This is a genomic window from Bifidobacterium sp. LH_558 (genome assembly GCF_056356295.1).
In genome coordinates this window covers 1-57,671 of record NZ_JBKETZ010000007.1, presented here as the reverse complement: position 1 = coordinate 57,671, position 57,671 = coordinate 1, and the positions used below count along the sequence as shown (strand labels likewise).

Below are 57,671 nucleotides of genomic sequence, written 5' to 3'. Positions count from 1 at the left end.
GTGATCATCGTGTCGACCCTGCCGCTGCTGGTGCTGTACCCGTTCCTGCAGAAGTACTTCGACAAGGGCGTTATGATCGGCGCCGTCAAGGGCTGATCAACGCCTTGCAAGGAGGCCCGCGTGCGGAAGGTTTGCCGCATGCGGGCCTTCGTTTCCATCCGACCATCCATCACCCCAAGGAGAACGATGAGCGACGAACGCTACCCATTGCGCATGCATGACTTCAGCCTGCACGACCCATTCGTCCTGGCTGATCAGAGCACCGGTCTGTACTACCTGTACAACGCCAACTATTTTCAATACCCCCAAGCGGAACATGGCTTCGGCAAATCCGTGGTGATGTACGTCAGCCCCGATCTGGTGCATTTCAGCGAGCCGCGCAATGTGTTCGACCTGACCGGCCTGCCCGAAGGCGCATGGTATGACGACAGTGATTCGCCTTGGGCTCCGGAGGTGCATGAATGGCAGGGCCGGTACTGGATGCTGGTCACGGTGCATGCCCGACGCGGCGATCCGGCGCGTCCGAGCGAAGGTCCCGACTGGTATCGCTCCGAGGCGAGCCTGACGTCACGGCGCGCCGTGGTGGCCGCCGTGTCGGATCGCCCGGATGGTCCGTTCGTCGTGACCGACCCCACCCGGCCGATCACCCCGATCGACGACATGACTTTGGATGGCACGCTGGTGGTGGACCGGGACGGTGCCCCTTGGATGGTTTACGCCCACGAGTGGGTGCAGCTGTTCGATGGGACGATGGAGGCGATTCGTCTCGACCCGCAGGACCTGTCTCGCGCGGTGGGGGAGCCGACGCTGCTGTGGCGCGCCACCGAAGGCGTATGGCATGACGTTGATGGCGACGTGCTGCCGTGGAGCGAAGTCGAACGAGGTGCGAGCGGCTTCGTGACGGACGGACCGTATGTGGTGCGTACGCCGAATGGCTCGTTGGTGAGTCTGTGGACCTCGTACAGCCGCGGTGAATACGTGCTGGCGCAAGCCATTTCGCGCTCGGGCGAGGTGGCGGGACCATGGGAGCAGCTGCCGGTTCTCGACCATCGGGACGCCGGACACGCCATGTTGGTGCGCTCGTTCGAGGGGCCGCTGCTGTTGGTTATGCACACCAATATGACCCGCAAGGACGCCTCCGGCGCCGACCTGACGTCGCACGGCATCGTATATGAGGCGGAGGTCACCGATAACGGTATCGTCATGGGGCGGCATCGGGCCGATCTGGACGGCATCGTCGATCCCGACCACGACGTGTGAGAGGGTGCGGCCATCGCCGCTGAAGGTGCAATCCAGTTGAAGGTTGTACACTTACGACGCATGCAACGATGAACCTGACGGGAGGACCGGCTATGGCAGACGAAGACGACGAGCGCATCAAGGGCGGCATCGTGTTCACGCAGGAGCAGCAGGACGCCATAGCCGCCCTCGCCGCGGAGAACAAGTACACGAAGCAGTCGAAATGGAAGACGTTCCGGGAGCTGCCTCCCAAGGATCGCTGGCCGTTCTTCGTGCAGAACTTTCTGATCGAGACGGGGCTGGTGCTGCTGGCCGTGGTGTTCGTCGTGGCGATCGTCGTCACCATGGCGACGCGCGACCCCGCGGCGGAGCTCACCGTCGTGCGCCTCAATACCACGGATGAATACGCTCAGCCGATGGAGGAGCTGAAAACCGGCTTCGTCGAGCGGGAAGGCATCGAGGATGAGCGGCTCGCGCAATTCGACGTCTCCTACGTCATCGACGAGGACGGCGGCGCGTATACCGACGACACCACAAGGATGTTCACGCAGGTCAGCGCGGGCGACGTCAATGCGATCGTCACCACCAAAGAGACGCTGGCGCTGGTGGAGTCGCGCGGATATGCCTCATCTCTGGCGGAGAAGCTTGGGGATGCGCAGCTTGAGGCGGTGGCCGACGCCATGGTCGACGTCGACGGCGAGCCTGTGACGGACGTATCGCAGGCGTTCGCGCTCGACCTGAGCAAGTCCGCCGTCTGGACCTCGCTGGAAGGAGCGCCCGACGACGCCTATCTGGTCATCTCCAATGTGGAGGACGAGACGAATCAGACCCGCATGCGTGAGCTTATCGATTATCTGTTTGCGTGAGGTCGCACGGAGCGGCTGTGCGATGACGTTCATGCGACTTTTTCTCACATGAACCGCACAGGACGTGTGCGTTACGCAAGGGCCAAAAGGGCGGACTTCCTTGGAAGTCCGCCCTTTTGTGTGCGTTTGCGAGTTGGAAAAGGGTCGCAAGCGTGGAGGCGTGGGGCCCCTCCGTGCGCTGGGGCTACAGGGAGAACGCCGCTTCGACGGCCTCGTATTCGGCCGCGGTGATCGGCAGGATTGCCCCGTGCCGCTTCTTGAGCGCGCCGAAGTTGATATCGTCGGCCACGGCCCAATCCTGCGGGTCGTGCGACGACAAGTCGGCCGAGCGGAACGGCAGATACCCCTTGGCCTCGGCGAACTGGTCGCACATCAGTCCATAGGCCATCCTGCGTCCGTTGACCTCTCGCACATCGGTGTCATGGTAGCGGAAGAGCTCCGGACCCTCCAGATAATGCCACGAGTATCGTCCGTTGCCGAAGATGTCGGTGAGCGTGCCGACGAAGGACCACTCTTGCGGATTATCGGTCCGCTGCGCCTCGTAGGTGACGGCGTACGGGTTGCGTGAACGCTCGATGGTGATTTCGGAATCCTTGGACGCGCGGTACCACCAGCCGTCCTCGTCGCGCATCATCGTGGTGTCGATGATGACGTTCTTGCGGTCGATCCATTTGACCGGGTCGGAGAAGGTGTGGAAATCCTCGGTGGTCGCGTAGTACATGTTGGTGCGGTCGCCCAGCTCGTTGTTGAGCGGATTGCCCGGCTCATCCTCATTGGTTTTGGTGGCCCAGAACACGATCCACTGCTCGCGCTCGGGATCCCAGCAGGCCTCGGGCGCCCATGCCATGCCCGCGCCCGGAATCTTGGAGGCCACGTCGACCAGACGCGGTTCGCTCCAGTGGACCAGGTCGGGGGAGTCCCAGACCACTAGTCCGGTGGAGCCGTTGGTGGTGGCGCCGTCGTTCGGCCCCCAGCCGCCGCGGTAGTAGATGCTCAGATCGGTGGCGACGATATGGAATCCTCCGCGCGGGTCGCGCACGATATGCGGGTCGCGCGTGCCCTTCTCGCCGCCGAGCCAGGTCAGCGCCGGCTGGCCCTCGGGGCGCAGGTCCTTCCAGTGCGTGCCGTCATGGCTGAGCGCGAAATACAGCTGTTCGTCGGTGGGGGTGCGCTCGTCTCCGATGAAGTGCACGAACAGATATCCGGTGGTGGGCTCGCCCATTGGTTCCTCCTTTGGTGATGGTGTGGTGGTGTGATGGCGTATTGCGATGCCGGCGCTGTGCGTTCAGGACGCCGTGCGATCCTTCGGCGCGGTTGACTCGCGCTCGACGAGTTGGTATCCGATGGTGAGTTGCGCGGGCGGCTCATCCGTCTCGCCGTTGGCGCGGCGTTCGATGCGTCGGGTGAGTAGGTCGAGCGCGAAGCGGGAAAGCTGGTCGAGGTCGACCTGGATGGTGCTCAGACTGGGGGTGGCATATGCGCCGGCGCTCGCACCGTCGAATCCGATCACCTTCACGTCGCGCGGCACGTCGATGCCGAGATTGCGCAGGCCGCGGATCACCCCGAAGGCGGCGTAATCATTGGCGCAGAACACGCCGTCGAAAGGAATCGGAGCCGCGGTTTCCGCCGCCGTGCCGCGGGCCGCGAGGATATGCCGCGCGATGCGCTCGCCGGCGGCGATGCCGTCGTCGGGACCATAGGCATGGAAGGTCACGGTGTTGTCGTACGGCAGGCCGGCGTCGAGCAGCGTTCCGCTGGCGCCACGCAGACGTAGGATCCCCGATCCCTGCGCCTGTGCGAGTTCGCCACGTTCCATAAACGATTCGCCGACAAGCGCGATGCGGGTGCAGCCGCGGTCGATCAGATGCCGCACCGCGGCGCGCGCCCCCTCCTCATTGGGGAAGTTCACCTGGTCGGTGGTCGGTTGGTTTTCGCATGAGTCGATCAGCACGAAAGGTCGGCCGTGGGTCATGCTGTCGATCGGGGTGTCCGGGTTCAATCCGGAGGCGTGCAGAATCTCCCCGTCGAAGAGCTGGTCGGAGAAGGGGGATGATTGCAGCGCCTGCTTGGCCGCGTCCGGCGAGTAGCGCGTCTGTTCGAGGAATGGGGTGAGCCCGCGTGCCGTGGTGTGCGCGCTGAGCGACTGCACGAGTTTGGAATAGAACGGCGAATCGTATTCGTTCACGACGATGTGGATGATGTTGCTGCGCCCGGATTTGAGCATGCTCGCGGTGAGATTGATGCGGTAGTCCAGCTGTTTGGCCGCCGCGATCACTTTGAGCCGCGTGGACTCCTTGACGCCGGGTTTGTCGTGCAGCGCGTTCGAGGCGGTCATCGGCGATACTCCGGCCGCGCGCGCCACGTCGCGCAGCGTCGGGGTGGTGTTTGTGCCCATGGCGTCTCCTTGAGGGTTCGCGGAACGGGATGCTGCGGCCGGCTGATGCCGGTCCGTTGCCCTCCGCTGATGCGTGCCGCCTGCTGCGGTCGTTATATATAACGATATTGTTTTTGTACACAGAATGCAAATCAGTGTTGCAAACGTTGGAATAATGCCGAAAAAACACCAACTCTCCGAAGGTTGCATGCCGCTTGCGGAGTGCTGATAATGATTTAAGATATGTACCGGTACATATTTATGTATGCTTCGCAAAAGGAAAGGGAAGCCATGAGCGAGATCACCAAAGCGCACCGCCCGCCGATGGGCTGGAACAGCTGGGATTCATACGGCACCACGCTCAATGAGGAGGAACTGCTCGCGAACGCGCGTTTCATGGCCGAGCATCTGCTCGCCGCCGGTTGGGACACGCTGGTCGTGGACATCGACTGGTATGATCCGACCGCCCGCGCGCACGGCTACAACGAGAACGCGCCGCTGGTGCTCGACGAATACGGCCGCCAGCTGCCTGATCCGGAGCGCTTCCCCAGCGCGGCGAACGGCGCGGGCTTCAAGCCAATCGCCGACGCCGTGCATGCGCTGGGGCTGAAGTTCGGCGTGCATATGATGCGCGGCATCCCGCGTCTCGCCGTCGAGCGCGACCTGCCCGTCAAAGACACCGACTACACCGCACGCGACGTGGCCGACTTCGACCACGTGTGCAAGTGGAACCCCGACAACTACGGCCTCAACCAATCCCACCCCGGCGCGCAGGCTTGGTATGACGCGCAAATCGACCAATTCGCCGAATGGGGGCTCGACTTCCTCAAAGTCGACGACATGCAGACCCCGTTCCATTCCGAGGAGATCGCCGCCTACCATCGCGCCATCGCCAAAGCCGAAGCCGCGCACGGCCGTGCCATCAGCCTTTCGCTTTCGCCCGGCGGCTGGGTGAGCACCGGCTACGTCGACTTCCTGCGCGAGAACGCCCAGATGTGGCGCATCTCCGACGACCTGTGGGACCGTTGGGAAGACATTCTCCAGCAGTTCGCGCGCCTCGCCCGTTGGGCCCCGTTCCAGACCACCGGCCACTGGGCCGATGCCGACATGCTGCCGCTGGGCCATATCGGACTGCGCGCCGAACGCGGCGACGACCGCGACTGCCGACTGACCCCGGACGAGCGCCGCACCCTGCTCGCCCTGTGGTGCATGGGACGCTCGCCGCTGATGGTGGGCGGCGACCTGCCCACCAGCACGCCCGAAACCATCGCCCTGCTCGCCAACCCCGCCCTGCGCGAGGTGACCGCCGGCTCGACCAACAACCACGAGACCGTGCGCGAACGCATCTTCGCCCGTTGGGATGACGAGAACAGCTACCGCGGCGAACTCATCGTCTGGGCCGCCGACGCCGCCGATTGGGCCGACGGCACGGCATCCGCCCATCCGAACGGCCATTACGCGGCCCTGTTCTGGACCGGCGACGATGACTACGAACTCGGCGGCAACATCGAACTGCAATCCATCGTCGGCATCGACGGGCGCAACGATCCGTGGACCCTCACCGACCTGTTCGCAGACGTGGCCGACGGCGCGGCCCCGGCCGACGTGCGCATCGAAGGCGAAGGGGCGGACCGCGTGATCCGCGGCACCATCCCCTCCCACGGCGCGCTATGGATCGCGCTCGACCGCCGCTAAGCCATCCATCGGAATCAGGACGTGACTACGCCAGTGCTCGGCACAGCATAAGCGGGTGCCGTATCGCCCGGCATGACGACTGCCTTGCTTTCGTCATTCTGAGCGAAGCGCAGCGGAGTCGAAGAATCCCACAACCCAAAGAAGGAACATCATGACCAACGAACAACTCACAGCCACCCTTGACAAGGCCGGCGTGCGTAAGATCAGCACCGACCTGTGGGGCATCTTCTACGAGGACATCAGCTATTCCGCCGACGGCGGTCTGGCCAGCGAGCTCGTGCAGAACGGCGCCTTCGAATACAACCGCGCCGACAGCCGCGACTGGAGCAACTACACCGCATGGCGCAAAATCGTGCCGGAAAACTCCTTCGCCGCGTTCGGCGTGAGCACCGACGATCCGGTGGCGAGCGAGAACCCGCACTACGCCGTGGTCGAAGTGCGTAACGCCCCGGCCTCGCTGGAGAACGTCGGCTTCGACGGCATGGTCTTCCGCGCTGGCGAAACCTACCGCTGCTCCCTGTGGACGCGCGTCAGCGGCGAAACCGGCGCGATGCCCATCGAAATCGCCCTGATCGGCGACCGTGGCGAAACGCTGGCCCGCGCGCAGGTCACGGCCGAGACGCCGCAGTGGAATCAGCTCGCCGCCGACCTCATCATCGCCGAACCGGCCGAGTCAGCCGACCAGACCGATTCGTCGATCGTCGCGCGTCAGGGCACGCTGCGCCTCACCTTCACCCAGCCCGGCGCGGTCGACCTCGACTTCGTCTCGCTGGAACCCGCCTCCACCACCCAAGGTCTGACCGCCCACATGCGTCCCGACCTGGTGCAGGCGCTCGCCGAACTCAAGCCGCGGTTCCTGCGCTTCCCCGGCGGCTGCATCACCCACGGCCTGGGCATGGAGAACATGTACCACTGGGACCGCACCATCGGCGCGGTGGAACATCGCCCGCACAACTTCAACACGTGGGGTTATCACCAGTCCTTCCGCATCGGCTACTACGAATACCTGTGCCTGTGCGAGGCGATCGGCGCGAAGCCCCTGCCGGTGCTGCCCGCGGGCGTGGGCTGCCAGAACACCAGCCAGGGCCCCGTGCCCATCGCCGAACGCGACATGCCCGCCTACATCGACGAAGTGCTCGCGCTGATCGAATTCTGCAACGGCGACACCACCACCCCGTGGGGCGCACGCCGCGCCGAACTCGGCCATCCGGAACCCTTCGGGCTGGAATATCTGGGCATCGGCAACGAGGATCTCATCGACCCCGTGTTCAAAGACCGCTTCCAGCGCATCTTCGACGCGGTGAAGGCCGCGCACCCCGAAATCGTGGTGGTCGGCACCGTCGGACCTTCCCCTTCCGGACAGGACTACGAACTCGGTTGGGCCTACGCTCGCGAAGCCGGCCTCCCGGTCGTCGACGAACACTCCTACCAGTCGCCGAGCTGGTGGTTCCACAACCTGCACCACTACGACGACGCCGACCGTAACGGCCCCAAGGTGTACCTGGGCGAATACGGCTCCTGGGGCACGCAGCTCATCAACGGCCTGTCGGAAGCCGCGTTCATGAGCCATATGGAACTCAACGGCGACGTGGTGTCGATGGCATCCTACGCGCCGCTGTTCGCAAAAAACGGCCACGAAAGCTGGAACCCCGACCTCATCTACTTCGACAACGAGCGCGTCTACCACACCATCAGCTACTGGGTGCAGCAGATGTTCGCCACCACCACCTGCGACACCGCCTATCCGGTGGCGCTCGACGGACCCACCACACTGACCCGCGAACTGCCGGAGAACATCGGCCTGCGCATCCTCGGCGGCGCGCACGTCGACATCAGCGGCCTCAGCGTCGAAACCGAAAACGGCGAAACCATCGCCCTGCCCGACATCCACTACCAGGGCAACGGCCCCGTCGACACCGCGCTTGCGGCGAGCGGCGAACGGTACACGCTGCGCGCGCAGGTCACCTACTGGGAGGGCATGTGGGGCGTGCAGTTCGCGTTGGGCGACGTGAACGGCCCCAACCACAACATCGTCTCGCTCGGCCGCGGACACAACGTGCAGGTGGTGCGCGACGGCAGCGGCTATGCGCTCGCCGGCACGGAGGTGTCGATGGACGCCGTGCGCCCCGGCACCACTTGGGATGTGCGCGTCGAAGTCTCCGACCGCGGCTCGAGCATGCGTCTGTTCATCGACGGCGAGCTGATCGCGGACGGGCGCGAGGAGCCGGCGGAGCCGCGCCGCACCGTCACCGTCGCGCAAGACACGGCCGCAGGCGTGACGTATGTGCGCGTGGTCAACGCGATGCCCGAGGCGGCTCAGGTGGATCTGGCGCAGGTGTGCGACGAGCTGGGGCTTGCGCCCGAGCAGCGTGCGCAGGCGAAGGCCGTCGTGCTCGCCGGCGATGACGAATACGCCGGCCGCGTGGGGCAGGAGTCGCCGTACGCGCCGCAGACCGCGCAGGTCGACCTGACGGCAGGCACGTACGAGGCGCCCGCATGGTCGTTCACGGTCCTCGCGCTGTGAACGCGGACTTTACGCAGGTGAGCGCCGCGCCAGGCAAGCGGCGCATCACCTTGCGCAACGCCATCGGATTCGGCATCGGCGACTGCTTCGGCGGTGGCCAGCTCACGTTGATCACCACGTATCTGGCGCTGTTCTGGAACCGGTTCGGCGGCATGTCGATCACCACGGCCCAGGGCATCATCGGAATGAGCGCCATCATCAGCGCGTTCGCGGCACTGGTATTCGGCGTGCTCGCCGACAACCTCTACCGCTTCCCGGTCGGACTGCGTTTCGGACGCCGCCGTTTTCTGCTCGCCCTGCTTTCGCCGCTGGTGCTGATCGGCGTGCTTCTGTGGATTCCAGGGCTGCCGGTCGGCGTGTATGCGGTGGTGTATGTGCTGTGGGTGATGCTGCCGCAGGTGTTCCAGGCCAGCTACAATCCACTGCCCGGCGAGATGGCGCAGGATTTCGACGAGCGCACGAAACTCTCGACCGCGCGCCTGTTCATCGCCACCGGCACCGGCACGCTGATCCCGCTGGTCGGCAGCGCGACATTGTCGATATTCGGCGAATGGACGCCGGTCGGCTATATGGTGTTCGCCATCGGATTCACCGTCTGGTTCTCGATTGCCTTGTTCCTCTGCTGGCGCGTCACTTGGGAGATGACGCCGGAGGAGGCTGGTTTCGGCGCCTGGGCGCGGGGCGAGATCGAACAGCGGCGCGTGGGACTGCTCGGTTGGTTGCGGCGCCTAGGCAAGATGATGGGGGAGTACGCCTCGACGCTGCGCATCGCCGAATTCCGCAGGCATCTGTCCATTTATCTGCTGGTGCAGTTGGCGATGGATGTGTTCGGTCAGACCTTCGTGTTCTTCGTGATCTACGATTGGAACCGCACCGCCGCCTTCGCCTCGCTGCTGTTGGGCTGCGGCGTGATTTCGCTGCCGTTGATGCCGCTGTTCGGATGGCTGCTCTCCGCCATCGGCCCCCGCCGCCTATACACGGTGAACTTCATCGGCTGCCTTGCGGGGGTGGGCTGGCTGTTCGCGTCCTGGCAGCTGGTGGATACGTTGCCTTCCGCGGTATGGATGGTGTTCACCGTTGCCGGTGTGGTGGTGTTCTTCGCGTTCAAATCGCTGTGCGGATACCTGCCGTGGTCGGTGTTCCCGTTCGTCGCGGATATCGACCAACTGGTTACCGGGCGTTACCGTTCCGCCACTTTCTCCGGCATCCAGTCCTGCCTGCGCCAGCTGGGTTCCGGCGTGGTGGTGATCGCCGTGGGCGCGATTCTCGGCTGGGTGGGATTCGACTCCACGCTGGATACGCAGTCCGAGTTGGCTCGCAACGGCTTGGGCGCGGTGCTGCTCGGCTGGTTCGCCATCGCCATGGTGATCGCCTGGGTGATTTCGTCCCGGCTGGTGATCGACCGCGATACGAATCTGCTGGTATTGCGCGAGATCGACCGCCTGCGTGCAGGCGGCAGCAAGGCCCAAGTCGACGATGTGACCCGCAAGACGGTCGAACGGCTGACCGGCATTCCATACGAGGAGTGCTGGCGCGGCTGATATTACGCGAGATGCCGGGGACTTCCGGAATAAGCCTCGCTGAGTTTTCGTCAGTGACGCAAATTCCGGAAGTCCCCGGCATCTCATGTAAAAACGTTCACTGATGATTCATCAGTGAACGTTTCTACGGAAGTGGGGAATCGGCCGTGTCGTGTTAGCGGTGGCCGGTGCCGTGTGTGCGATTTGTTTCACGGATAAGCCCACTGGGCTTATCCGTCCACTGGGCTTATCGTCCGGTGATTTCGGAGCCCAACACCTTTTCGCTCAAGGCGCGCGGGCCGCGCGTGACGGCCACGGAGCCGGAACGTACCAGCTCGATCACGCCGTAATGCTCCAACAGCCCCAGCAGCGCGTCAATTTTGCCCTCCGCGCCGGTCGCCTCGATGGTGAGCGACTCGGGATGCACATCGACCACGTTCACGCGGAACAGGCGCACGATCTCCAGCACGTCCGAACGGTTCGACTCGTCGGCCGCGACCTTGATCAGCACGAGCTCGCGATCCACGGTGGTGGAGGCGTCCAGCTCGACGATCTTCAGCACATGCAGCAGCTTGTTGAGCTGCTTGATGATCTGCTCCAGCGGCACGGTGTCCACATCGGCGGTCACCGTGATGCGGGAGATGTCCGGACGCTCGGTGGGGGAGACGGACAGCGAGTTGATGTTGAACGCACGGCGCGCGAACAGGCCCGCCACACGGGCGAGCACGCCGGGGCGGTTCTCCACCAGCACCGACAGGGTGTGGCGCTGGGAACCTGGCTGGGATGCGGGATAGTTAGCCATATCGTTTCTCCTTACACGCTGGGGTTCACACCGAGGCGGCGCCGGACACATGGGCCGCGTCATCCGCGCCCTGGGCGGCGGCACGACGCAGCGGCTTGGTTCCGGGACGGTAGGTGACTTCGTCGTTGGGCGCGCCGGCGGCGACCATCGGCCATACCATCGCGTCCTTCCACACGCGGAAGTCGATCAGCACCGGGCGGTCGTTGATCTCGTTGGCGCGCTTGATCGCGTCGATCGCCTGCTCTTCGGTGAAGGCGCGGAAGCCCACGCAACCGTATGCCTCGGCGAGCTTGACGAAATCGGGCACGTCGACGAAATCCTCAGGAGCGGTGTCTTGCGTGGCCTCGCCGTCGCGCAGCATCGTGGCCGAATAGTGCTTGTTGTAGAACAGGGTCTGCCACTGGCGCACCATGCCGTACACGGAATTGTTGAGGATCGCGATCTTCACGGGCGCGCCGTCGAGGAACGCGGTCGCCAGCTCTTCGGAGCTCATCTGGAACGAGCCGTCGCCGTCGATCAGCCACACGGGCTTGCGGCCCTCGAAATCGCGCTGCGAACCGAGCGAGGCGCCGATGGCGGCGGGCAGGCCGTAGCCCATCGTGCCCAGACCACCGGAGGAGATCCACGAACGCGGCTGTTCGAAGTCCACCAGCTGCGAGGCCCACATCTGATGCTGGCCCACGCCGGCCACCCAAATCGTCTCGGGATCGGCCATGCTGGAGAGCTGCTTGACCACCCACTGCGGCGAAAGCGAGCCGTCGGTCGGCTGGTCTTCGGGCTGGTCGTAGTCGATGGGGTAGTCCTCGCGCAGCTTGTTCAGGGCGGCCCACCAGTGGGTCAGATCCGGCTTGCCGTGGATCGCCTGCGCGCGCGTAATCTCGGGGATGAGATCGTCGAGCACGGTGGCCACGTCGCCCACGATCGGCACGTCGGCCACGCGGTTCTTGCCGATTTCGGCCGGGTCGATATCGATGTGGATGACGCGGGCCGTGGGCGCGAACGATGCCAGATCGCCGGTGACGCGGTCGTCGAAGCGCGCGCCGATCGCCACCAGCAGGTCGGAACGCTGGGCCGCGCCGGTCGCCGCCACCGCGCCGTGCATGCCCAGCATGCCCAGGTTGGCGGAGTCGGAATCCGGCAGGATGCCGCGCGCCTGCAGTGTGGTGACCACGGGCGCGCCGGTGACGCGGGCGAGTTCCGCGATCTGCTTCTGGGCACCGGAGCGCACCGCGCCGCCGCCCACATACAGCACCGGGCGGTACGACTGCGAGAACATCTTCGCCGCGTCGGAGAGCACACGGCCGTGCGCCTTTGTCGTGGGATTGTAGCCGGGCAGGATCATGCGCTGCGGCCACGAGAAGTACATGTCGCCGGTCTGCGCTGTTTTGGTCAGATCGACCACCACGGGGCCGGGACGGCCGGTGGCGGCGATATGGAAGGCCTCGGTGAGCACGCGGGGGATGTCCTGCGCGCGCGTGACGAGGTACGAATGCTTGACCACCGGGTAGGTGATGCCGACGATATCGGCTTCCTGGAAGGCGTCGGTGCCGATCGCGCCCACACCCACCTGACCGGTGATGACGACCATCGGCACGGAATCCATATTCGCGTCGGCAATGGCGGTGACCACATTCGTGGCACCCGGTCCGGAGGTGACGAGGCACACGCCCACACGTCCGGTGGAGATCGCGTAGCCTTCGGCCGCGTGACCGGCCGCCTGCTCGTGACGCACCAGCACGAAACGGAACTTCGTGCTGTCCTTGATCTCGTCATACACAGGCAGGATGGCGCCGCCGGGCAGGCCGAACACATCCTTGACGCCCAGCTCCTCCAGGGACCGTACCAGCGCCTGCGCGCCGGTCATCTTCTCACCGTTGACGATGGTCTGCTTATCGTTGCCCGCGGGTGTTTTGGGCACGCTGCTGAATGCCTGAAGCGGCGTAGGTAATGCCATGGTTCCTCTCACACTTCGATGAACTTCTCGCCTTGGGTTGGGCTTTTCGGTGCAAAGCCCTCCGGCGGCGTCGGCGGTTCGGCGCGGCGCTTGTGGCGCGTGACGCGAATCCAATACGGTTGTCTCTCCAGTCTATGGTACCGGCGGATATCGCGCGGCGCGGCGTTCCGCCCGAATGGTGAAGTCCGGCAGGGGCGCGGCTCCCTAGCCCAGCGCCTTCCATCCGGCTTCGGCGGCGGCCAGCTGCGCCTTGCGTTTGCTGGAGCCGCGGCCCTCGCCGATGATGGTCTCGTCCTCGCCCAGACTCACGCGGGCGGTGAACACCAGCGCGTATTCGGGGCCTGCGACCTCCATATGGTAGACCGGCTCGCCCTTGCCGAGCTGATGCGCCTTGACGGTCAGCGAGGTCTTCCAGTCCAGGGCCGGGCCCTGGCTGGCCACCTCGTCCAGCGTCTCGTCGATCAGACGATGCACCACGGCGCGCGCCTCGTCGATGCCGTGCTCCAGGAAAGTCGCGCCGATCAGCGATTCGACAATGTCGCACAGAATCGAATTCTTCTCGGCGCCGCCCTGGTCGGATTCGCCGTGGCCCAGCAGAATATACGGCCCCACATGCAGTTTCTTCTTGGCGATGGCGCTGAGCGAATCCTCGGAGACTGCCCTCGCGCGCATCTTCGCCAGCTCGCCCTCGGATTTGTCGGGGTGGCGGGCGAACAGCGTTTCGGTGGCGACAAGCTCGAGCACCGCGTCGCCGAGGAATTCCAGACGCTCGTAGTGGGACACGCCGGGATGCTCGTGTGCGAAGGAGCGGTGGGTGAGCGCCTGCACCAGCAGATCGGGGCTGATGGTGGTGCCCAGCGCCTCCAGCAGTTCCGCGCCGGCCGGCCGGTCCGACTGCGAGACGCGCGAAACGCGGGTGTGTGGCGCGTCGGATGCGGTCGCGTCGGTGGCGGCTGCGTCGTGTGCGGATGCGTGCGTATTCCGGTTCTTCATGTGCTTCTCATCTCTTCGCCGGGAATGTGGATGTCGTGGATTTCGCACTTCAACGGATGGTGTGCGAAATCCACGACGTTGCGTGGCCGGTAAACGTCGCGAATTTCGCACAAGGGTCGTCGAAGTGCGAAATCCACGATGCCGCCGGTGGGAGGGATTTATGCAGAAGGCCCCGCCACCCGTCGATGGCAGGGCCTTCTATGCCGTTATGCAGCCGAAATCACTTGGTGTGGGCCGGCTGGATGGCTTCGCGATAGACGCGGCCGCGGAAGGAGCCGCAGCTCGGGCAGGCCATGTGCGGCAGAGCCGGAGCGCCGCAGTTCGGGCAGCTCACGGTAGCGGTTGCGGTGGCCTTCCAGTTCGCGCGACGCGAGTGCGTATTGGCGCGCGAGGTCTTGTACTTAGGCAGTGCCATTTCAGTATCCTCTGTTTCGTTCGAACGATTGAGCTTAAGCGTTCAGTATGTTAGCGCAATGCTCGTACAATGTCCATTTCGACATGCGCGGAGCTTGTCTGGACGTGCGCATGCCGCCCCGCTGAGCTCGGTCCATTCGACATGCGCGGAGGGTCGTCACTCTCCGGCTTCGGCCTCCAGCTGGGCTTTGAGCGCGGCCAGTCCGGCGAGGCGGATGTCGGTCACGTCGTGGCCGTGGTCGGGATGCTCGTTGAGATTCTCACCGCACTGCGAGCACAGTCCCCGGCAGTTCTCGCGGCACAGGGGCTGCAGCGGCAGCGCCTCGACCAGACAGTCGCGCAGCATCGCCTCGATGTCGGCGAACGCGCCGTTCATCAGCAGCGGATAGGTGTCCTCCGACTCATCCTCGCCCGCGATGATATCCACTTCCACCTCGCGCTTGGATTTCTTGCCCGACCTCGCGTCGCGCTTGGATTCCGCCTGCGCATAGGGGAAGAAGGCGGTCACGTTCACCGGCCAGTCGTGTTCGATGGGGGTGAGGCAGCGCGTGCACTCCGTGCTGACGGGCGCGCTGATCCGCCCGGAGAAAATCAGGCCGTCCACAATAGAATCGAACGATCCGCTCACATGGATCGGCGCGCCGGACGTGACCCCGACGATATTGTCCCCGATGCCCTCGGGCGCGGGGAAGTCCTCATCCACCGGCTTCGACTGGCCGGCGCGCGTGGCGACCTGCGCCACGGAAATCGCCCACGGGGAATCCTCAACTCGTGCCATACTGCTGCTTTCCTTTGGTGATGATGTCGTGCGTTGTGCGAGTCTACGCCTGCGGATAGTCGTCCTCGTCCAGCGAAGGCAGACGGCCCTCGGCGGCGCGCTGGCGTTCGTTCAGCACGTTGATGCCGGCCTGCACGTCCTGGCTGAGCTTGTTCAGCTGCTGCTGCAATCCCTCCATCATCGTGGAGCAGTACTGGTCCGCCCCATGGGTCAGATGGTCGGATTTGGCCTGCGCCTGATCGAGCATCGCGCGTGCCTTCTGCCGTGCGATTTCGGTGATATTCTCCTGCCCGGCGAGGAACTGCGCCTGCTCGTTGGCCTCCTTGACCATGTCGGAGGCGCGGCTTTGCGCCGAGGCGATGATGGCGTTGGCCTGGGTCTGCGCCGATTCAAGACGGCGCTCCGCCTCGCGCATCAGCGCGGAGGCGCGCTCGAGCTGCACGGGCAGCATCTTTTTGAGCTCGGTCAGCCGCTCGGTGAACATATCGCGGTCCACCTTCACCTGTCCCGGCGTGAACAGGCCGCCCTTGGCCTCGTCCAAAGCCTTGTCCAAATCGTCGATGATGTCGTAGACGGTGGTGAATTCGGCGTGGCTTTGGTCCTCGACCTCGTCGGCGGAGAGATCCTCACGCATATCCGGCATCGCGCCCACGGAGAACAAGGCGTGGGGCGTCGGCGCATCGGCACCCGCGTCATCCTGCGCCAGCGGCGGGAACAGGTCGGTGTCGTTCGCTTTCGTCAGATCCACATATCCGGTCGGACGGTCGCCTGCGGGATTGGCCGCATCGTTGGTCATGGTCACTCCTTTGTCTGACGTTCCTGGGCGAGGGCTTGGGCGAGCATGGGGATCACGCAATCCGGCACCATGCCGGTCACGTCGCCGCCGTGGCGGGCCACATCCTTGACGACGGAGCTGGAGATATGCTCGAGCACCGGATCTGCCGGAAGGAACAGGGTCTCCACATTGGCGAGCTTGCGGTTCACCAGCGCCATGCCCAATTCGGCTTCGTAGTCGCCGTTCTGGCGCAGTCCCTTGACGATAACCGTGGCGCCGACCTTACTGCAGTAGTCGATGATCAGTCCGTCGGTGGAGGAGACGGTGACGTTCGTGCAGCCGGCGTCCGCCAGCGCGCGGCGAATCACATCGACGCGGGTCTCCGCCGGGAAGATCGGGGTTTTGGCGGCGTTCACCGCCACCACCACGTGCACTTCGTCGAAGAAGCGCGCACTGCGTTCAATCACATCCAAATGGCCGGACGTCAGGGGATCGTACGAGCCGGGGCACACTGCGATAGTCATGAGTTCAAGAGTACCGCGTCGTGTCTATGATGGTGGACGACAGGCCGCAGCGGTCGGCGGAATCGCCGATGCCGTGCGGTCGCCCAAGTTGATGTGGAGGAATGCCATGACGAGCATGTTCGATCTTGAAGACCCGGTGTCGCCGCTGTCCAATCCGGATCAGGGCACGGGCACGGCGGTGCTGGAGCGCCCCGAAACGCAGGAGGAGACGAAGCGCGACGATGGCGGCGAGGCCGATCGCTTCGCGCATTACGTGTCCAAGGAGCGCATCAACGAATCGCGTCTGACCGGCCGCCCCGTGGTCGCCCTGTGCGGCAAGGTGTGGGTGCCCAAGCGCGACCCCTCCCAGTACCCGGTGTGCCCCGACTGCAAGCGCATCTACGACGAAATGATGCGCTAAGCCTATAGAACCGTGGTTTCTGTCGGAATCACAGGTTCGCCGCGCATCAGCGACTGGGCGGTGATCGGCAGTTCGGCCAACGCCTTCGCGTGATAGTCGTGCGCGTTCATGATCGCGTCGTGTCCGCGCCACTGCGGGTCGATTTCGCCGTGGTCCACGAAGTCGACGAGCAGGTTCTTCCACTCGGGGTCGGGCGTATACGCGGCGAGCTTCTCCTCGCTTCCGGAGACGACGTGCTCACAATCGGCCAGATTGTACTCATACGAGCGGTAGGCGAGCTTGCGTCCCGGCACGGTGGCCTTGTCTTTGGACTTCTTCATCACCGGCTGCATCACGCCGTCCGCGCCTTCGCGCTCGGTGAGCTTGTACACCATGGCGCAGGTCGGCGCGCCCGATCCGGTCACCAGCATCGTGCCCACGCCGTAGGAGTCGACCGGCGCGGTCTGCAACGCGGCCAGTGCGTATTCGTCCAGATCGTTGGTGACGGTGATCTTCGTATTCGTCGCGCCCAAGGCGTCGAGCTGGTTGCGCACGCGCTGCGCCAGCGCCGCCAGATCGCCCGAGTCGATGCGCACGCCGCCGAGTTCGGGGCCCGCCACCTCAACCGCGGTTTTCACGGCCTCCTCGATGTTGTAGGTGTCGACCAGCAGCGTGGTGTTCTTGCCCAGCGCCGCGATCTGCGATTCGAACGCGGCCCGTTCACTGTCGTGCACCAGCGTGAAGCAGTGCGCGGCCGTGCCGATGGCCTTCAATCCGTACATTTTGGCGGCGAGCAGATTCGCGGTGCCTTGGAATCCCCCCACCACGGCGGCTCGCGAGGCGGCCACGGCCGACCATTCGTTGGTGCGGCGGCCGCCCATATCCATGCAAGGGCGGTTCTTCGCCGCGCTGGTCATACGCGAGGCGGCGGAGGCCACGGCGGAATCATAGTTCAATACCGACAGCACCAGCGTCTCCAGCAGCGTGCACTCGCCGAAGGTGCCCTCGAACTGCAGGATCGGCGAGTTCGGGAAGAACATCTCGCCTTCGCGGTAGCCCTTGATCGAGCCGGTGAACCGGAAATTCTCCAGCCAGGCGATGGTCTCCTTGCTGACGATGCCGCGGTCGGAGAGGAATCTCAGATCCTCGTCGTCGAGATGGAAGTTCTCCAACGCGTCGAGGATACGGCCTGTGCCGGCGACCACGCCGTAGCGGCGGCCCTCGGGCAGGCGGCGGGTGAACACCTCGAACACGCATTTGCGGTTCGCCGTGCCGTCCTTCAGGGTCGCGTCCAGCATCGTGTACTCGTACATATCGGTCATCAGCGCCGCAGAATAATCCATCATGGCCTGTTCTTTCCGTAGATTCCATACTTCGGTTCGCCTCTTCAGTCTAGTCGCGTCCCGTCGCGCCGGCGCGATTTGCCCGCGTTTGAATCGTCTGCCGCGCCAGTCGCGAGTCGGGAGGCCGGATGAAATCACCAACCCGGGTGCTACTCTCGGCTGGAGGAAAGGTTGAATCATGGTTGAAATCAAAGACATGTTGGGCAAGCAGCAGATCATCCGTTCGGACGGACGCCAGGTCGACGAGCTGCGCGAGGTGCGCATCACCCGCCACTTCACCGACGCTCCGGAGGGGTCGGTGCTGATCGAATGCGGCAGCACGCGCGTGATGTGCACGGCCACGTTCACCACCGGCGTGCCGCGTTGGCGTAAGGATTCCGGGCAGGGCTGGGTCACCGCCGAATACGCGATGCTGCCGCGCGCCACCGCCGAGCGCACCGACCGCGAGTCCATCCGCGGCAAGGTCGGCGGTCGCACGCATGAGATCAGCCGTCTGATCGGACGCTGCCTGCGCGGCGTGGTCGATATGAAGGCGCTGGGCGAGAACCAGGTGCAGCTCGACTGCGATGTGCTGCAGGCCGACGGCGGCACGCGCACGGCCTCCGTGACCGGCGCGTACGTGGCGATGGTGGACGCGCTGCGTTGGGCTGAGAAGCATCATTACATCCGGTCCGCCGACCGTGTGGTGCGCGACTGCATCTCCGCCGTGTCCGTGGGCGTGATCAACGGCACACCGATGCTGGATCTGCCGTATCTCGAAGACAGCCAGGCCATGACCGATATGAACGTGGCCATGACCGGTTCGGGCGAATTCATCGAACTGCAGGGCACCGCCGAACACCGTCCGTTCACGCGCAAGGAGCTGGACGCACTGCTCGACCTGGCCGCCAAAGGCAACAAGGAACTGCAAGCCGCCCAGCGCGCCGCCCTGTCGCTGGACTGAGTCTGGACGGGTTGAGCCGAGTCAATTCCACTTATGAATCAAGGAGCATCACGTATGAAACTGGTCGTCGCCACGCATAACGAAGGCAAACTGGTGGAGATCCGCCGCATTCTCGAGGAGCGGTTGGGGGCGGACGCGGACCGGGTGGAGCTGGTCTCCGCCGGCAGCCTGGGCCTGCCCGACCCGGTGGAGGACGGCGTGACCTTCCAGGAGAACGCGCTGCTCAAGGCCCGTGACGTGGCCCGCCGCACCGGACTGCCCGCCATCGCCGACGATTCCGGTCTGATCGTGGATGTGATGGGCAATGCGCCCGGCATCCTCTCCGCTCGTTGGGCCGGCGCGCACGGCGACGATGCGGCGAACAACGCGCTGCTGCTCGCGCAGATCGAGGATATTCCGGATGCCAAGCGCACCGCGCGCTTCCGTTGCGCCGCCGCCTTGGTGGTGCCGCAGGTTGCGGACGCATCCGGAGAAACCGCGTTCGCCGACGTGGCCGACCCCGCAGGTGCGCCGTATCCGGTCGCCGAGGAGATCGTGGAAACCGGCGAGATGCCGGGCGTGATCATCCGCGCACCCCGCGGCGAGCATGGCTTCGGCTACGATCCGCTGTTCGTGCCGGACGACCAATCGCAGCACGACGGCGAGGAGACGCTAACCTCCGCCGAGATGTCTCCGGCCGAGAAAAACGCCATCTCCCACCGAGGCAAGGCCCTGCGCGCCCTTGCCCCCGCCGTCGAACGCCTGCTGCACTAGTCGGGGCGTGCGGGCGCGGCTCCGTGCGAATTCTGTGTCGTCGGAGTCGCGCCGCGATGCCATGTTCAGTGTTTGCAATAGCGTCTTCAGTGTCTGGGGAAAACCGAAGCGACGGCTGAGGTGATAACACGGTGCAAAGGAGCCGATTGGCCCTCCCGATGCCACGAGCGCGTGCTACTATCGCCACGGAACGTGCTGTTTTTTCAAAGGAATTATGTCTCACATGCGCTCTTTTACGCTGGTTACGCTTGCGCCGGAACAGTTCGACGAGTTTTCTGCGAAGCACCCGCAGGGCAATTTTCAGCAGACCTCAGCCATGGGCGGAATGCGCGAGCGGCAGGGGAAGACGGTCGAATATCTTGGGGTGATGGAAGACGGCACGTTGAAAGCCGCCGCTCTGATGCAGATCGTCCGTGCCGGAGGGTCGGCGTTTGCGTTGATTCACGACGGTCCGCTTTGCGATTTCGACGATAGGGAGTTGCTGGGTTTTTTCGTTGAAGGCCTGAAGTCGCACGCCAAAGAAGGCGGGGCGTCGCAGCTGGACATCACCCCCGAGGCGGTGTACTGCCTGCGCACTCAGGAAGGAGAGCCCCAAGGTGCTCCCGACGACCTCATGGTGGAGAACCTGAAAGCGCTGGGATTCGAGCATGTCGGCGGTTTCTCCACCGGATACACTGCGGTTCCGCGTTGGCGTTGGGTGAAAGACCTGAGCGATGTGCACGATGAGAGCGAACTGCTGGGCACATATGCGAAATACCGTCGTCGCAATGTGCGTATCGCGCGCGAGTCCGGCGTGCGCACCCGTCGGCTGAACCGTGACGAACTGGGGCTTTTCCACCAACTGTGCGAATTGAGCTGCGAGAAGCAGGGATTCCAGAATCGTCCATTGAGTTTTTTCCAGGAGATGTACGACGCCTACGGGGATGACATCGAATACCGCGTGGCGGAAATACATTTCGATGAATACCTCAAAACCTGGCAGGACAAATACGACAAGTTGACCGCCGACCAGAAACGCGTGGAATCGGAGTTGGCCCGTTCCAAGACGGAGAAGCGCACCCAACAGCTGACCGTCCAACTCGGCAAAATCGAAAAAGACATGGAGCCGGCCATCAAGAGGATCGCCGAGGCGAAGGGCCTGCTGGACCAGTACGGCGCGGTTGTGCCGCTTGACGGTTCGATGTTCCTCTACCACCCCCGCGAGGTGGTCTGCACCACCAGCGGCGCGGACGAGCGATTCGACAAGTTCTATGCCCCTGCGCTGGTGCACCACGAGATGATGCTGCAATGCGTGGCGCGCGGCATTCCGCGATACAACCTGTACGGCATCAACGGACTGTTCACCCCCGAGGATAATCCGGGATTCGGCGTGCTCGAGTTCAAACAACGGTTCAACGGCTTCGTGGAGGAGATGCCGGGCGAATTCGTGTTGCCGGTGAAGCCGTTGACGTACGCGCTGAAGAAAATCGCGCACAAGCTGCTGGGCCGCTGAAAGGGACGGATCATACACATGCTGACGGTTACGCAGATCACCCCCGAAGAACTGGACGAGTTGTCCGCGCGGCATGGCCAGGGAAGTTTCCAGCAGACCTCCGCGATGATGGCGTTGTCCAAACGTCTGGCGCAATCCTATGATGTGCTGGGCCTGCGCGACGGCGACGGACGCGTGGTCGGCGGCTGTTTCGTCATCTATACCAAAGGGCGTCTCGGCTTGGAAGGATCCGTGTGGCTGGGACCGATGTGCGATGTGGACGATTCCGAGGCGTTGCGCGTGATGACGGACGGCATCGCGCGATCCGCCCGCCGGCATGGAGCCATCTCGGTGACCTGCTGGCCTAATCTGGTCTACCAGATGCGCGATTCCAGCGGCATGGCGAACGCCCCCGCGGCGGACGACGTTCTTGAACGATACCGGTCGTTGGGATGGCGTCATGCCGGATTCACCCTCGGATACGGTTCGGTGGTGAACCGTTGGGTGTATGTCAAGGATCTGACCGGCATCGCCGATGAAAAGGCGCTGCTGAATTCCTACGATAAACGCACGCAGTGGAGCATCAAGCGCGCGCAATCCATGGGCGTGCACGTGCGCGAATTCGCGGATGATGAGCTGGGCGTATTCGCACAGATTGAACGGCAGACCGCCGAACGACGCAACTTCGCCTATCGCGGGGACGCGTACTTCCATGAATTCAAGCGGGCGTTCGGGAGCCGTGCGCGGTTTATGGTCGCTGAGATCCATGTCTCCGAATATGCCGCCGACATGACGGCCAAACGTGACGCGCTCGCCGCACAGGTCGAGGTTCTGAAAGCGAAATACGAGGAACGTCCGACCACGAAGCTCGAACGTCAGTTGGGCGAGCTGACCCGCAATCTGGCCGCGGCTCAGAAGCGTCTGGACGAAGCTTCGAGCCTTGCTCAGCACGGCGAGGTGATTCCGGCGGCAGTGTCGCTGTTCGTGGAGCATCCGCAGGAGATGGTGTACCTCTTCTCCGGAAGCGTCGCTGAATACAAGCCGTTCTACGCGTCGGCCCTGATTCAGCATTGGGCCTTGAGCCGTTGCCTGGAACTGGGTATCGCACGCTATAACTTCTATGGCATTTCGGGTGTTTTCGACGACCCCGACGATGAGGGACGCGGTGTTTTGGAGTTCAAGCAGGGCTTCAACGGCAAAGTGGAGGAGCTGATCGGCGAATTCACGCTGCCGGTGGACAAGTTGCGGTTCGGCGTCAAGGAATTCGCGTCCAAGCTGCTGCGCCGCTAGTCGTGAATCCGTGGTCTAGACGGGCAGGAACAGGCGCACGACGGTCATCATCACCAGCGAGATGATCGCCGTGATCGCCAGTGAGAATCCCGCGAGACGCGCGTTGCCGAGCACCTTGTCGGTGAAGAGCGTGGAGAAGATCGCGATCGGCGCCAGGCAGCAGATGACCGCGACGGCGCGCGTAACCGCGTCGAACGGCAGGATGAACCACGCGGCCACGGCGAACAGCGCTCCGAACGGCAGTCGCCAAGCGATCACCTCCAGCAGTTCGCGCACGTCATGCCGCGAATTGGGCAGGTCCATAAGCATGCCGACCATGAACATCGCCACGAAGGCGTTCGCGTTGGACAGCGGCTGGCAGACGGTTGCGATCCATTCGGGAATCTGCACATTGGCGATCATCAGCGCGATCATCAGCAGATAGGTGTCGAACGGCACCGAACCGAAGAAGCTGTGCGCGATGTTGCGCATCATCGCATGCCGGGCCAGCCGCCGCGCGTCGCGGTCCTTCGGCTTCTCATACGGCAGGGTGGGCGCATCGCCGGCGTGCTGTTCGGCGAGCGTTTTGCCGGGCCGGATATGCAGCAGCTGTTGGGTCATCACATTCGTGCCGGCGGCCACCATCACGCAGTTGCCGATGTCGAACATGGCGGCGGGCACCACCGCGCCCGCGCCCCAGAACGCCTGCACCACGGGGAAGCAGAAGCAGCCGAGGTTGAATCCCGCGCCGTTGAGCATAAGGAACGCGCGGTCGGAGACATTGCGCTTGGGGGTGGCCACGAAGATGAGCAGCAGCGGGATCAGCGCGCAGAAGAACGAGAACACGGCGATCCACAGCAGACTGATGTCGTGCGGATTGGTGGCGAAGGAGTAGATGATGGCGCCGGGCAACACGATGTTGAACTCCGCGGTCTGAAGCACGCGGTAGTCGCGTTGACCGAACAGACCGAAGCGTTTGAACAGGTATCCCGCGAGGATGATCAGCAGCAGGCTGGCTGGCTGGATGATGGCGGACATGGGTTCCTCCACTCTTCGTTCGCTTGTCTCGTATCGGGAACGCTTGCGTCGCGCGTGGTCTTTCCCGTGGGGCTGCGCGCGGTGGTCCGGCCGATTCGGGCTGCTGCGCGATGGCCGACATGACAGAAAGTATAGTGTTCGTCGAACAACGCGTTCGGGATATGCCTAAGTTTGCATTGCGATGGGCGATGGTTTCGCCGAAGTGCGCGAGATGGGACTCGAACCCACACGTCAAAGACACAGGAACCTAAATCCTGCGCGGCTACCAATTACGCCACTCGCGCGAACGCCACAACTGTAGCAAGCCGTCTGCCCAGCGCGAATTCGTGGTGATTCGTGGGAGAGACGCGAGGCGGGCGGCATACGAAAAACCCCGGCCGGGGCCGGGGTGGTGGAGCCACTTGACAGAATCGAACTGTCGACCTGCTCATTACGAGTGAGCCGCTCTACCGACTGAGCTAAAGTGGCGTGCGGCCCGAGAAGCATTCGCTACTCGCGCACAAATAGAAAAGTATAGGGGAAGCCGTCGAAAAAGCAAGGTGGGTTTTCCTGTTGCGCGTGTTGCGGAAGCGGGGTGCGGTTTGTGTTGTTCTGTCCTCTTTTGTGAGTATCTTGTGAGATGAAGCGAAGTGTTGTGGCGCACGTGTTTCGACGCGCAACCGCACCGCTTTCAGCAATGATGAAAGGAATGGAATTCATGGCCATCAATCCTCCCGTTGACGCCACCAAGACCCCCGAATGGGCTGCCCTGCAGAAGCACTATGACGAGCTGCAGAACGAGGGCGTCAGCCTCAAGCAGTGGTTCGCCGATGATGAGAACCGCGTCGACGCGCTGTCCTTCGACGCCGGCGACCTGCATTTCGACCTGTCCAAGAACCTGATCAAGCCCGAGACGCTCAAGCTGTTCGCCGACCTCGCCAAGGCCGTCAAGCTCGACGAGCGCACCCAGCAGATGTACACCGGCGTGCACATCAACAACACCGAGGACCGCGCCGTGCTGCACACCGCGCTGCGCCGCCCCGCCACCGACGCCGGCAAGTTCATCGTCGACGGCCAGGACACCGTCGCCGACGTGCGTGAGGTGCTCGACCGCATCTACGCCTTCGCCGAGCAGGTCCGCTCCGGCGAATGGGTCGGCGTGACCGGCAAGAAGATCGAGACCGTGGTCAACATCGGCATCGGCGGCTCCGACCTGGGCCCCGTCATGGTGTACGAGGCGCTCAAGCCCTACGCGGACGCCGGCATCTCCGCCCGCTACATCTCCAACATCGACCCCAACGATCTGGCCGAAAAGACCAAGGGTCTCGACCCGGAGACCACCCTGTTCATCATCGTCTCCAAGACCTTCACCACCCTGGAGACCCTGACCAACGGCCGCGAGGCCCGCACCTGGCTGCTTGAGGAGCTCAAGGCCGCCGGCGCCATCGACGGCTCCGACGAGCAGAACGCCGACGCCGTCAAGAAGCACTTCGTCGCCGTCTCCACCAACCTGGAGAAGGTCGCCGAGTTCGGCATCGACCCGAACAACGCCTTCGGCTTCTGGAACTGGGTCGGCGGCCGCTACTCCGTCGACTCCGCCGTGGGCACCTCTCTCGCCGTGGTGTTCGGCCCGGCTCGTTTCGAGGAGTTCCTGCACGGCTTCCACGAGATCGACGAGTACTTCGAGAAGACCCCGTTCGAGAAGAACGTGGTCGTGCTGCTCGGCATGCTCAACGTGTGGTACCGCAACTTCTTCAAGGTCGCCTCGCACGCCGTGCTGCCCTACGACCAGTATCTGCACCGCTTCCCGGCCTACCTGCAGCAGCTGACCATGGAGTCCAACGGCAAGTCCGTGCGCTGGGACGGCACCCCCGTCACCTGCGAGACCGGCGAGATCTTCTGGGGCGAGCCCGGCACCAACGGCCAGCACGCCTTCTACCAGCTGATCCACCAGGGCACCCAGCTCATCCCGGCCGACTTCATCGCGTTCGTGAACACCCCGAACCCGGTCAAGGACGGCGACCAGGACGTGCACGAGCTGTTCCTCGGCAACTACTTCGCGCAGACCAAGGCTCTTGCGTTCGGCAAGACCGCCGAAGAGGTGCGCGCCGAAGGCACCGCCGAAGAAATCGTGCCGGCCCGCGTGTTCACCGGCAACCGCCCGACCACCTCGATTTTCGGCGTGGCGCTGACCCCGTTCGCCGTCGGCGAGCTGATCGCGCTCTACGAGCACATCACCTTCGTCGAGGGCACCGTGTGGGGCCTGGACTCCTACGACCAGTGGGGCGTTGAGCTGGGCAAGCAGCTCGCCAAGGAAATCACCCCGGCCATCAGCCAGGATGACGAGGCGCTCGCCGAGCAGGACGCCTCCACCCAGTCCCTGATCAAGTTCTACCGCGCGAACAGGGAGTTCTGACTAGAGTCAGAACGCTGTGTTTAGCGACGTGCATGACGCTATCGCTATGCACTGCTACGAACAGTTCACTGGACTGTTCGTAGGGAGTTCTGATTCAGACTGTCTGACTGACTGGCTGAACCGACCTCAATATTGACAAGGCGGCGGCTTCCCTCGGGAGTCGCCGCCTTTGTCATATCGCTGGCGGTATTCTGGGGAGGGAATCAAACGTGAAGGTTTGCGAGGAGGCATAATGACTGGCACGTATCAAGCCCATACCACCGACTATCCGATGGCGCCGGCGGTCTATATGACCCGCGATATCAGCCCCGCCGGGCTGATGAAGGCCTACGAGGCGCTGGGCGCGCGGCCCCAAGGCAAGGTGGCGGTCAAACTCAGCACCGGCGAGGGCGGCAACACCCACTATCTCGACCCCAATCTCATCAAGGATCTGGTGCAGCGGCTCGACGGCACCATCGTCGAGTGCAACACCGCCTATGCGGGCACGCGCGACACCTTCGACGCCCATTGGCGCACCATCAAGGAGCATGGCTTCATGGAGATCGCGCCCGTCGACATCCAAGACGAGGAAGGCGAGATCACCCTGCCGGTCGAAGGCGGCCGCCGTATCACCGGCGACATCGTCGGCTCGCATTTCACGAACTACGACTACTACGCCGTGCTCTCGCATTTCAAAGGCCATATGATGGGCGGATTCGGCGGAGCGCTCAAAAACATCTCCATCGGCATCGCCTCGGCGAACGGCAAGAAACGCATCCACTCCGGCCAGGACGAGATCCTGCCCAACCATTTCGGCGGCGAGCAGGACGCCTTCCTCGAGGCGATGGCCGAGGCCTCGTCCGCCGTGTTCAACGCGCTCAAGGGCAATATGCTGTTCATCAACGTGATGAACCACCTGTCCGTGGACTGCGACTGCGACGGCAATCCGCACGCGCCGCAGATGGGGGATATCGGCATCCTCGCCTCGCTCGATCCGGTCGCCGTCGACCAGGCCTGCGTCGACCAGATCTATCTGTCCGACGACAACACCGGGCCCCTGATCGAACGCATGGAAAGCCGCCACGGCATCCACATCATCGAACACGCGGTCGAACTCGGCTTCGGCAGCCGCGACTACCGCCTCATCGACCTCGACTAACAGGAGAAGAAGATATGACATCCACAACGCTCACCCGCTCCACCGCCCGCGCTCTGCCGTCCGTCACCACGCAGGTGTGGGCCACTCTGCTCGCCGTCGTCGGCGCGGTCGCCCTGCCCCAGATCTTCCATGTGGCGGGCGCCTCGCTCGGACTCGGCACCGCCTTGGGAGAAACCCTGCTGCCCATGCACCTGCCGGTGCTGCTGGTCGGGCTGCTCGCCGGCCCCTACGCGGGCGTCGCCGCGGGCGCGCTCGGCCCGCTGGTCAGCTTCGCGCTCTCCGGCATGCCCGGGCCGGCCATGGTGCCGTTCATGATCCTCGAACTGGCGGCCTACGGTCTGTTCGCCGGATTCCTGCGCGGTGTGAATCTGCCGACCGTCGCCAAAGTGCTGATCGCGCAGGTCGCCGGCCGTGCGGTGCGCGCCGTGGCGATTCTCGTCGCCGTGTTCGCGCTGGGCAACACCACCGTGGCCGTCGCCTCCATCTGGACGAGCGTCGTCGCCGGCCTGCCGGGCCTCATCCTGCAGTGGGCGCTGCTGCCGCTGATCGTATGGCTGGTGGACCGCCGCACGGCCGCGGAACGGTAAGCGGCGCGATGTTCGCCGATATCGAACGCGCGAAGGCCGCGCTCGCCAGCGACCCCACGCTGGGATGCGCGGCCTGCCTCGGCGGGGAGATCGTCACCGGCATGGGCCGGGGAGTCAAGCCGCTGTTGCAATGGCTGGCCAACGGGCAGAACGTGCACGGATACTCCGCCGCGGACCGTGTGGTCGGCAAGGCGGCCGCCCTGCTGTACGTCAAACTCGGAGTCGTCGCCGTACATGCCGAAACGATGAGCGAAGGCGGCTTGGCTGCGTTGCAGGCCAACCATATCGAAGCGAGCTACGACGCGCTGGTGCCGATGATTCTCAACCGCACGCACACCGGCATGTGCCCGATCGAGGCGTCCGTGCAGTCCGTCCGCACGGCCGACGAGGCTGAACCCGCCATCCGCGCCGCCGTCGCCAAGCTGATGTCCGGCGGAAACTGATTGACGTGTGGCTCGTCGTCGGTCCGACAGCTGTTGCCGTGTATCCAGTCGAGGAGGGCGCGTACACTGGTTCGCTGATTGTGCTGTGAGACGGGTTGCCGCATAAACCCGCCCCACACGAGGTCCAGCCGGGCGGCCTGCGAAGGCCCGACTCCCGGCGGATCGGCACCTCCCCTCGGGCAGACCCGCGGGGAAGATGCAGGCGTATCGCACGGCCCCGCGCCGGGCGACGCCCCGACCTATCGCCGATATGCGGCGGCGAACGAGGAACAACAATGGTTAACGCTATTGAGGCATTTGACGCCAAGCACGTCAAGCCGGCCGAAGAGATCCCGGCCTTCCGTCCCGGCGACACCGTCGACGTGAACGTGAAGATCCAGGAAGGCAACAACTCCCGTATCCAGACCTTCACCGGCGTGGTGATCGCCCGTCAGGGCGCTGGCGTGCGCGAGACCTTCGTGGTGCGCAAGATCAGCTTCGGCACCGGTGTGGAGCGCCGCTTCCCGCTGCACTCCCCGGCGATCGACTCCATCAAGCTCGTGCGTATGGGCCGTGTGCGCCGCGCCAAGCTCTACTACCTGCGCGCCCTGCGTGGCAAGGCCGCTCGTATCGTCGAGCGTCGCGACAACTCCGCCAAGTGAGTTTGTGAAATTCAGCCCGGAGGCTTCGGCTTCCGGGCTGTTTCCATTTTCGGCGGGTATGATGACCCACGGAAAACCAAAGCGAGCCCAATGAGGAGGGACATGCAGCCGGAGAATCCCACAGGCGACGACGCGCGCGACGCGCGCACATTCCAAGTCGCCGACCACGGCGTGGACCCGACGCCGGTTCCCCCGCCGGCGGTGAGGGGCCGTCACGCGGCGGCGCGCGGCGACAGCTTCACCTTCCGCGACATGCTGGTCTGGTGCGGCGTGCCCATCATCATCGTGCTGCTGCTGCGCATCTTCCTCGTCGGACTCTATACGATTCCCAGCCGCTCCATGATGGACACCATCGAACCCGGCGACCGCGTGCTCACCAGCAAACTCAGCCCCGGCGTCTTCGGCCTCGAACGCGGCGATGTGATCGTGTTCCACGATCCGGCCAACTGGCTCAGCGACGAGCAGAACAGCGACATCGTCGGCGACTATCTCATCAAACGTCTGATCGGCCTGCCCGGCGACGTGGTCGCCTGCGAAGGGCCCGGCGAGCCCGTCACCATTAACGGCGTGGCCATAAACGAGACCAGCTACATCCGTCCCGGCGTGGACCCCTCCAGCTTCGCGTTCAGCGTCACCGTCACCGAAGGTCATGTGTTCGTTATGGGCGACAACCGCTCCAACTCCGCCGACTCCCGCTTCCACCAGGACGACGGCTCGAACGGGCTGGTGCCCATCAGCGATGTGGTTGGCGTGGGGCTGGTCCGCTACTGGCCGCTGAACCGCATCGGCCTGCTCGACGCGCATCACGAGGTGTTCGCCGACGTGCCCGACGGCGATGCCGCGTCAGCCGGAGCGTCGCAATGAGCGTCTCCGTGTCGCCCACACTCGATCTGGAACGCGAACTCGCGTCCCGTGGTTTCGACCTGATCGCTGGATTCGACGAGGTCGGTCGCGGCGCGCTCGCCGGGCCGGTGATGGTCGGCTGCGCCGCTATCTGGGCGCGGGACCTGCCCACGCTGGAGATTCCCGACGGCGTGGCCGATTCCAAAATGCTGACCGAGCATCGGCGCGAAGCCATGTTCGACGAACTGTGCACGTGGCCGGCCGCCTACGCGGTCGGACAGGCCAGCAATACCGAGATTGACGAGTGGGGCATCACCTACGCGCTGGGCGTGGCCGCCCTGCGTGCCCTCAATCAGGTCGAGCGCGATTTGGGACTCGACGGCGGCGCTGTGGACCTGTTCGACATGTCCGCCGCGCGCGTGGGTGCGATTCTCGACGGTCCCAGCGACTACATCACCAAGGCGCTCAACACCTTCGACGCGCCGGCGGTGCCGATTCCCGCGCAGGTAACCACCAAAGTCAAGGGCGACCAGCATTGTGCCACGGTCGCCGCCGCGGCCGTGATCGCCAAGGTGACGCGTGACCGCCTGATGACTTCGATCGCGCAGGGCAATCCGCGGTACATGCCTTACGAATGGGCCCATAACAAAGGCTACGGTTCCGCCGCCCACCGCGCCGCCATCGCCGAGCACGGCGTCACGCCCCTGCACCGCGTCAGCTGGAAACTGAAGTAGCGTTCAAGGGTGAAAACGAGTTTGGTGTGTCGGTTTCGCCAGACATGGCCGATTTCGCACACCAAACTTCAAAATCAATCGTTTTACCTGAGCGAGGCTCGGCGACCCGACACACCAAACTCGAAAGCGGGTGGGTGATGGACGTTCGGCCGCGGCCTTGTAACGCGGCATGTGGGGTTATATGGTTGAAGATGTACAATTGTGAACGCTCACGTTTCGAGGCGGGAACTTCATTGCGAATCCCTGCCACCTGTGGGCAACGGTTATCAGCGTTGTGGGCAAGTGCGCTTCGTGCGGCACCGCTCGCAAACGTGTTCGCGCAATGTCGCCCAGCGGGGAGGTTCGGAATATGGCAGCCAGCCGCACAACAGGCAAACGCCCTTCGATGTTCGAGGTGGCCAAACTCGCCGGTGTGAGCCATCAGACCGTCTCCCGCGTGATCAACGATTCGCCCGACGTCTCCGACGCGACGCGCGCCCGCGTCCAGGAGGCCATCAAACAACTCGGTTACCGCCCCTCGAATTCGGCCCGCGCGTTGGCGTCGCGCCGTTCGCGAACCATTGGTCTGATCGCGGGCGGCCTCAAATTCTTCGGTCCGATCTCCGCCATCACCTCCATCGAGTCGATGGCCCGCGACCATGGCCTGTTCATGTCGGTGATGATGGTGCATGAGGCGCTGTGCACGCAGGCCGACTTCAACAACCTCACCGACACGTTCAACGAGCAGAACGTGGACGCGTTCATCTTTCTGACCCCCACCGACGTGATGTTCGCCGCCGCCTGCCGGGTCAAGGTGAGCCAGCCGCGCGTGATCGTCACCTCCACGCATGGGCAGATGACCGTGCGCGAGGGCCTGGGTCTGATTGCCGCGCCGGACCGCCGCCGCACCGCCTTGGTCGGCATCGACCAGTGGGGTGCGATGGCCGACGTGGTGCGCCTGTTGGTCGAGTACGGGCATAAAAGCGCCGTGTATTTCGCCGGCCCTAACGAATGGCGCGACGCCCACACCCGTTTGGACGCGTGGCGCAAGCTCACCGCGGCCAACTCCATTGACATGCGCGTGGTGCGGTGCCATACGTGGGATTCCTCCGAGGCGTACGCGCAGATGAACCATATGATCGACGAGTATGGACGCGACGGCGTCGCCCTGCCCACGGTGGTGGTGACCGCGAACGACAGCCAGGCCGTCGGCGTCGCACGCGCCCTGCACGAGCATGGATTGCGTATTCCGCAGGATGTGAGTCTGGTGGGATTCGACGACATGGCCGCCATGGACAACATGTATCCGCCGCTGACCACTGTGCGTTCCGACTTCGAGGGATTGGGCGTGGCCGCCATGCGCGAGGTATTGCGACTGCTGGGGGAGGGCGCTGATTCGACGTTCCTGACCAGCCAGCACGGCGTGGGGCTGATCCCCGCCGAGGTGGTCAACCGCCGCTCGCTGGGCCCCGCCCCGCGTAGGTGATGTAAGGACACGACGAGGTTGTGAACGCTCACAAGAACCGGTACAATATGTATCGGCAAGATTGTGAGCGCTAACAGCACTTCCGATGACGGGAATCTGAGGGCGCTCGAAAGAACCAGCGATCACCGCGGATGGCCGCGCGATCAACCAAAAGGAGTCCACACATGGCAGCAACGGAAAACGCCGCTGAGCGGGTCGCCACCATCGCCGAGAAGATCCGCGCCGGCAAAACCTCGCTCGGCATCGAATTCGGATCCACCCGCATCAAGGCGGTGCTCATCGACGACACCTACGCCACCATCGCCTCCGGCGATTTCGGCTGGGCCAGCCATCTGGAAGACGGCCTGTGGAGCTACTCCGTCGAAGAGATCTGGAACGGCCTGCAGACCGCCTACGCCGCCATGGCCAGCGACGTCGAGAAGGCCTACGGCGAAAAGCTCACCCATGTGGGCCACATCGGCTTCTCCGCCATGATGCACGGCTACCTCGCCTTCGACGAAGCCGGCGAACTGCTCGTGCCCTTCCGCACCTGGCAGAACACCAACACCCACGAAGCCCACGAGAAGCTCTCCGAACTGTTCCAGTACAACATCCCCGAACGTTGGAGCATCGCGCACCTCTATCAGGCCGTGCTCAACAACGAGGAGCACATCGGTAAGGTCGCCTTCTTCACCACGCTCGCCGGTTACGTGCACTGGAAGCTCACCGGCAAGAAGGTGCTCGGCGTGGGCGACGCCTCCGGCATGTTCCCCATCGACCCCACCACCCACACGTGGGAGAGCGAATTCGTCAAGCAGTTCAACGCGCTGCCCGAAGTCGCGGCCCAGCCGTGGACGCTTGAGAACCTGCTGCCCGAACCGCTCGTGGCAGGCACCCCCGCCGGCGAGCTGACCGCCGAAGGCGCGGCCCTGCTCGACCCGACCGGCACCTTGCAGCCGGGCGTCGTGTTCGCCCCGCCGGAGGGCGACGCCGGCACCGGCATGGTCGCCACCAACTCCGTGCGCGTGCGCACCGGCAACGTCTCCGCCGGCACCTCGATCTTCGCGATGGTCGTGCTCGAGCGCAAGCTGGAACGCCTGCACCCCGAAGTCGACCTCGTCACCACCCCGGCCGGCGACCTCGCGGGCATGAGCCACGCCAACAACTTCACCTCCGACCTCAACGCCTGGGTCGGACTCTTCGGCCAGTTCGCTGAAACGCTCGGCTCCCCGGTCGACGCCGGAACCCTGTACGGCACCCTGTTCCGCGCGGCCATCGCCGACGACGTGGACCGCAACGCCGGCGGCCTCATCAACTACCCGTTCCGCGCCGGTGAGTTCCTCGCCGGACTCTCCGAAGGCCGACTCGTCTTCGCCCGCGGTCCGGAAGCCAAGATGAACCTCGGCAACTTCATGCGCGCCCAGCTGTTCTCCGCGTTCTCCCCGGTCAAGATCGGCATGGACGTGATGACCAAGGACGAGCACGTGCAGGTCGACTCCCTCGTGGGCCACGGCGGCATCTTCACCACCCCCAAGGTCGCGCAGAAGATCCTCGCCGCCGCGTTCAACACCCCCATCAAGGTGATGGCCACCGCCGCCGAAGGTGGCGCTTGGGGCATGGCCGTGCTCGCCGATTACCTGTGGCACGCCGACACCGCCCTCGACGCCTACCTCGATGAGCGCGTCTTCGCCGATGCCGTCTCCACCACCGAAGCGCCCGACGCGCAGGACGTGGCCGGCTTCGAAGACTTCTTCGAACGCTTCACCAAGGGACTGCCGATCGAGCACGCCGCCATCGCCGCCATCCCGCTGGAAGAGCGCTGAACATAACTGAACAATCCAAGACATCCACAAAAGGAAGGAACAACAATGGCTACTTTGGCTGATTACGGTCCCGAAGTGCGTGCCGAGGTCAAGCAGGTGCGTGAGATCGTCGCCACCCTGCACGACCAGCTGATCAAGTGGAACCTCGTCGTGTGGACCGCGGGCAATGTGTCCCAGCGTTTGAAGACCGCCGACCTGTTCGTGATCAAGCCCTCCGGTCTGCGCTACGAGTACCTGACCCCGAGCTCCATGGTCGTGTGCGACCTCGACGGCAACGTGGTCGACGGCTCCGAGGCTCCGTCCTCCGACACCGCTTCCCACGCGTACATCTACCGCCACATGCCCGACGTGTATGGCGTGGTGCACACCCACTCCACCTACGCCACCGCCTGGGCGGCCACCGGCCAGAACGTGCCCTGCGGCCTGACCATGATGGGCGACGAGTTCGGCGGCGAGGTGCCCGTCGGCCCGTTCCGTCTCATCGGTTCCGAGGCGATCGGCGAAGGTGTCGTCGAGACGCTCAAGAAGTACCCGAAGTCCCCGGCCGTCCTCATGCAGAACCATGGTCCGTTCACCATCGGTAAGGACGCGGAGGGTGCCGTCAAGGCCGCCGCCATGACCGAGGAAGTCGCGCACACCATGTGGGCCGCCAAGCAGCTCGGCGAGATCATCCCGATCGCGCAGGAAGACATTGACAAGCTCAACGACCGCTACCAAAACGTCTACGGCCAGCACTGACGCAATGGAGTGTCATCCGCGTTGCTCCTCGGTCGACGTACTTTTGTACGCCTTCCCTCGGTGCGCCTTGATGACACACGCATTGCGTCAGTGCTTACAGCACTAACGCAGCAACATAACAACCACAACGAAGTAAGGAACAACCCATGGCAATGGAAAATCCCTTTGAGGGCAAGGAAATCTGGTTCGGCGTCGGCTCGCAGGACCTCTACGGCGAGGAAGCGCTGCGCCAGGTGGCCGAGCAGTCCACCGAAATCGTCGACGCGCTCAACGCCACCGGCAAGATCCCGGTCAAGCTGGTGCTGAAGCCCACCCTCAAGTCCTCCGACGGCGTCAAGCAGTTCATGGTCGAGGCCTCCGCCAACCCGAACGTCATCGGCGTCATCACCTGGTGCCACACCTTCTCCCCGGCCAAGATGTGGATCCGCGGCCTCGAAGTGCTCACCAAGCCGATGCTGCAGCTCAACACCCAGCACCACATGGAGATCCCGTGGGAAACCATCGATATGGACTTCATGAACCTCAACCAGGCCGCCCACGGCGACCGTGAGTTCGGCTACATCGTCTCCCGTCTCGGCATCAACCGCAAGATCGTCGTCGGCCACTACACCGACCCCGAGGTCGCCGAGAAGATCGCCACCTGGGCCCGCGCCTGCGCCGGCTGGGATGCCTCCCAGAACATGAAGGTCATGCGCTGGGGCGACAACATGCGCAACGTGGCCGTCACCGAAGGCGACAAGACCGAAGCCGAGCGCGTGTTCGGCGCGTCCATCAACACCTGGGCCGTCAACGAGCTCGTCGCCGCCTACGAGGCCGTCAAGGACGACCAGGTCAAGGCCATCATCGAAGACTACAAGGCCAAGTACGACGTGGCTCCCGAGCTGCTCGACGCCAAGTACGACTCCCTGTTCATCGCCGCCAAGGAAGAGGCCGCGATGGTCAACATGATGCAGGCCAACGGCTGCACCGCCGGCGTTGACAACTTCGAAGACCTCGGTGCCCTGCCGCAGCTGCCCGGCGTCGGCCCGCAGCGCTTCCCCTCCGAGTACGGCTTCGGCTTCTCCGCCGAAGGCGACTGGAAGACCGCCGTCCTCGTGCGCATCGGCGCCGTCATGGGCTACGGCCTCGACGGTGGCGCCTCCCTCATGGAGGACTACACCTACAACTTCGTGCCCGGCCATGAGCTCAACATGGGCGCCCACATGCTCGAAGTCTCCCCGTCCATCGGCACCATCGCCAAGCCCAAGCTGGAGATCCACCCGCTCGGCATCGGCGGCAAGGCCGACCCCGTGCGCCTCGTCTTCACCGGCGCGCCCAAGAAGGACGCGGTCGTCGTCTCCATGTCCGACGTGCGCGAGCGCTTCCGCCTGCTCATGAACGTCGTCGACATCGTCGAACCCGAAGGCTCCCTCAAGGCCCTGCCCTGCGCCCGCGCCCTCTGGAAGCCGCAGCCCAGCCTCAACGTCTCCGCCGAATGCTGGCTGCGCGCCGGCGGCTCCCACCACACCTGCATGACCACCTCCATCGGTCGTGAGGCTTGGGAGGACTTCGCCCGCATCGCCGGCGTCGAACTCGCCACCATCGACGCGGACACCACCCCGGCCGCGTTCGAACGCGAGCTGCAGGTTAGCGAAATCTACCACCGTCTCAACAACCAGCACTAAATAGCGGTGTGGTTCACAGCGGGTGTTTGCGATGTTTGTCGCGAACACCCGCTGTATGTTTTCAAAGACGTTTAGGAATCGGTATGAAGAATATGAGAAGCCTTGTCGCGCTGGCGTTCGGCGCGTTCGTGTGCGGCGCGGCCGAATTCGTGATGATGGGCATTCTGCCCCAAACGGCCGCCGACATGGGTGTGAGCATCCCCACCGCAGGCAACTACATCACCGCCTACGCGATCGGCGTATGCGTCGGCACGCTGATGCTGGTTTTCGGCCGCACGACCCCGCCGAAAAAGCTCATCCTCATCTTCATGGTGATCGTATTCGTAGGCAATGCGCTCTCCGCCGTCGCCCTCAACAGCACGATGCTGATCGTCGCGCGATTCATCGCCGGACTGCCGCACGGCGCGTTCTTCGGCGCGTCCGCGGTGATCGGCAAAAACCTCGCCGAAAAAGGCAAAGCGACCCAAGCCGTGGCCGTCATCACCACCGGGCAGACCGTCTCCAACATGCTTGGCGTGCCCGCCGGCACCCTGCTCGCCGAATACGTCTCCTGGCGAGTCTCCTTCGCCATCCTCGCCGCGTGGGCGGTACTCACCATCGTGCTCGTGGCCGCATGGGTGCCGTTCGTCGCCCCAATCAAAGACGCGGGTCTCGCTGGGCAGTTCAAATTCCTCAAAGCGCCCGGGCCGTGGCTTATCCTAGGCGCGGTGTTGCTTGGCAACGGCGGCGTGTTCTGCTGGTGGAGCTACGTTTCGCCGTGGCTGACCGGCGTGGGCGGATGGTCGAGCGCCGCCGTTCCGTTCCTGATGGCTTTGGCTGGATTCGGCATGGTGATGGGCGGTATGGCCGGCGGCAAAGTCGCCGACCGTTGGCGTCACGCGGGTGCCGCAGGTGTCGGCCAGGCCATCGGCATAATCGGACTACTCGGCGTGTTCCTCTTCGAAGGCGTGCAGGGGAGCGGCGAAGGCGTGTTCGTCGCGCAGGCGGGCACTGCATTGTTGACGCTGTGGATCGCGTTCGGCTTGTTCTTCATCAATCCACCGCAGCAGCTGCTGATGGCCGAAGCCGGCCAGGGCGGCGGCGAACTTATCGGAGGCGCCACCGTGCAGGTTGCCTTCAATCTCGGCAACGCGATCGGATCGGCCGTCGGCGGTGCGGCCCTCAACGCCACCGCCATGGACTACCATTATCCGGCGCTGTCCGGCGTGCTCTTCACCGCCCTGGCCGCCATTCTCCTTGCCGCCTTCTCCCTACGCTACGAAGGCAAGCGTCAGTGGCCGTAGATTTGGGTGGCGATGGTTTCGGCGGCACATCCGTTAACGTGGACGGATTGGCAGTTACCAACGGTCCATCCACGCCAAGCGCGCTCACCGTGGACGAATTGACAGTTACTGACCATTCGCCCACGGTGGCGCATCCGTCAGCGTGGACGATTTGACAGTTGCTGACCATTCATCCACGGTGACACATCTGTCAACGTGGATGGATCGTCAGTTACCAACTGCCCATCCACGCTTAGCGCGCTCATCGTGGACGGATTGACAGTTACTGACCATTCATCCACGGTGACGCATCCGTCAGCGTGGACGAATTGACAGTAACTAACGTTTTATCCACGCCTGACACACTCAGTGTGGATGAAACGGCAGTAGGTAACCATCCGTCCACGCTCACATGACCCTCAACGTGGATGAACTGACAGATAGTGACCGTTCATCCACGGTGTCATGATGGTGCATGATCCTCAGTGTGGAGGAATCGTCAGCATATGCCGATTCCTCCACGCCGGCACCCCTCCGGCATCGCAATGATTACCAGAGCTCAAGCGCTTCGAGACCTCGAACACATCACATATCAGCCGGCCATGGAGAGTTTGGTGTGTCGGCTTGTCGCGCCAGCTCCGAGTAAAACGATTGATTTGAGAGTTCGGTGTGCGAAAACGGCCATATCTGGCAAACCTGACACACCAAACTCGCCGCCACCCCGCAATCCGCCAAACAGCAGGAAACCGCAGACATACAATTTGGCCTACAACCCGTCTTGTATGGGGCGCGCTACGAAAAAGCCGGGGGAATACCCCGGCTCTTGGAAGTTCCACATCGCTGCGGACCTGTGTGGAACACAGCGTCAGCGCTTATCGCCGTAGATTTGGGTGGCGATCGTCTCGGCGAAGACGCGGTTCACGGCGGGGCGCACCACCTTCAGCGAGGGGGTCAGGCACTTGTTGGCGTTGGTGAACTGCGTGTCCAGCACCACGAACTTGCGCACGGATTCGGCGCGCGAAACGGTCGCGTTGGCGCGGTCCACATAGGTTTGGATCTCCTCGTGCACCGCGGCGTTCGTCGCCAGACGGTCCACCGGCGTATCCACGGACAGACCATGCGCGGCCAGCCACATCGGCAGGCTTTCCGGATCGAGCGTGACCAGCGCGCCGATGAACGGACGCGCGTCGCCCACCACCACGCAATGTTCCACGATCGGGCATTTGACGATTTCCTCCTCCAGCGGGATGGGGGAGACGTTCTTGCCGCCGGCCGTGATGATGATGTCCTTCTTACGGCCCGTGATGGCGAGGCGGCCATCGTCGTCCAGCGATCCCAGATCGCCGGTTTTCAGCCAGCCGTCCTCGGTGAAGGTTTCGGCCGTCTTCTCGGGCAGATTGTGGTATCCGACGAACACGTTTTCGCCCTTGACCTGCACTTCGCCGTCCTCGCTGATGCGCACCGACGAGCCGGGGGCGGGCTGGCCCACGGTGCCGATTTTGTTGTCGGACACGCGGGTCACGGTGAACGGGGCGGCGGTTTCGGTCATGCCGTAACCCTGGATCATCGGCAGGCCGATGCCGGCGTAGAAATGCGCCAGATCGGGGTCGAGCGGCGCACCGCCGCACGCCACGAATTTGATGTTCGGGCCCAACGCGCCGCGCACCGTGCGGTAGACCAGCGTCTCGTAGGTCGCGCGCTCGGCGATTTCGCGAGGCGTATGCGCCTCGCCATTCTGCTCCTTGCGGCTCCACACACGGGCTGCGTCCACGGCCTTGGCGAACAGACGGCCCTTCAAGCCCAGACCGGCCTTATGCGTGGCGGCGTTGTACACCTTCTCGAACACGCGCGGCACGCCGAGCAGATAGGTCGGGCGGAACGAACGCAGATCGGGCAGCAGCGAACGAGTGTCGGGCAGGTAGCCCACCACGCCCGTATCGGAACCGATCGAACAATACTGGATATAACGCGCGAAGCAGTGGGCGAGCGGCAGGAACAGCAGCAGACGCGGCATGCCCTCGCAGATCATCTCAGGCAGGCATTCGTAGCCGGCGCGCACGATGGACAGGAAGTTGCGGTGGGTGAGCTCCGCGCCCTTCGGCGTGCCCGTGGAACCAGAGGTGTAGACGATGGTGGCGAGGTCGTCGGCATGCACCGAGGCGATGCGCTCCTCGAGCTCCTCGTCGGAGACGACCACGCCCATGCCTTCCAGCGCGCCGAGCGCGTTGCCGTCCATCATGAGGATCTGGCGCAATGCGGGGCAATGGTCGCGCACGGAGTCGAGGCGGTCGAAACGTTCGCGGTCGTCGGCGATCGCGAGCTTGACCGTGGAATCGTTGAGGATGCGCTCGGCTTGCGCGGCGGAATCGGTGTCGTAGATCGGCACGTTCACCGCTCCCACGGCGGCCAGCGCGAAGTCGAGCACGCCCCACTCGAAGCGGGTGGACGAGAACAGGGTCACCGCGTCGCCTTTTTCGATGCCGAAGGCGATGAAACCCTTCGCCGCGGCGCGTACCAGGCGGGAGAATTCGCCGGTGGTGACGTCCTGCCAGCGGCCCGGCCCCAGCTTCTTCGAGGCGATTACCGTGTCTTCGCCGGTGCGGGCGATGCGGTCGGTGAGCAAAGAGTACAGCGTTTCGCCGTCACGCACCTCGATGGCGCCGGGGGTGGTGTATTCGGTCAGCATTCGTGCACATATCCGTTCTGCGAAGTGGCCCTGAGGGGGTTTGCGGCCACACTATCGCTCAGGTTACGCGGCCGTAGGTGCCCGCGGCTTTGTGGGCTCCATCAAAAAGGTCCCGCTCCTTTTGTCCGCCGATACAAACATGAGGATGGAACGCTTGCCTTTGATAATCCGCTATAGGTTTTGCTTATCGCCAGAATGCGTGCGCGCCGCGTGTCACGATGCGGGCGCGCTTTAGCATGTGGGAGGACCGCCGCCGCGTGGATGTCACGACGCCGGCGTGATGCGGTGCCAAGGCGCGGCACTATGCGCCCACGGCACTTACGGCACGTCATGGAAGGGAAGAACATGGCCGAGAACCGCAACGAACTCAACAAGAACCTGGCCCAGATGCTCAAGGGCGGCGTGATCATGGACGTGACCACGCCCGAACAGGCGCGTATCGCCGAGGACGCCGGCGCATGCGCTGTCATGGCTTTGGAACGCATTCCGGCCGACATCCGCGCCGCGGGCGGCGTGAGTCGTATGAGCGACCCCGCCATGATCAAAGGCATTCAGGAGGCGGTGTCCATTCCGGTGATGGCGAAGGTGCGCATCGGTCATGTCGCCGAAGCTCGCATCCTGCAGGCCATCGAAATCGACTACATCGACGAATCCGAAGTGCTCTCCCCGGCCGACGACGTCTACCACATCGACAAAACCCAGTTCAACGTGCCGTTCGTGTGCGGCGCGAAGAACCTCGGCGAGGCGCTGCGCCGTGTGGCCGAAGGCGCGTCTATGATCCGCACCAAGGGCGAGCCCGGCACCGGTGACGTGATTCAGGCCGTGCGTCACATGCGTACGATGAACAAGCAGATCCGCGAGCTCGTGGGACTTCGCGACGACGAACTGTTCGAGGCTGCCAAGCAGCTGGCCGTGCCAGTGGAACTCGCCCGTTACGTGCATGACAACGGCCGTCTGCCGGTCGTCAACTTCGCCGCGGGCGGCGTCGCCACTCCGGCGGACGCGGCTCTGATGATGGAGCTCGGTGCCGAAGGCGTGTTCGTCGGATCCGGCATCTTCAAGTCGGGCGACCCGGCCAAGCGTGCGGCCGCCATCGTGCAGGCCACCGCCAATTGGCAAGACGCGGACCTGCTCGCGCGTCTGAGTGAAAACCTCGGCGAAGCGATGGTCGGCATCAACGAAGACGAAATCGAAACCATTATGGCGGCACGAGGCGAATGAGCCGCTCGGCAGCTCATTCGCCGCGAGGCGGAATAGGAGAAAGCCCAGTGGGCTTTCTCCCCGCCGGAGCCATCCTTATAACAAAACGCAACCCATCGATGAGTCATCAGCAGAGAGTCATTTTCCATGGTCGTAGCAGTCGAATACATCAGTAAAGAGGCCTCCGACGACGCCGAATCCGCCACCCATGGCGTGACCGGCATCCTCGCCGTGCAGGGCGCGTTCGCCGAACATGCCGCCATGCTCGACCGTCTCGGCGCGCCATGGAAGCTGTTGCGCGCCGCCGAAGACTTCGATGCGTCCATCGACCGGGTGATCCTGCCTGGCGGCGAAAGCACCACGCAGGGCAAGTTGCTGCGCTCGACCGGCCTGTTCGAGAAGGTCGCCGCGCATATCGCCGCCGGCAAGCCCGTGTTCGGCACCTGCGCCGGCATGATTCTGCTCGCCGACCGCCTCGAAAACGACGACAACGTGTATTTCGCCGCGCTCGACGCCACCGTGCGCCGCAACGCCTACGGCCGCCAGCTCGGCTCCTTCGCCGCCACCGCCGACTTCGGCGAGGTGCGGGACTTTCCGCTTGTGTTCATACGCGGCCCCTACGTCGTCTCCGTCGGCCCGCGCGCCCAGGTCATGACCGAGGTGAACGGCAATGTGGTGGGCCTCAAACAAGGAAACACCCTCGCCACCGCCTTCCATCCCGAACTCACCAGCGACGCCCGCATCCACGAACTCTTCCTCAGCCTGTAGGAAAGTGCGAGCACAAAGGCGACGACGCCACGTGTGAAAAGTCGGGCGAATCTCTTGCGGCGGGTGGGCGAAGGCCGCTAAGGTGACAGGTGGCTAGGCGCGAACGATCGTGCCGACGGTTCGCTGAGAGGTTCGCATGTTCGACAAACGACTGTTTCAAGTGGCGCCTGGCATCGGGCGGCTGATCGCCGGCAAAGTGCTGTGCATGTGGATCGGCCTGCTGGCCAATATCGTGTTCGTGGGCACGCTGGTCATGATGCTGTCCGCCATGATCCTCGCCGCCGATCCGCATTCCTTCGCCTGTGATGCCGCCGCAGGCGCCGACTGCCCGACCAATCTCTTCGGCATCGCGGCCGTGGGTGTGCTGCCCGGCGACATGATGCTGTACGCGGGCGTTCTCATCGCCTGCGCGCTGGTGCGTTACATCACCACCCGTCTCGCCGCCCGTTGCGGCACCGAAGCCGCCGAGCGCGTCAAACTCGGCCTGCGCGAGCGGCTCTACCGCAAAATGCTCGCCCTTGGCCCCTCCTACTCCTCGCGCGTGAAAACCGCCGACGTGGTGCAGTCCGCCGGCGAAGGCGTCGAGCAGGTCCAGTCCTTCTTCGAACTGTTCCTGCCGCAGTTGTTCTATGCGGTCCTCGCGCCGATCACCTTGTTCGCCGTGATCGCGCCGATCAATATGCCCACCTCCTTGACTCTGCTGGTCTGCGCGCCCCTGATCGTGATCGTCGTCGGCCTGGTCGCGATGAGCGCCGCGCGCGCGTTCAAAAAGTATTGGGGCCGCTACACCGATATGGGCGCCGCCTTCCTCGACAACCTGCAAGGCTTGGAAACCCTCAAAACCTTCGATGCCGACGAACAGGCCGCCGAGCGCATGGACGAGAAGGCTGAATCCTTCCGTGTGATGACCATGCGCGTGCTGCAGATCCAGCTGCGCTCGCTGGCAGCCATGGACGCGGTTGCCTATGGCGGCACCGCGGCCGGCATAGGCGTGGCCCTCTGGCAGTACGTCGGTTCGGGCGGGTCAGCCGTGACCGGGCACACGCAGGGCGCGCTCTCTCTCGCAAGCGTGCTGCTCATCGTGCTGCTGTCCGCCGATTTCTTCATCCCCCTGCGACAGCTCGGTTCCTACTTCCATGTGGCGATGAACGGCATGACCTCCACCAAGCGCATCTTCGCGTTGCTGGACGCGCCCGAACCCCAGCACGGCGACGGCGATCTGCCTGCGGATACGAGCGTGGGCGTTGAGTTCTCCGCGACTTCGTTCGCCTACATGTCGGATGAGGGGCAATCCGTCAAAGCGCTCGCCGATGTCTCCTTTGCCGCACTCCCCGGCCAGCTCACCGCCATCGTCGGCGTCTCCGGCTCCGGCAAATCGACCGCGGCGGCCCTGCTCGCCGGCCAGATCACCGGATACAGCGGTTCGGTCCGCATCGCCGGCACGGAACTCGCTAGCCTGAATGCGGCCTCGCTCACCCGTGCGGTCACGTTGGTCGGCGCGCGCAGCCACCTCTTCGCCGGAACCCTGCGTGAGAACCTGCTGATGGCCGACCCAGCCGCCACCGACGACCAGCTGTGGGCGGCTTTGGAGAGCGCTCGTGTGGCCGACTTCGTGCGTGCGCAATCCGCCGGACTGGATATGCCCATCGCCGCCGACGCCGCGAACCTCTCCGGCGGCCAACGCCAGCGCATCGCCATCGCCCGCGCCCTGCTGCACAACAGCGCCATCATGATCTTCGACGAGGCGACCAGCAGTGTGGATGTGGAAAGCGAAGCGCTGATTCTCGCCTCGATCCGCGAACTCGCCGACCGTGGCGCGACGGTCATCATGATCACGCACCGCATGGCTAACGCCGTCAACGCCGACCGGATCGTCGTGTTCTCGCACGGCGAGGCCGTCGAATCCGGCACGCACACCGAACTCATCGCCGACGACGGCACCTACGCCACGCTGTACCACACGCAACAGGCCATCGAATCCGTCGTCCATCCCACGCATCACACCGAACCAGCCATCGTGGATCGCCGGCGTGAGTCCGCCTCCTCGGCTGACGCCCCCGTCTCCCTCGGTGGACAACAATCCAGTGAGCCGAACGTGCCGACGGAAAGCACGCTCCATCTCGTTTCGCGCCTGCTCAAGGAAGCCACGCCGCTTGCGCATCTTATGACGGCCGCGGTCGTTTCCGGCACCGTCGGTCATCTCGCGGCCACCTTCCTGCCGGTGTTCGGCATCGTCGCCGCGTTCGCGCTCGCCGGCAATCCCGTCTGGGGGATGGGCGTCGCGCCCGCCGTCATTGCCATGGCGGTGTGCGCGCTGCTGCGTGGTCTGATGCGCTACGTCGAGCAGTATCTCAACCACAACGTGGCTTTCCGCCTGCTCGCCCTGTTCCGCTCCAAAGCGTTCGCCGCGCTGCGTCGCCTCGCCCCCGCGAAGCTCGCCGGCAAAGGCAAGGGCGACTTGATCGCGTTGGTCACCACCGACGTGGAACTGCTGGAGATATTCTTCGCGCACACGATCTCCCCGGTCGCGATCGCCGTGGCGACCAGTGCGGTGTACGCGCTCGTTTTGCTCACGCTCAGTCCGTGGCTCGCGCTGCTGCTGGTCCTCTCGCATCTGATTATCGGCGTGATCGTGCCGCGTTTCTTCGCCACCGGCGTGCAGAACCTCGGCCCCACCATCCGCCGCCAATCCTCCTCGCTGGATGACGCGGTGCTTGACGACATGCGCGGCCTCGACGAAATCATCCGTTTCGGCCGTGGCGAGGATCGGGTCGCCGGCATCGTGGAGCGCACCAAGACGCTGTGGGCCGAACATGCGCATCTGAGCCGCGTCAACGCCGGATTCGCCGGCATCGGCGGCGTGTTGGTGTTGGTGCTGACCGCGGCCGCCGCGGCTGTGGCGATCGCCGTGGCCGTAGCTGAACCGACGTGCATTCCCGCGCTGGTTGCGGCGGTCGTGCTCGTTTCCAGCTCCTTCGGACCGACTTTGGCGTTGAGCGCGCTGCCCGCGAACCTCACGCAGACCTTCGCCTCCGCACGCCGATTGTTCGCGCTGATGGACGAAGCGCCGGCCGTGACGGAAACCGGCCTCGAATCGCCCGCCTATACGGGAATGACGATGGAGCATGTCGATTTCGCCTACGATTCCAAGCCGGGGGAGAAGGTGCTCGACGACTTCGGCACGGATGTGCCGCGCCACGGCGTGCTGGGCGTGCAAGGTCCATCCGGCCGGGGCAAGTCCACTACATTGAAGCTGCTGATGCGCTATTGGGATCCGCAAGGCGGTCGGGTGACGCTGTCAGGCACGGCGCTGCCGCAGGTCGACGCGCATCACCGCCGCCGGGTGCAAACCATGATGAGTCAGGAAACCCACCTCTTCGACGGTACTATTCGCGAAAACCTGATTATCGCCTTGCCTGGCGGGGCCGATGGGATTGACAGGACTGATGGAGCTGCCGGGGCTAGCGGGACCGGTGCGGCTAGCAGGACCGATGGCGTTGATGGCATGCTGCGTGAGGCACTGCGCAAAGCCTCGGTGTTGGATTTGATCGAATCCTTGCCCGACGGCCTAGACACGCAGGTGGGGGAGTTGGGCGACCGCCTGTCCGAAGGCGAACGTCAGCGCATCGGCTTGGCGCGCATATTCCTGCGCGACGCCGATCTGGTGTTGTTCGACGAACCGACCAGCCGTCTGGACGCGTTGAACGAAGCCGTGATCCTCCAGTCGATCAACGACTTGGCGCATCCCGACGATGAGGACGGCAAGGCCGTCGTGCTGGTCTCGCACCGAGAATCCGCCATGCGCATCGCCGACACCGTACTTTCGATGTAGCCCCGCGCTCCGTAACACCGTTCTGTCGAATCCCGCGCTCCGTCAACACCGTGTTGACGAAGTAATCCGTTACCCGTCATCTCGGACAGAGCGTTTCCTCCCCTCGTCATGCTGAGCGGAGCGTAGCGGAGTCGAAGCATCTCTTGCGAATGGCGGTGGAGGTCCTTCGACTCCGGGCTGCGCCCTCCGCTCAGGATGACGGTAAAAATGGTTATTCGTCATGCTGAGCGGAGCGCAGCGGAGTCGAAGGATCTCCACAGGACGACGGCGAAGAGTGCCTCCGCTTAAGGTAATGCGAAGAGGGCGCTACTTTTTGTTGATGATGAGCTTGTCGAGGAAGTCGAGCACGGTGTCGATGGCCTGGTCTTCGCGGGCACGTTCCTCGGCGCTCTGCTCCGGCTCGTCGGCCTCCTGCGCGGCGGACGACTCCTTGGCCTTGCGCAGAATCTCCAAAGCGGCCTCGGCTTCGGCCAAACGTTCCACGTCGATCGAAATCGTGGCGGCGTCCACCATGCTCTCGTCCACTTCCGTAGTGGAGGAATCACCTTCGGAATGACTGGTCGTGTGATGCAGCTTCGGTTCGACGATCGCAGCGTTCACCGTATGCGCCCTGAGTTCGGCATGCCAGCGCTCCTCCGCGGCCAAACGCGCCGTCTCCCGGGCATTGGCCAACTCCGCCGCCTGATTCTCCAATTCGAACAGCTGCTTATGCGCGCGAACCCGCTCGCGTTCCGCCTGTTCGATAACACCCATCGCCTGCATGCGCTCGTTCTCCACGCGCGCCAGCGTGATCTCCGCCCAACGAATCTGCGCGCCGGCGGAAGCCAGCGCCACACGGGCCGAAGCCATAGGCGTGCGCGGCTGCCAATCGTATTCGATATCCTCCAGCATGCGGTCCATCGTCTCCGGAACCAACGTGACCACACCAATCAGACACACCAGATTGCATACGGCGAATAGGAAGAACGTGCCGCGGCCGCCCCAACTTACGAACATGAGCGGAGTGAACTGGCCGATCGCCCAGTTCGAAGCCAACAGAAACGCCGTGCAGATGCCGGTGGCGCGGCCGCGCAGGAACGTGGGGAACAATTCGGGAATCATGATCCACGGAATCGGACCCATCGAGAACGCGAACGACGCGGTGAACAGCATAACGGCCACCAGCGTGAGCGTCGGATCGTCGATCCGATACGCATGGCTGATCAGCATCGCGAACACGGCCATCAGGGCCGAACCGATCGCCATCAGACGTTTGCGCCCCACCGCGTCGATCAGATACATGCCGATCACGGTGAACACCAGCTCCACGCCGCCCACGCAGGACGCCGCCAAAAACTCGGTGTTGTCGCCGAAGCCCAAATGCTTGAACATCGTCGGGCCATAGTAGGAGATGGCGTTCATGCCGACGATCTGATTGCCGACCGCCAGAAACACGCCGATCGCCAACGCCTTGCGCAGGCCGGGGCGGAACAGATCGAGGAACGAGGCGTTGAGCTCGCGCTCGCGCACCACCGACTCGTGGATGACCTCCACCTGCTCGCGGGCGCGTGTGGTGCCGAGGATATGCTCCAGCACCTGGAAGCCCTCCTCCTCGCGGCCCTGCTGAATGAGGAAACGCGGGGATTCCGGCACTATCAGCATCGCGATGAAGAACACGGCCGCCGGCACCGCGCCGAGGCCCAGCATCCAACGCCATCCGCGCTCCACATTCCAAAACAGGGAGCCGTTCTCCGCGATGAAATAGTTGATCACATTCGTCAGGAAGATGCCGCAGATGGCCAGCAACTGGAACGAGAACGCCAATGTTCCGCGGATGCTGGTGGGAGCCGACTCCGTAATGTAGGTCACGGCCAGCGCGGTCGCCAAACCGATGCCCACACCGCCGACGATGCGCGCGACGATCAAATCGAATGGCGAAACCGTCATCGCGCTCCACAACGCCGCCACGAAGAAGAACGCCGCGCCGGCCAGCAGAATACGGCGGCGGCCGAACCTGTCGGACAGGAAGCCCGCCATCGCGGCGCCGACCACACCGCCGATCATAATCGACGAAATCACCAGGCCCTGCAGCATGGTGGACAGATGATAGCGGTGCTGAAGAAAATCAATCGCACCGGAAATCGACACAGTGTCGTACCCGTAAAGCAGACCGGCCAGACCGGCGCTGAGCGCCAGACCGAACGTGTACCGCCCGGTACCGCGTGGTTGCACGCGATTGCCCAACGGGTTGCTGTGTTTCGAAACCGCCTGAAACAGTCCCGCCATCGCTCTTCCTCTCAAACGCTCAACGGGGAACATGACCATCCTAGCCGTTTCGGGCGGGTTCGTCACGCGGCGTCTTATTGTATGTTGCCTTAACTTTCGGAAAACAGCCGGATGAGGCCATGCGGGCAGGCGGGGAGAGTCGGCGGGCGCGTGTATATCGCGTGCGGGACGTACTCTGAACACAATATCGAAGGAGGAACCATGACCGACGACCAGACCGCAGCCGCCACAACCGCCATCCCGTCCATCGCGCTCGCCGACGGCAATCGGATCCCGCAGATCGGCCTCGGCGTGCTGCGCATCGACGACGAAGGCGTGGTGCCCGTGATCGAAACCGCGCTGGAGGCCGGATACCGGCATATCGATGGCGCCGCCGGATACAACAACGAAGCCGGCGTGGGCCGCGCGCTCGCCGCCACCGGCTACAACACCGGAGAGGCCCGCCGGAGCCTGTGGGTCACCACCAAACTGCGCGATTCGCAGCAGGGCTACGACTCGGCGCTCAAAGCCTTCGACGACTCCCTGAACCTGCTGCAGCTCGACTACGTGGACATGTACATGCTGCATTGGCCCACCCCCTTTGATTGGCGTAGCGGCGAAACATGGAAGGCCTTCGCACGCCTGCGTGAGGAGGGGCGTGTGCGCACGCTTGGCGTGTGCAACTTCCTGCCCGAACATCTCGAGCGTCTGCATGATGAGACCGGTGAATGGCCCGCCGTGAACCAGATCGAACTGCACCCCACATGGCAGCAGCGCGACGTGGTCGCCTTCTGCAAGGAGCACGGCATCGCGGTGGAAGCGTATTCGCCGATGGCGCGCGGCGCGGATTTGGCGGCCGGCGACGGCGCGATCGAACGCATCGCCGAGGCCCACGGCGTCTCCCCGGCGCAGGCGATTCTGCGCTGGCATGTGGAGAACGGCACGATCATTATCCCCAAGTCGGTGCATGCCGAACGCCAGCGCGAGAACCTCGACCTGTTCTCCTTCTCGCTCACCGCCGAGGAGCATGCCGCGATCGACGCGCTCGACGGGCCCACCCGCGCCGGTCACGACCCGCTCACCTTCACCTACGCGTGACGATGGCGCGAAGAACGCATTTCAGGAAGCGGCGTTTCAACACGTCGAATCCTTTGGAGCGCGTGCTGATCCTGCTGGTGATCGCCGCGATGGTCGGCGTCGGCATCGGCCTGGGACTGCCGATGTTCAGCCCCACCGTGTCCAAGATCACCGGCGGATACACGGCCACCGGCGACGCCGCCACCACGCTCGCCACACTTACCGTGGACGACCAGCCCGACTCGTCCGGCTATGACCGCGATCTGTTCGGATTCCGCGAAACCGACGACGACGGCAACGGATGCGACGTGCGCGAAGACGTGCTGGCGCGCGACCTGACCGATGTGACCTATAAGTATCCGGGCAGTTGCAAGGTGCAATCCGGCACGCTCGACGACCCCTACACTGGCAAGACGATTCAGTTCGTGCGCGGTGTGGACACGAGCGCGCTGGTGCAGATCGACCATGTGGTGGCGTTGGCGAACGCATGGCAGTCCGGCGCCCGCGATTGGACCACGGCGGAGAGGTATCGCTTCGGCAACGATTTGTATAACCTGTTGCCGGTGGACGGCGACGCCAATCAGGAGAAGGGCTCCGCGTCGGCCGCCTACTGGCTGCCGACGAACGGCGACTACCGTTGCGAGTACGTGGCCCGCCAAATCGGCGTCAAAGCCAAATACCAACTCACCGTGACCTCCAAGGAGAAAGACGCCATGCTCGCCGTGCTCCACTCCTGCCCCGGCCAACCCGTCCCCGAATCCTAAATGGGGGAGTTCGCGCCTTTCTGGCATTGAAAAAAGGGTCGATGTCGAGTTTGGTGTGTCTGGCTTCGGAGAGGCGTTTGGCTAAAACGTTTAATTCTCGAGTTTGGTGTGGAAAAAACGCCTTCTCACCCAATCCTGACACACCAAACTCGAAACCCGCCCTGTCGGTGGCGGGAGTGGGCCGTGTTCGCAGTCGTTCCGCAACGCCGCAGCGATCACCTGCCCTGTCCGAGGACAGGTGATCGGGGCTATCTCTTCGGTGTGTCTTGCATCGAGGTCAGGCGTTTTTGCGTATCAGAGGTTCGATGGTCGGAACGCCTTTGGCTTCGGCCTTTTTCAAGTCATATGTGGATTGCAGATTCATCCAGAAATGGGGGCCAGTTCCTAGCGCCATGCCCAGTAGTAGCGACATTCGCGCGGTGATCGCGCGACGTCCATGAATGATGTCGCTGATTGCGGACTGCGATACGCCGATGGACTTGGCCAGTCGGTAATGAGAAATGCCCAGCGGCGAAAGAAACTCCTCTTCGAGGATCTCTCCCGGGGTGGAGAGCAGATCCGTCATAGTGGTGCCCGCTATTTCACCGGTGCCGGCCGCTATTTCATTGGTGTCTACTAACGAACCATGTACCGGGCTCATGCTCTTGGCGCTGTTGATGGCAACACCCGTTGTCTCGTCAGTGGTAGTCGACGAATCGAACATCGGTGGCCTCCTTTCCATTCCATCGAAACACTAGCCGCCATTGCTTGTTGACGCGGATGCTGTAATGGCCGACCAGATTCCCGGATAGCTCCTCGAAGTGGTTGCCGGGCGGGGTTCGTAGCGCCTGAGGGTATTCGGCAGCGTCAAGCATCTGCAGTTTTCTCATCAGTGTGCGTTCCACGCCTTGCGGGTATTGGGAAGGGATGGTCCCCGATTCCCAAAATCGCTCCAATCGTTTATCCACGAATCGCATCAATGCTACCGCCTTACAGAAGTATTGGCAATTGTTGGGTGTGGCAACCGGCTTGATTGCCTCGTTTCAGTGCTCTCCGAATGCCTCAGGTCGGAAGCTCCGAGCTTTGCTCGTCCCGGTCTTCCGGCCGTTTTAGGTTCTTTCCCGTCTTTTGGTCTTCCGGTCATTTTCGGGTTCCTTCTCTCTTTCGGTCTTCCGATCGTTCTAGGATCCTTCCCGTTCCGGTCTTCCGGTTGTTTTGGGTTCCTTCCTTCTTCCGGTCTTCCAGTTGTTTCAGGTTCCCTCCCTCTCGTCCGGTTTTCCAGCTGTTTTAGGTTCTTTCCCTGTTCAGGTTTCGTCCTTTTGGGCGTCGAAAAAAGCCGATGTCGAGTTTGGTGTGTCCGGCTTCGGAGAGGTGCGTGGCTAAAACGTTTAATTCTCGAGTTCGGTGTGGAAAAATCGCCTTCTCACCCAATCCTGACACACCAAACTCGAAACCCGCTCTCGTCAGGGTGCCCAATTCGAACTCCGTCCTTGTGTCAGATGGTTTCCTCGAGCAAGTATCGGCACACTCCGGTCAATTTCGGTGGCAGCCGCATATGCAATGCCTTGGCGACGCTGCGGGCCAGATCCAACTTCGCCTCGGCACTGCTCAAATCCTTTGCGGTGACGCAGATCACGTCCCATCCCATGTCTCGCAGATGCCGTTGCTTAATGTTGTCTTGTCGATACTGGTGTTTGTCGATGCGATGTTGGTCGCCCTGATACTCAATGCAAACCTTCTGATCGGGGAACGCCATATCCAACAGCCAGGTATGGTCTCCGGTGTCGTCGTAGACGGCGTGGTTCACTTCCATGTCCGGCAACCCGTGCTGCCTCAACACCAAACGAGTCCGTGTCTCCTGTGAGGAGTCGGTATCCTCCTTCATGAGATGCAACGCCTTCTCGCATTTTCGTTTTCCCCAGAACAGGCCGGATCCCGCCAAGAGAGCAACAAGATCGTTTCTCTCACACAATTTCATACGCTTGTCTCGCCGTGTCAGCGAATCCGCAAGCACGACAAGCTCGCTGAGCGTCAGATATTGCGCCATCTGCGCCCACGCCACCGCCGGCGGTACGCATTGTACGTCTCCTACGATATAAGGCTGATCAAGTCCTGCGCCGTTGCTCCACCTCAGACATTTGATGCCTTGTTGCTGGTAACGGGCGTTGTTGTTCCTTACCGCCACATGGAGCGTATCCGTTGAGAGCCGGGTCTGCTTTGGCAATTCCGCACCAAGCAGCGCCAAAGCAGTGATATGGCTGTAGACGAGAGGTTTTTCCCTCTCCTGATTGGCTTGTCCGCATCGTTCCTGCATGCGGCATGATTCCTCTTGAAGCGCGCCGTATGCGATGTCGTTATGCACTCGTTCCGTAAAGGCTTCGATGCCCTCACCCATAGTCGTATCGTTCATGCGCCTTACGCTAGAGGGGACGTCTCTCTCATCGCAACCGTCTTGTTGAAAATGGTGGATAAGTGGAATAACTTTCGTCTATTCACATCAATTCAGCCATTTGTGGATAACTCGAGAGGCGGTGCCTTGTAACTCTCTTCGATCCTTCTTGTCCTGTCTCGTAATCCAGTTCGTTCAAACGTGTGACCGTGTCTGATTCATACTTGCTCGAGATGAGGAGGGGCAAAGCTTCTTTCTGTCCTTGCTGCTCTGGGAATTATTCGATTTCCCCTCGATCCTCCGGCCCGAAGTTATCGGTCTGGTCGCCTTGTTGGGATTGCCCCACGCCGGTTCAATCCAAAACGTAGGCTGTTTTTGGCCGTTCCGGTTTGACTATCCGTCGCGGTTCGTCTGCTTTCGTCCTGTTCGTTCCGGCTTTCAGACGTCGAAAAAGGGCTGATGTCGAGTTTGGTGTGTCCGGCTTCGGAGAGGTGCGTGGCTAAAACGTTTAATTCTCGAGTTCGGTGTGGAAAAATCGCCTTCTCACCCAATCCGGACACACCAAACTCGAAACCCGCTCTATCGGAGGTGGGGAGTGCGTTGCGTTCGCAGTCGTTCCGCAACGCCACGGCGATCGCCGCCCTGTCGGAAGGCAAGGAAAGGCGTGAGAGAGCGGAAGAATGGATTACTTGCCGCGGTGCGCTTCGTGTTGGGCGCGGGCGCGGGCCAAGGCTCGGTGGGTCAGGTCGCGCGTCGACCCAGCTCCGTCGCCCTTGACTCCGAACAGCACGAGCGCCACCATGCACAGCACCAGGAACGCACTGATGCGCAGCGCCCATTGCACGCCGAAGATGTTCGCGGCCGCATAGGTTTCCGCTCCGCCGCCCAGCGCCGCATGACGCATATCGGTGAACGTCTCCATAAGAATCACCAGCACCGGCGCTCCCACAGCGCCCGCGATCTGCCGTGCCGTGTTGGTCACGGCCGAGCCGGCCGAGACCTCCGAAGGCTCCAAGCAGTTCAACGACCATGTGGTGATGGGCATCAGCACGAAGCCCATGCCGATTTGCCGCACGAATTGCCAGATCGATACCCACCAGATCCACGAGTCCGCGCTGATGGTGCTCATCATGGCGGTTCCAAACAACAAGGTGATCGATCCGATAAGCGCCACCGGCCGCGCGCCGAGCCGGTCAAGCGTTTTGCCGCCAAGGAACTGCGAAATAGCCTGGCCGAACGCGCCGGGCAACATGATGAGGCCGCTCATTGTGGCCGAATACCCGCGGTCGTCTTGAATGTACAGCGGCATGATCACCATAATCGAGCTGAATGCAAAGAACGACAGCGACGCGCACAGCGTGCCGATGGTGAACGACCGGTTCTTCAGCACGCCCAGATCCAACAGGGGAGGCTGGGTGGCTTTGGCCCGCGCGATGGCTTCGGCGCTTGGAGTGGTACCTGTGCCTGTGCCGTCATCGGCGGCGATGCCCATTTTGGCGCGCGCCACAAACCGCGCCGCCTCGTTGAATCGCCGAGCACCGTGCACCTGCCTCAGCACGAACCATACGATGCCGCCCAATCCGATGAGCGTGGGCGCCCACACCATCGGATGTGTAAAGTCATAGGATTCGATGTTCGTGAATCCGAACATCAGCCCGCCGAATCCGAAGATCGACAGTCCCACGGAGAAGAAGTCCGCCTTGGCGTCTTTGTCGTTCGCGCCGAAGTTGCGCAGCCACAGCGCGGCCACAATCAGCGAGATGCCGCCGATGATGGTGAGCGTCAGGAAGATGGACCGCCAGCCGTTCATGTCGGTCTGCCAACCGCCGATGGTCGGCCCGATGGCGGGCGCCACGCTCATGGCCATGCCGACCGTGCCCATGGCCATACCGCGACGCGACAGCGGATAGATGGAGAAGACGGTGATTTGCAGCACCGGCCACATCACGCCGGTGCCAATCGCTTCGAGCAGGCGCCCGAGCAGTACGAGCACGAAGGACGATCCAAGCCACGCCAGCAAGGAGCCGATGGTGAACACCGTCATGGAGACGATTACGATCTGACGGGTGGAGAAACGCCGCGTGAGGAACGCGGTCAGCGGCACCATCACGCCCATCACAAGCTGGAAGATGGAGGTGAGCCATTGCCCGGTGGTCACGGAGATGCCGAATTCGGAGACGATGGTCGGCAGCGCGGCGCTCAGCTGCAATTGCGTGAAGTTGCCGACGAAGGTGATGAAGGTGAGTATGGCGATGGAGATGAAAGCGGCCCTCGTAAGGTGCCCGTCCTTATACGAGTCCTCTTGGGTCAGCACGGTGTTGCGGCGTGTTGTGCTTACGGCTCCGGCCATTCGTTCTGCATCTTCTTCCTGCCGTCGGCGCGCCCTATTTAGGTTTGCGGCGACGCGAATACTTTACGCCCACCTGTGCCCATCCGTTCGGTTCCGTTTGGCTCCAGTCCTGCCTGAGAATTCATCTAATCGTAATTTGACAAATCGTAATTTGATTAAATACGATTTGATACATGTCATTCATAGGTCGCACGGACGAACTCGCTTTCCTGGAATCCTGCTATGCCAGCTCCAAAGCGCAGCTGGTAGTGCTATACGGCCGTAGGCGTGTGGGGAAAACGGAGCTGCTGGCCCATTTTGCCAAAGGGAAAGACCATGTGTTCCTAGCTTCACCTTCCGCCACCAAAGACGAGCAGTTGGCGGCTTACTCCCGCCAGATGTTCGCGGCGGGTGCTCCGGCTGGCAAATATCTGAGCCGATACGCCGATTGGGAAAGCGCGCTTGGAGACATCGTCAATCTGCCGGTCGCAACCGACGGCGGCCGCCGACTTATCATCATCGACGAATTTCCCTACTTGGTGAAGGCGGATAAGTCGCTGCCTTCGATCATTCAAAACCTGTGGGACCACACGTTGAAGAACCAGAACGTCATGCTGGTTTTGTGCGGCAGCGCCATGAGCTTCATCGAGAAAGAGGTGCTTTCCGAGAAGTCGCCTTTATATGGCCGCGCGACCGGAATGCTCAAGTTGCAACCCATGCCATATTGGGATGCCGCGCGTTTTTTCCCCGCCTACAGCGCGCGGGATAACGCGCTCGCGTACGCGATTTTAGGTGGTATACCGCATTATCTGGCGGAATTCGATCCGTCCGAGAGTGTTGAAACCAACGTCAAGCAGCACATTCTTCGCAGGGGATCCGCGTTGTATAGCGAGGCAGAATTCCTTATGCATCAGGAATTCCGCGAGCCCGCCACCTACAACACCATTTTGCAGGCGGTGGCGTTGGGCGCGACCCAGCTGAACGATATCGCGCAGCGTACGATGTTGCAGCCCCAAGCCGCCAGCACATACGTGAAAAACCTGATGGAGATTGGTCTGTTGGAGCGTGAGTTTCCGGTTGATGCCAAGCCCGTCGAGCAGTCCAAGATGATGCGCGGGCTGTACCGCGTGTCCGATAATTTCTTCCGGTTTTGGTACGCGTTCGTCGCGCCGAACCGTTCTGATCTGGAGATGGGCGACATCGACGGTGTGTATCGTCACGACATCGCCCCCGTGCTGCATGATTTTGCCGCGGTGCCGTTTGAACGAGTATGCGCTGATTGGGTGCGCAGGCGGAATATGGATGGCGATCTGCCGTTCCGTGCCGGTCGCGTGGGTCGTTGGTGGGATGCGAAAACCGAGATCGACGTGGTCGCCGCCGCGAAGTCGGGGGAGGGATTGCTTGTGGGTGAGTGTAAGTTCCGCAACAAGCCCGTCGATGTTTCCGTGCTGCGCGAGCTGGAGACCAAATCGTTGCGTCTGAAAGGTGGTCCTCGCACATATGCGCTATTCTCTCTGAGTGGTTTCACGGACGCTTTGATCCGCGTGGCCAAGAGCGAGACGAACGTCCTGCTGGTCTCGGCCCAAGACCTTTACCGCTAGCCGTCGTGCGTGTGGGGCTATTCGCCCGATGCTGTGACTGCGCCGCCGCCCCACCATTTGCCGAACTCAGATGCGAGGAAATGTAGAGTTCCTTCGCCGTTCGCGCGCGTGATCCACTGTTGACATATTGAGTATGGGATTACTCGATGATACCGATATAGGGGGTATCTCGACGACGGGATTTATCCCGCATAAAAAGGCTATATTTCGCTTCTCTGATTGCTGTTTTACAGCCGTATTTCAGTCATGTGCGCAGCAAACCCATGCCTATAGCAGCGGAAGGCGAAATGACTGAAGAAATGCAAAGTGGCCTGGTTTTATTCCGCTCGCTACAGAGACGAAATAAAACCAGGCCACTTCAAAAAACTATGGCCGTAACGGCGTCAATGGGAGCGCGGAACGCGCGGCGCCGATGCGGCCATATGAAGGCCCTATGAGGTGCGATTTATTCGCTGACCTTGCGACGGCCGCGGCGCTTGGCGATACTGGCTTCGGCGTCGGAGACGTTGAAGACGATGGCCTTGCTGTCGGGCAGATTCACGCCGTTGATCACGCGCTGGTCAATTTCGTCCTCGCTGGGGTTGCTCAGCGTGAAGAACTTGGCGACCGCTTCGAGCACGGCGGGCGTCTTAATGCTCACGGAGCCGGTCTGCTTGCCGTCGCCCTTGCTGAACTTGATGGCGTTCGCATCCTTGGCGGTGCACGCCTGGAGAGCGATCTGCTGCTCCTTCTCGTTGACCAGCACCCGCACGTACGCCGGGTGGCCAAGTTCGACAGCGGTGGCCTTGTTGAAACGAATCACGGAATCCGTGATGGTCATCGTCGACTTACCAGTGGGAACAACGAGTTCCACAGCCTTAAATCCCTGCAACGCTTTCATATAAATACCTCCATTTTGTCGGCGTCTACAACATAATAACCCATGGAAATAAATTTCAATAATATACTGATATTTTCTTATTGAATCAGAGTGGTTTTTTCAGCAAGCGACCAATTAATTTTATTGCCGTGGACTAGCGCCCAGAGCCTCATCATGCGCAGCGCATTTCATGCAAGCCAGAAATCATAGAAATCACAAGAAATCATAGAAATCGCAGGAATCAAAAACGCGAAAGCCCCAAGAACGAATAACCGCCAAACACCGTGGCAAACAATACCCCCTTCGTGAATGAGCTCGCACGATACCCCGACCCAAGCGAGAGCGCCATGCAGGTGAGAAAAACCGCGGAACCGCAACGTGGGCGACGGGTCATATCATCCACGTTTCATCTCATATTTCGCAACGATCCATCAATTGACAAAATCGATGAGGAAAACACGTAATAATCACGAGGTTCGTCATTAATAAGTGAGCGCGTAATCGTTGTTCGTTTGTCGTAATGGGTGAGCGCGAAACGGTGCCTGCGATCTATTTGTCGTTTTGTCCGGCGTCGGCG

The 57,671-nt window shown here is 63.0% G+C and carries 47 protein-coding genes and 2 tRNA genes (1 of these 49 running past the window's edge); 29 read left to right on the top strand and 20 right to left on the bottom strand.

The window, feature by feature from the left end; translation table 11 throughout:
- From AC1AV0_RS09555 to AC1AV0_RS09545, 3 genes are all read left to right on the top strand, one after another.
- Window positions 1-96, top strand: partial view of a carbohydrate ABC transporter permease gene (locus tag AC1AV0_RS09555; protein ID WP_476573427.1) — the 3' end only. The gene continues 870 nt to the left of window position 1, outside the view; only the last 96 of its 966 coding nucleotides appear in the window; its start codon lies off the left edge, out of view; the stop codon is at window positions 94-96.
- Window positions 97-186: 90 nt separating this feature from the next.
- The gene (locus AC1AV0_RS09550; protein ID WP_476573425.1) at window positions 187-1,260 is read left to right on the top strand and encodes a glycoside hydrolase family 43 protein; all 1,074 of its coding nucleotides are present in this window, start codon (window positions 187-189) and stop codon (window positions 1,258-1,260) included.
- 92 nt (window positions 1,261-1,352) lie between these two features.
- The gene (locus AC1AV0_RS09545) at window positions 1,353-2,105 is read left to right on the top strand and encodes a hypothetical protein (RefSeq protein WP_476573423.1); all 753 of its coding nucleotides are present in this window, start codon (window positions 1,353-1,355) and stop codon (window positions 2,103-2,105) included.
- Window positions 2,106-2,289: 184 nt separating this feature from the next.
- Here AC1AV0_RS09545 and AC1AV0_RS09540 read toward each other — a convergent pair whose 3' ends face one another.
- Both AC1AV0_RS09540 and AC1AV0_RS09535 read right to left on the bottom strand, forming a co-directional pair.
- Complete coding sequence (locus AC1AV0_RS09540; protein ID WP_476573421.1) at window positions 2,290-3,327, bottom strand: alpha-arabinofuranosidase; 1,038 nt, start codon at window positions 3,325-3,327, stop codon at window positions 2,290-2,292.
- Window positions 3,328-3,390: 63 nt separating this feature from the next.
- Entirely contained in the window at window positions 3,391-4,500 is a 1,110-nt protein-coding gene (locus tag AC1AV0_RS09535) for a LacI family DNA-binding transcriptional regulator (protein WP_476573419.1), read from the bottom strand.
- A 303-nt stretch (window positions 4,501-4,803) separates the two neighbouring features.
- Between AC1AV0_RS09535 and AC1AV0_RS09530 the strand changes: the two genes are divergently transcribed.
- The 3 genes from AC1AV0_RS09530 (at window position 4,804) to AC1AV0_RS09520 (ending at window position 10,239) form a co-directional block, all read left to right on the top strand.
- Entirely contained in the window at window positions 4,804-6,174 is a 1,371-nt protein-coding gene (locus tag AC1AV0_RS09530) for a glycoside hydrolase family 27 protein (protein WP_476573536.1), read from the top strand.
- Between the two features lie 151 nt (window positions 6,175-6,325).
- Entirely contained in the window at window positions 6,326-8,698 is a 2,373-nt protein-coding gene (locus AC1AV0_RS09525; protein WP_476573416.1) for an alpha-L-arabinofuranosidase C-terminal domain-containing protein, read from the top strand.
- Complete coding sequence (locus AC1AV0_RS09520; protein ID WP_476573414.1) at window positions 8,671-10,239, top strand: MFS transporter; 1,569 nt, start codon at window positions 8,671-8,673, stop codon at window positions 10,237-10,239. Before AC1AV0_RS09525 ends, AC1AV0_RS09520 begins: the two co-directional genes overlap by 28 nt.
- A 226-nt stretch (window positions 10,240-10,465) precedes the next feature.
- Here the strand turns inward: AC1AV0_RS09520 and ilvN are convergent, their stop codons facing one another.
- From ilvN to coaD, 7 genes are all read right to left on the bottom strand, one after another.
- The gene (gene ilvN / locus AC1AV0_RS09515; RefSeq protein WP_476573412.1) at window positions 10,466-11,020 is read right to left on the bottom strand and encodes an acetolactate synthase small subunit; all 555 of its coding nucleotides are present in this window, start codon (window positions 11,018-11,020) and stop codon (window positions 10,466-10,468) included.
- A 25-nt stretch (window positions 11,021-11,045) separates the two neighbouring features.
- Window positions 11,046-12,974 (bottom strand): acetolactate synthase large subunit, encoded by a 1,929-nt coding sequence (locus AC1AV0_RS09510; RefSeq protein WP_476573410.1) that lies wholly within the window; start codon window positions 12,972-12,974, stop codon window positions 11,046-11,048.
- A gap of 204 nt (window positions 12,975-13,178) precedes the next feature.
- On the bottom strand, window positions 13,179-13,967 hold the full coding sequence (gene rnc, locus AC1AV0_RS09505; protein WP_476573408.1) for a ribonuclease III: 789 nt from the start codon (window positions 13,965-13,967) through the stop codon (window positions 13,179-13,181).
- Between the two features lie 220 nt (window positions 13,968-14,187).
- Window positions 14,188-14,382: a 50S ribosomal protein L32 gene (gene rpmF / locus AC1AV0_RS09500; RefSeq protein ID WP_094637237.1), complete on the bottom strand. Its 195-nt coding sequence runs from the start codon at window positions 14,380-14,382 to the stop codon at window positions 14,188-14,190.
- A 156-nt stretch (window positions 14,383-14,538) separates the two neighbouring features.
- Window positions 14,539-15,159: a YceD family protein gene (locus AC1AV0_RS09495; protein WP_476573406.1), complete on the bottom strand. Its 621-nt coding sequence runs from the start codon at window positions 15,157-15,159 to the stop codon at window positions 14,539-14,541.
- Between the two features lie 43 nt (window positions 15,160-15,202).
- Window positions 15,203-15,955 (bottom strand): cell division protein, encoded by a 753-nt coding sequence (locus AC1AV0_RS09490; protein WP_476573404.1) that lies wholly within the window; start codon window positions 15,953-15,955, stop codon window positions 15,203-15,205.
- Between the two features lie 2 nt (window positions 15,956-15,957).
- On the bottom strand, window positions 15,958-16,458 hold the full coding sequence (gene coaD / locus AC1AV0_RS09485; protein WP_476573402.1) for a pantetheine-phosphate adenylyltransferase: 501 nt from the start codon (window positions 16,456-16,458) through the stop codon (window positions 15,958-15,960).
- Window positions 16,459-16,564: 106 nt separating this feature from the next.
- Between coaD and AC1AV0_RS09480 the strand changes: the two genes are divergently transcribed.
- A complete protein-coding gene (locus AC1AV0_RS09480) occupies window positions 16,565-16,858 on the top strand; it encodes a DUF3039 domain-containing protein (protein ID WP_476573400.1) in 294 nt (97 codons plus the stop codon).
- 2 nt (window positions 16,859-16,860) lie between these two features.
- Here the strand turns inward: AC1AV0_RS09480 and AC1AV0_RS09475 are convergent, their stop codons facing one another.
- Window positions 16,861-18,183 carry a nicotinate phosphoribosyltransferase gene (locus tag AC1AV0_RS09475; protein ID WP_476573398.1) on the bottom strand — a complete coding sequence of 441 codons (1,323 nt, stop codon included), beginning with the start codon at window positions 18,181-18,183 and terminating at the stop codon, window positions 16,861-16,863.
- Between the two features lie 175 nt (window positions 18,184-18,358).
- Between AC1AV0_RS09475 and rph the strand changes: the two genes are divergently transcribed.
- The 4 genes from rph to AC1AV0_RS09455 all read left to right on the top strand — a co-directional run bounded on the left by rph (window position 18,359) and on the right by AC1AV0_RS09455 (window position 22,637).
- Entirely contained in the window at window positions 18,359-19,123 is a 765-nt protein-coding gene (gene rph / locus AC1AV0_RS09470; RefSeq protein ID WP_476573395.1) for a ribonuclease PH, read from the top strand.
- 54 nt (window positions 19,124-19,177) lie between these two features.
- The gene (locus tag AC1AV0_RS09465) at window positions 19,178-19,876 is read left to right on the top strand and encodes a non-canonical purine NTP pyrophosphatase (RefSeq protein ID WP_476573392.1); all 699 of its coding nucleotides are present in this window, start codon (window positions 19,178-19,180) and stop codon (window positions 19,874-19,876) included.
- Window positions 19,877-20,090: 214 nt separating this feature from the next.
- The gene (locus tag AC1AV0_RS09460; RefSeq protein ID WP_476573389.1) at window positions 20,091-21,368 is read left to right on the top strand and encodes an aminoacyltransferase; all 1,278 of its coding nucleotides are present in this window, start codon (window positions 20,091-20,093) and stop codon (window positions 21,366-21,368) included.
- Window positions 21,369-21,386: 18 nt separating this feature from the next.
- Window positions 21,387-22,637: an aminoacyltransferase gene (locus AC1AV0_RS09455; protein ID WP_476573387.1), complete on the top strand. Its 1,251-nt coding sequence runs from the start codon at window positions 21,387-21,389 to the stop codon at window positions 22,635-22,637.
- Window positions 22,638-22,652: 15 nt separating this feature from the next.
- On the opposite strand, the gene AC1AV0_RS09450 is transcribed toward AC1AV0_RS09455, so the two are convergent.
- The 3 genes from AC1AV0_RS09450 to AC1AV0_RS09440 all read right to left on the bottom strand — a co-directional run bounded on the left by AC1AV0_RS09450 (window position 22,653) and on the right by AC1AV0_RS09440 (window position 24,122).
- Window positions 22,653-23,654: an AEC family transporter gene (locus tag AC1AV0_RS09450; protein ID WP_476573385.1), complete on the bottom strand. Its 1,002-nt coding sequence runs from the start codon at window positions 23,652-23,654 to the stop codon at window positions 22,653-22,655.
- Window positions 23,655-23,857: 203 nt separating this feature from the next.
- Window positions 23,858-23,938, bottom strand: a tRNA-Leu gene (locus AC1AV0_RS09445).
- Between the two features lie 108 nt (window positions 23,939-24,046).
- Window positions 24,047-24,122 (bottom strand) — tRNA-Thr (locus AC1AV0_RS09440).
- Window positions 24,123-24,351: 229 nt separating this feature from the next.
- Between AC1AV0_RS09440 and pgi the strand changes: the two genes are divergently transcribed.
- The 12 genes from pgi (at window position 24,352) to AC1AV0_RS09380 (ending at window position 37,387) form a co-directional block, all read left to right on the top strand.
- The gene (pgi, locus tag AC1AV0_RS09435; RefSeq protein ID WP_476573383.1) at window positions 24,352-26,049 is read left to right on the top strand and encodes a glucose-6-phosphate isomerase; all 1,698 of its coding nucleotides are present in this window, start codon (window positions 24,352-24,354) and stop codon (window positions 26,047-26,049) included.
- A gap of 232 nt (window positions 26,050-26,281) precedes the next feature.
- On the top strand, window positions 26,282-27,187 hold the full coding sequence (locus tag AC1AV0_RS09430; protein WP_476573381.1) for a DUF362 domain-containing protein: 906 nt from the start codon (window positions 26,282-26,284) through the stop codon (window positions 27,185-27,187).
- Window positions 27,188-27,201: 14 nt separating this feature from the next.
- Window positions 27,202-27,774 carry an ECF transporter S component gene (locus AC1AV0_RS09425; RefSeq protein ID WP_476573379.1) on the top strand — a complete coding sequence of 191 codons (573 nt, stop codon included), beginning with the start codon at window positions 27,202-27,204 and terminating at the stop codon, window positions 27,772-27,774.
- Window positions 27,738-28,217, top strand: coding sequence for a DUF1893 domain-containing protein (locus AC1AV0_RS09420; protein ID WP_476573377.1), 480 nt, complete (start codon window positions 27,738-27,740; stop codon window positions 28,215-28,217). Before AC1AV0_RS09425 ends, AC1AV0_RS09420 begins: the two co-directional genes overlap by 37 nt.
- Before the next feature lie 275 nt (window positions 28,218-28,492).
- Window positions 28,493-28,858 (top strand): 50S ribosomal protein L19, encoded by a 366-nt coding sequence (gene rplS, locus AC1AV0_RS09415; protein WP_476573375.1) that lies wholly within the window; start codon window positions 28,493-28,495, stop codon window positions 28,856-28,858.
- 102 nt (window positions 28,859-28,960) lie between these two features.
- A complete protein-coding gene (gene lepB, locus AC1AV0_RS09410) occupies window positions 28,961-29,722 on the top strand; it encodes a signal peptidase I (RefSeq protein ID WP_476573373.1) in 762 nt (253 codons plus the stop codon).
- Complete coding sequence (locus AC1AV0_RS09405) at window positions 29,719-30,435, top strand: ribonuclease HII (RefSeq protein ID WP_476573371.1); 717 nt, start codon at window positions 29,719-29,721, stop codon at window positions 30,433-30,435. The genes lepB and AC1AV0_RS09405 overlap by 4 nt, the downstream gene beginning before the upstream one ends.
- 349 nt (window positions 30,436-30,784) lie before the next feature.
- Window positions 30,785-31,900, top strand: a complete 1,116-nt coding sequence (locus AC1AV0_RS09400) for a LacI family DNA-binding transcriptional regulator (RefSeq protein ID WP_476573369.1) — start codon at window positions 30,785-30,787, stop codon at window positions 31,898-31,900.
- A gap of 164 nt (window positions 31,901-32,064) precedes the next feature.
- On the top strand, window positions 32,065-33,702 hold the full coding sequence (locus AC1AV0_RS09395) for a xylulokinase (RefSeq protein WP_476573367.1): 1,638 nt from the start codon (window positions 32,065-32,067) through the stop codon (window positions 33,700-33,702).
- 45 nt (window positions 33,703-33,747) lie between these two features.
- On the top strand, window positions 33,748-34,440 hold the full coding sequence (locus tag AC1AV0_RS09390; protein WP_094637254.1) for an L-ribulose-5-phosphate 4-epimerase: 693 nt from the start codon (window positions 33,748-33,750) through the stop codon (window positions 34,438-34,440).
- Between the two features lie 146 nt (window positions 34,441-34,586).
- Window positions 34,587-36,104, top strand: a complete 1,518-nt coding sequence (gene araA / locus AC1AV0_RS09385; RefSeq protein ID WP_476573365.1) for an L-arabinose isomerase — start codon at window positions 34,587-34,589, stop codon at window positions 36,102-36,104.
- Window positions 36,105-36,187: 83 nt separating this feature from the next.
- Window positions 36,188-37,387, top strand: a complete 1,200-nt coding sequence (locus tag AC1AV0_RS09380) for an MFS transporter (protein ID WP_476573363.1) — start codon at window positions 36,188-36,190, stop codon at window positions 37,385-37,387.
- A gap of 844 nt (window positions 37,388-38,231) precedes the next feature.
- Here AC1AV0_RS09380 and AC1AV0_RS09375 read toward each other — a convergent pair.
- Complete coding sequence (locus AC1AV0_RS09375; protein ID WP_476573361.1) at window positions 38,232-40,052, bottom strand: AMP-dependent synthetase/ligase; 1,821 nt, start codon at window positions 40,050-40,052, stop codon at window positions 38,232-38,234.
- Window positions 40,053-40,397: 345 nt separating this feature from the next.
- Between AC1AV0_RS09375 and pdxS the strand changes: the two genes are divergently transcribed.
- The 3 genes from pdxS to AC1AV0_RS09360 all read left to right on the top strand — a co-directional run bounded on the left by pdxS (window position 40,398) and on the right by AC1AV0_RS09360 (window position 45,852).
- Window positions 40,398-41,273, top strand: a complete 876-nt coding sequence (gene pdxS, locus AC1AV0_RS09370) for a pyridoxal 5'-phosphate synthase lyase subunit PdxS (protein ID WP_476573359.1) — start codon at window positions 40,398-40,400, stop codon at window positions 41,271-41,273.
- Between the two features lie 126 nt (window positions 41,274-41,399).
- A complete protein-coding gene (gene pdxT / locus AC1AV0_RS09365; protein WP_476573357.1) occupies window positions 41,400-42,020 on the top strand; it encodes a pyridoxal 5'-phosphate synthase glutaminase subunit PdxT in 621 nt (206 codons plus the stop codon).
- Between the two features lie 136 nt (window positions 42,021-42,156).
- Window positions 42,157-45,852 (top strand): thiol reductant ABC exporter subunit CydD/CydC, encoded by a 3,696-nt coding sequence (locus AC1AV0_RS09360; RefSeq protein WP_476573355.1) that lies wholly within the window; start codon window positions 42,157-42,159, stop codon window positions 45,850-45,852.
- A 306-nt stretch (window positions 45,853-46,158) separates the two neighbouring features.
- Here AC1AV0_RS09360 and AC1AV0_RS09355 read toward each other — a convergent pair whose 3' ends face one another.
- The gene (locus AC1AV0_RS09355) at window positions 46,159-48,117 is read right to left on the bottom strand and encodes a sugar porter family MFS transporter (RefSeq protein WP_476573353.1); all 1,959 of its coding nucleotides are present in this window, start codon (window positions 48,115-48,117) and stop codon (window positions 46,159-46,161) included.
- 201 nt (window positions 48,118-48,318) lie between these two features.
- Here AC1AV0_RS09355 and AC1AV0_RS09350 point away from each other — a divergent pair, with 201 nt between their 5' ends.
- Both AC1AV0_RS09350 and AC1AV0_RS09345 read left to right on the top strand, forming a co-directional pair.
- Complete coding sequence (locus AC1AV0_RS09350) at window positions 48,319-49,194, top strand: aldo/keto reductase (RefSeq protein ID WP_476573351.1); 876 nt, start codon at window positions 48,319-48,321, stop codon at window positions 49,192-49,194.
- A gap of 2 nt (window positions 49,195-49,196) precedes the next feature.
- Window positions 49,197-49,937: an HNH endonuclease family protein gene (locus tag AC1AV0_RS09345; protein ID WP_476573349.1), complete on the top strand. Its 741-nt coding sequence runs from the start codon at window positions 49,197-49,199 to the stop codon at window positions 49,935-49,937.
- 277 nt (window positions 49,938-50,214) lie between these two features.
- Here AC1AV0_RS09345 and AC1AV0_RS09340 read toward each other — a convergent pair whose 3' ends face one another.
- From AC1AV0_RS09340 to AC1AV0_RS09325, 4 genes are all read right to left on the bottom strand, one after another.
- A complete protein-coding gene (locus tag AC1AV0_RS09340) occupies window positions 50,215-50,640 on the bottom strand; it encodes a HigA family addiction module antitoxin (RefSeq protein ID WP_476573347.1) in 426 nt (141 codons plus the stop codon).
- The gene (locus AC1AV0_RS09335) at window positions 50,615-50,893 is read right to left on the bottom strand and encodes a type II toxin-antitoxin system RelE/ParE family toxin (protein ID WP_476573345.1); all 279 of its coding nucleotides are present in this window, start codon (window positions 50,891-50,893) and stop codon (window positions 50,615-50,617) included. Before AC1AV0_RS09335 ends, AC1AV0_RS09340 begins: the two co-directional genes overlap by 26 nt.
- 518 nt (window positions 50,894-51,411) lie before the next feature.
- Window positions 51,412-52,326 (bottom strand): hypothetical protein, encoded by a 915-nt coding sequence (locus tag AC1AV0_RS09330; protein WP_476573343.1) that lies wholly within the window; start codon window positions 52,324-52,326, stop codon window positions 51,412-51,414.
- A 664-nt stretch (window positions 52,327-52,990) separates the two neighbouring features.
- The gene (locus AC1AV0_RS09325) at window positions 52,991-54,655 is read right to left on the bottom strand and encodes an MDR family MFS transporter (RefSeq protein ID WP_476573341.1); all 1,665 of its coding nucleotides are present in this window, start codon (window positions 54,653-54,655) and stop codon (window positions 52,991-52,993) included.
- A gap of 173 nt (window positions 54,656-54,828) precedes the next feature.
- Between AC1AV0_RS09325 and AC1AV0_RS09320 the strand changes: the two genes are divergently transcribed.
- On the top strand, window positions 54,829-56,235 hold the full coding sequence (locus AC1AV0_RS09320) for an ATP-binding protein (protein WP_476573339.1): 1,407 nt from the start codon (window positions 54,829-54,831) through the stop codon (window positions 56,233-56,235).
- A 445-nt stretch (window positions 56,236-56,680) separates the two neighbouring features.
- Here the strand turns inward: AC1AV0_RS09320 and AC1AV0_RS09315 are convergent, their stop codons facing one another.
- Entirely contained in the window at window positions 56,681-57,115 is a 435-nt protein-coding gene (locus AC1AV0_RS09315; RefSeq protein WP_476573337.1) for a hypothetical protein, read from the bottom strand.
- Window positions 57,116-57,671 lie beyond the last annotated feature (556 nt).

Coding starts and splice junctions, on each gene's coding strand:
- AC1AV0_RS09395 (WP_476573367.1), top strand. CDS start 32,065: ATGGCAGCAACGGAAAACGCCGCTGAGCGGGTCGCCACCATCGCCGAG.
- AC1AV0_RS09390 (WP_094637254.1), top strand. CDS start 33,748: ATGGCTACTTTGGCTGATTACGGTCCCGAAGTGCGTGCCGAGGTCAAG.
- araA (WP_476573365.1), top strand. CDS start 34,587: ATGGCAATGGAAAATCCCTTTGAGGGCAAGGAAATCTGGTTCGGCGTC.
- AC1AV0_RS09420 (WP_476573377.1), top strand. CDS start 27,738: ATGGCTGGTGGACCGCCGCACGGCCGCGGAACGGTAAGCGGCGCGATG.
- pgi (WP_476573383.1), top strand. CDS start 24,352: ATGGCCATCAATCCTCCCGTTGACGCCACCAAGACCCCCGAATGGGCT.
- AC1AV0_RS09490 (WP_476573404.1), bottom strand. CDS start 15,955: ATGACCAACGATGCGGCCAATCCCGCAGGCGACCGTCCGACCGGATAT.
- AC1AV0_RS09430 (WP_476573381.1), top strand. CDS start 26,282: ATGACTGGCACGTATCAAGCCCATACCACCGACTATCCGATGGCGCCG.
- AC1AV0_RS09535 (WP_476573419.1), bottom strand. CDS start 4,500: ATGGGCACAAACACCACCCCGACGCTGCGCGACGTGGCGCGCGCGGCC.
- AC1AV0_RS09425 (WP_476573379.1), top strand. CDS start 27,202: ATGACATCCACAACGCTCACCCGCTCCACCGCCCGCGCTCTGCCGTCC.
- rpmF (WP_094637237.1), bottom strand. CDS start 14,382: ATGGCACTGCCTAAGTACAAGACCTCGCGCGCCAATACGCACTCGCGT.
- AC1AV0_RS09330 (WP_476573343.1), bottom strand. CDS start 52,326: ATGAACGATACGACTATGGGTGAGGGCATCGAAGCCTTTACGGAACGA.
- AC1AV0_RS09340 (WP_476573347.1), bottom strand. CDS start 50,640: ATGTTCGATTCGTCGACTACCACTGACGAGACAACGGGTGTTGCCATC.
- AC1AV0_RS09460 (WP_476573389.1), top strand. CDS start 20,091: ATGTCTCACATGCGCTCTTTTACGCTGGTTACGCTTGCGCCGGAACAG.
- AC1AV0_RS09530 (WP_476573536.1), top strand. CDS start 4,804: ATGGGCTGGAACAGCTGGGATTCATACGGCACCACGCTCAATGAGGAG.
- AC1AV0_RS09450 (WP_476573385.1), bottom strand. CDS start 23,654: ATGTCCGCCATCATCCAGCCAGCCAGCCTGCTGCTGATCATCCTCGCG.
- AC1AV0_RS09320 (WP_476573339.1), top strand. CDS start 54,829: ATGTCATTCATAGGTCGCACGGACGAACTCGCTTTCCTGGAATCCTGC.
- AC1AV0_RS09480 (WP_476573400.1), top strand. CDS start 16,565: ATGACGAGCATGTTCGATCTTGAAGACCCGGTGTCGCCGCTGTCCAAT.
- AC1AV0_RS09355 (WP_476573353.1), bottom strand. CDS start 48,117: ATGGCGGGACTGTTTCAGGCGGTTTCGAAACACAGCAACCCGTTGGGC.
- rplS (WP_476573375.1), top strand. CDS start 28,493: ATGGTTAACGCTATTGAGGCATTTGACGCCAAGCACGTCAAGCCGGCC.
- AC1AV0_RS09315 (WP_476573337.1), bottom strand. CDS start 57,115: ATGAAAGCGTTGCAGGGATTTAAGGCTGTGGAACTCGTTGTTCCCACT.
- AC1AV0_RS09525 (WP_476573416.1), top strand. CDS start 6,326: ATGACCAACGAACAACTCACAGCCACCCTTGACAAGGCCGGCGTGCGT.
- AC1AV0_RS09405 (WP_476573371.1), top strand. CDS start 29,719: ATGAGCGTCTCCGTGTCGCCCACACTCGATCTGGAACGCGAACTCGCG.
- AC1AV0_RS09350 (WP_476573351.1), top strand. CDS start 48,319: ATGACCGACGACCAGACCGCAGCCGCCACAACCGCCATCCCGTCCATC.
- coaD (WP_476573402.1), bottom strand. CDS start 16,458: ATGACTATCGCAGTGTGCCCCGGCTCGTACGATCCCCTGACGTCCGGC.
- AC1AV0_RS09360 (WP_476573355.1), top strand. CDS start 42,157: ATGTTCGACAAACGACTGTTTCAAGTGGCGCCTGGCATCGGGCGGCTG.
- ilvN (WP_476573412.1), bottom strand. CDS start 11,020: ATGGCTAACTATCCCGCATCCCAGCCAGGTTCCCAGCGCCACACCCTG.
- AC1AV0_RS09380 (WP_476573363.1), top strand. CDS start 36,188: ATGAAGAATATGAGAAGCCTTGTCGCGCTGGCGTTCGGCGCGTTCGTG.
- pdxS (WP_476573359.1), top strand. CDS start 40,398: ATGGCCGAGAACCGCAACGAACTCAACAAGAACCTGGCCCAGATGCTC.
- AC1AV0_RS09335 (WP_476573345.1), bottom strand. CDS start 50,893: ATGCGATTCGTGGATAAACGATTGGAGCGATTTTGGGAATCGGGGACC.
- AC1AV0_RS09325 (WP_476573341.1), bottom strand. CDS start 54,655: ATGGCCGGAGCCGTAAGCACAACACGCCGCAACACCGTGCTGACCCAA.
- AC1AV0_RS09400 (WP_476573369.1), top strand. CDS start 30,785: ATGGCAGCCAGCCGCACAACAGGCAAACGCCCTTCGATGTTCGAGGTG.
- AC1AV0_RS09455 (WP_476573387.1), top strand. CDS start 21,387: ATGCTGACGGTTACGCAGATCACCCCCGAAGAACTGGACGAGTTGTCC.
- rnc (WP_476573408.1), bottom strand. CDS start 13,967: ATGAAGAACCGGAATACGCACGCATCCGCACACGACGCAGCCGCCACC.
- AC1AV0_RS09465 (WP_476573392.1), top strand. CDS start 19,178: ATGAAACTGGTCGTCGCCACGCATAACGAAGGCAAACTGGTGGAGATC.
- AC1AV0_RS09375 (WP_476573361.1), bottom strand. CDS start 40,052: ATGCTGACCGAATACACCACCCCCGGCGCCATCGAGGTGCGTGACGGC.
- AC1AV0_RS09475 (WP_476573398.1), bottom strand. CDS start 18,183: ATGATGGATTATTCTGCGGCGCTGATGACCGATATGTACGAGTACACG.
- AC1AV0_RS09495 (WP_476573406.1), bottom strand. CDS start 15,159: ATGGCACGAGTTGAGGATTCCCCGTGGGCGATTTCCGTGGCGCAGGTC.
- AC1AV0_RS09550 (WP_476573425.1), top strand. CDS start 187: ATGAGCGACGAACGCTACCCATTGCGCATGCATGACTTCAGCCTGCAC.
- pdxT (WP_476573357.1), top strand. CDS start 41,400: ATGGTCGTAGCAGTCGAATACATCAGTAAAGAGGCCTCCGACGACGCC.
- AC1AV0_RS09345 (WP_476573349.1), top strand. CDS start 49,197: ATGGCGCGAAGAACGCATTTCAGGAAGCGGCGTTTCAACACGTCGAAT.
- rph (WP_476573395.1), top strand. CDS start 18,359: ATGGTTGAAATCAAAGACATGTTGGGCAAGCAGCAGATCATCCGTTCG.
- lepB (WP_476573373.1), top strand. CDS start 28,961: ATGCAGCCGGAGAATCCCACAGGCGACGACGCGCGCGACGCGCGCACA.
- AC1AV0_RS09540 (WP_476573421.1), bottom strand. CDS start 3,327: ATGGGCGAGCCCACCACCGGATATCTGTTCGTGCACTTCATCGGAGAC.
- AC1AV0_RS09545 (WP_476573423.1), top strand. CDS start 1,353: ATGGCAGACGAAGACGACGAGCGCATCAAGGGCGGCATCGTGTTCACG.
- AC1AV0_RS09510 (WP_476573410.1), bottom strand. CDS start 12,974: ATGGCATTACCTACGCCGCTTCAGGCATTCAGCAGCGTGCCCAAAACA.
- AC1AV0_RS09520 (WP_476573414.1), top strand. CDS start 8,671: ATGGTCGTTCACGGTCCTCGCGCTGTGAACGCGGACTTTACGCAGGTG.